The sequence below is a fragment of the Paenibacillus filicis genome, assembly GCF_038070315.1.
Classification (GTDB): Bacteria; Bacillota; Bacilli; order Paenibacillales; family NBRC-103111; genus Paenibacillus_G; species Paenibacillus_G filicis.
The window spans coordinates 56,125-111,710 of record NZ_JBBPCC010000026.1 but is presented as its reverse complement, the minus strand read 5'-3'; the positions used below and the strand labels follow the sequence as shown (position 1 = coordinate 111,710).

Below are 55,586 nucleotides of genomic sequence, written 5' to 3'. Positions count from 1 at the left end.
TTGCTGATATTGATGCACTGAATACTCATAGCCGCTGGACTCCTTTATTCGATGAGGATTTCTGGAAAAGTGCCAGCACTCCCATCCCTACGATGATCAAGAGAACGATTAAGCTGGATAAGGCCGTAGAATACAGCGTACTTCCCGCTTGTTCAAAACTGAAGATCGTGACGCCGATCGTTTGCGAGCCGGTCGACCACAAGAGAGCAGACACCGTAAGCTCAGTGAACGCCGTCAGGAAGACGAGGAATGCGCCGCTAAGCAGCCCCGGCAGCAGCAGCGGCAGAAGGATGGTTACCCATTTTCTCCACAAGCCAGCTCCGAAAATATGCGCCGCTTCTTCCATCGATGGATCAACTTGAGTAAAGGCCGTGATTGCCGCCCGTACTTGAAGGATAAGAAAACGGCATACATAAGCGATAAACAGGATGCGAATCGAGCCGTAGATGCCCGGGTTCCAGCCTGGAATCGGCTCCATCCACATGAATATCATCGATAGCGCGAACACAATACCCGGCAGTGTATAGGGAAGAGCTACGGCAAGCTCCGCTGATTTGGTCAGCAACGAGGGTTTCCGCACCCGAACATAGGCCAGCAGGGAACCAAGCACCAGGCAGATCGCCAGCGTTGTGACCGAAAGCAACAGACTGTTCTGAATCGATTGCCACACCTTCGAATTCTCAAGCAAAATATATGTATAGTTAGAAAACGTCAAATTCGCCCACTGGAAAGGAAGCCCGTACGCCTTTTTCAACGAAATGGCAACCATCGAAATCAGCGGAACAGCCGTGATAAGTGCGAGGAACGCCCAAATGGCCCCCGTCACCCATGTCCGATGCTTGCCAAGTGAATAGCGCGGACTGTTATCCACGATAACGGTATCTGAAGCTTTGATTTTTCGAACGATAATCCACTGCAGCAGGGTACCCAGGATGGCGATGATCCCAAGCATGACGGATAATGCAGCTCCACGTGAGAAGGCAGTAGGGCCAAATCCGATAATTTCCTCATAGATCAAGGTACTAAGCACGGAAATGTTCTTCGGAATACCCAGGAAAGCCGGAATTCCAAAGTTATCCAGAGAGGCCAGAAATACGAGCAAGGCTCCTGCTGTCAGGCCAGGTAATGCCAAGGGAAGAGTGATAAGTCGGAACGTTTTCCATTTGCCGGCGCCGCTGGCTCGGGTAGCCCATTCCAGATCGCGCGGAATTTTCTTCAATACATCGACCGTGAACATGTAGACGAGTGGGAAATGATGAATGCCCATGACGAAAATAATGCCGCCGTAACTGTACATGCTCCAGGGCTTTGCATGAGGGTTAAACAGGTGCAGCACCTGAGCTGCCAAGCCTTGCGTACCCATAAAGGAAGACCACGATAAGGTCAGCACGTAGGAGGGCAAAATAAAAGAAATCAGAATCGCCATATGGAGTATTTTCTTGTGCTTGATATCCGAATAGGCCATCAGCCAAGCGGCGAGCACACCAAGTGCAATGGAGACCAGGGAGGAGCCGACGACGATGATGAATGTGTCTGTTAGCGTCTTCCACAGGCGACTTTGCTTCAGCATGTCCGCATAATGTGCGAATGTGAGTCCGTGGCTACCTTCAACGCTTAAGTACATCAGTCTTACAATAGGCGTAAAGAAGAACACGATTAAGACGACAATGGCGGCTCCGAGCAACAACCGCTTCACAAACGGATTGGGAAAGGAATGGAGGGAGGGGTTGCCCCCTTGCCCCTCCTCTGCAAGCTTAAGATCTTTGGAATCGATCATCTGTCTGTACGCTCCGCTTCTTATTTTCCGAACAATTCGGTGAATTGCTTTTTATCTGCATCGCGAGCTTCTGCCAGTTTGGAAATATCCGAGGAAAGAACCTTGAATTCAGAGACGCTCTTCAGTCCTTTAGGCGCTTCAATACCTTCACGGATCGGTGTATAGCCGATGCTGGAAGCGAGCTTTTGTCCGTCTTCGGAGAGCAGGAAATCGACAAAAGCTTTCGCTGCTTTCTCATTGGCTGTATTTTTCAATATCCCGATCGGCTCGGTGATGACAGGTACGCCTTCGGATGGATAGATCAGTTCTACCGGGGAGCCCTTCGCTTTCTCACGCGCTACGAGGTAATCAACCACCATGCCGTACGATTTCTCCCCGCTGGCTACGGCGTTCAGTACAGCCCCGTTGCCTTTCACCACGGACATATTGTTCGCTTTCAGTCCGTTGAAATAGTCCCAGCCGAATCCGTCCGTACGGGTAAATACACCAACATTGTAAGCAGCAGCGCCGGAGTACAGCGGGCTTGGCATGATGCTGCTGTCTTTGCTTTCCGCTGCATTCAGGGCTTTCCACGAAGTCGGTATGGTTTTCACCTTTTGCGTGTTGACGGCCAATACCGTTGCCATGACTTTGGTACCCGTGTAAGTGCCGTCGGGGTCGACGAGGTCTTTCGGGATTTTCGCAAGCTCAGGCGATTTATAGGAGGCGAGCAGGCTTTGCTTCTTCAGTCCTTCGAAGGTCACAGAGTCCGCGAGCAGCAGCACGTCCGCTTGAATTTTGCCTGCTTGGTTCTCGGCTTGAATCTTGGCGGTTACCTCTTCCGTACCGGAACGGAAGCTCTCGACTTTCACATCCGGGTACTTCTTGTTGAAGGCAGCTACAAGCTTGGTGATATCCTCTTCCGGCTGGGAGGTATAGAAAGAAAGCTTGCCGGATATTGTTTCTTGCTTAGGCGCTTCTTGTTTGGCAGGTTGCTGAGCAGCAGGCTGCGCGCCTTGATTAGCTGCAGGTTGTCCGTTTGTGCCGCAACCGCTGAATAAGAATAATGCTGTCAAACTCATGAGTACTGGACCTTTTTTTAACAAGATGATTCTCTCCCTATGTTTGGTTTTGTGATATTCGAAAAGTATAGCTCGATTGCTGCTGCTACACCGTTTTCTTCATTGCTCGTTGTCACGGCCTTCGCTACTTGCTTGATCTCGTCGCTGCTGTTCCCCATCGCGATGCCGAGCCCGGCCCACTGGAGCATGTCCGCATCATTATCGTAATCACCCATGGCCACGACCTCGAAAGGCTGAATGCCATGAATTCGGCACAGCAGCTCCAGAGCGGTTCGTTTGCTGACGCCCTGAGCATTTATATCGAAGCGGCGTTGCCCGGTTTTCGTTAATGCGAACTGCTTCGATGCCTGAAGCTCTTCATACATTTCGCTTAACCGAACAGGATCATCGCTAATGACGGTAGACTTGTATAACGGCTCGGAAGCATGGTTCGTAAAGGCGGCCAGTGAACCGACAGGCTTAACCAGAATCCGATCTGCCTGCTCTTGATAATTCGCATAGGTTAGCGGCTTGTCGGGATCGACGACGACATTGGCCAGTGGCCAGCTTGCATTCATGGAATTGATTTCTTCTACAAATAAGGTTCGGTAGCCGTAGAAATGGACATACACCCCCTTGTCTGCCGCTAGAAGAGCGATCCGGTGAGCGGCCTCCGGCGGAATCGGAGTTCCGTGCAGCAGCTCTCCGCTGTTAGCATCAAGAATGGCTGCACCATTGAAGGCGACGAGTGGACCGTTCATGCCAACATGCTGACCGTGAAGCCAGACCGAAGCGGGGAAGCGTCCCGAAGCGATCGTTACGTTCACTCCCTCTCGGATCAAATGTCGAAGAGCTTGGTGCACCTCAGGGGTAATCATTTTCTTGCGATTCAGCAAAGTGCCGTCCATATCCAAAGCGAGTAATCGATACATGGTTTCCTCTCCATTTTCAACATGCCTACTCATAAGGCATACATATCTGAAGTATGAGGTAGGAAGACCTGACCGCCGAAGACGGAGCTTGCCGTTTGCTTCATCAATTCGAAGTTGCCGTCGCTGGGCAGATGCACAAGCACGAGCTTCTTGACGTTTGCCTTCTCGGCAATGGTCGCCGCCTGGGTCGCATCCATATGGCCAAGTCCAGTCGTATGGTTGCTGCCTTCACAGATCGTGGCTTCGCACAGGAAAATGTCAGCGTCTTTGGCCAATTCCACAAGCGATTCACAGTACGAGGTATCGCCGGAGTAAACGAGCACCTTGCCTTGATACATAATCTTCACGGCGAAGCAGGAAATCGTATGCTCTACGGGGACGAACTCGATGTCTGCTCCCGCCAAGCGGATTTTGAGTGCGGGGTGGATCGTCGTGATCTCCGAATGTGGGCCATACAGCTTCTCCAGCATGTCCGCCGGTTCTTCAGGCACGAACAGCTTCAGCTTCTCGTGCATCCGCTTGTTGCGAAGCGCTCCGACTGCCGCGTATTGCAGGGGCCCGATATCCGCCATGTGATCGTGATGCAAGTGCGACAAAATCACCCCTGATAGCTTCTCCACACTGGTGTGGGTGGAGAGCCTGCTCATGACGCCGCTTCCGCAGTCCAGCAAGATCTGCCCTTCATCGGTTGTTACTAAGTAGCCTGCAGTCGCTCCGCCCGCAGAAGGATACCCTCCCCAATAACCTAAAATCTTGACCTGCATGTACTCACCTCAATGTTGTCTTTGTTGTTCCTTTTACATTTGTTCCTCTAGTTAACATTTGTCATTAATATAGGTCAAAAGACGTTGAAGGGCAAGTTAAGATCGTGTAAATGAGAGAGCCGCTAAGCGAATATGGCTTCTGGAAGGTCCTTTTAATCTGCCATGCTAATCTATGTTGTAATTCAGCTTCGATGGATGATTACATGAAATATGAATAAGCAAAAAGGGAGCCGATGTTCTTTTATTAAAAGTGAGAAGAAGTTCAATTTAACCAATAATAATAAGTGATTTAATACAATGTTGGACATTTTATTGGAGAAAATAAAAATGGATAGAGTCTCAGAGAAGATCTGAACTCTACCCATTTTTGGAGCCGCCACACTAGCGTTCTTCGTTAGCTTAATCCACATTTGCGAAATGCCATTACTTCTTGCGAACGGGAAAGCAAATATCCGTAACGGACTCTACAGACTCGGGACCATGATTTCTTTCATCGTAGATTTCGATATTATATAGCCCAGCGAGTTCATATCCGCTTTCTTTTAACCACGTAGAGTATAAATAAGCATGTACGGCACCTGCATTTTCGAAAGAACCATTGAATGTAAATAAAACATAAGTATTGGCTGGGATCTCTCTAACGACCATTTCATCCGGAATGTCCTCGGTCGAAGAAACTTCAACTCCAATAAAAAATTCAAAAAGGTCCGTTTCGGGATTATAATCTTCAGGGTCCGTACTTAAACCAAATACTTCTCTTTCGTTCATGCAACGTTTGACTTCAGCTCTTCTTTCCATCAAATTTGCCGATAGATTAAGCGTTGTCCGATTCTGTTGCACATCATGGAGAGTTACATTAGCCGCTAAACCGATTAATGTCATGGACGGCTTTTCGATGATGGTTGCTTTCATTACTTTCTCCTTAATGAAATTATTCGCGAATTGATTGAACAATGCTGCCCGTTATTGAGGTGCTTTTTCTATGACAATGTAATCATCCTTCCCGTCAAACATATAAGCACGGTTGGGAATGCCAAATCGACCCTTACACAGTGTAGCTCCAGCAACAGTGCCATGATGCTCTTTCCCACTGCTGTCCTGGGCATCCCCTTGAAATAAATACTCAGCTATCAAACCTGAGTACAAGTTTGCCAAAACCATTCTCCTCCCAAAAGTTCATCAATTGATACACCAAAAACTTCCGGATCAATGGTACTAATGCAATATCCGGGCATGATTGTCCATTTTCCCACTTACTTACAGCCTGATACGAAACGCCCAACCGTTCTGCAAGCTGTTCTTGTGTTAGACCATAGTTCTTTCTTAATATCCGGATCTGTGAACACAAGCGTTTTGTAAAATTAGTGTTCATCTGTTTAAGTCATCCTTCCAGCGATGGGTAACTCAATTGTATAAAATACCAATACATAAGGTTATCTCTTCTTTTTTGAGTGCTGGGAGTCTGCCGTTTCATGTCGGTAGCCTCGAATTGGTGATTGTTAAGCTATAGTGCCCCGAGGGAATTTAAAGCTCCTCACGCTTCTCAAAGTATCGGCACAAAAATATCGGCGTTATTAAAGTGTTGTTCTTCTCCAAATCTGAATACTTCAAGTGCAAGCGATCTTGGATTATTATCCAAACCTTTTTCTTTTAAAAAAGATTTAATTAGCGCATAAGGATCTTGATCGATTGATCTTACCTTCGCATAACGTTGACTTGGTACACTGAATCCGATCATACCTTTCGGAACACCCTCAATTCCTGTTACTTCCATACAATAGATGTAAGTGAAAAGTACATCGTTCGCAAAATGAGGACATACATATACGTGCGGATTCATAATCTCTTTAATCTCGCTCTTTCTAGCAAGAAATACTTGATTTGCTTCTTTAATGCTTTCCGGCTCAACCCTTTGGAAAACATTAGTCACGGGGACTCCGACAAAATGCTTCTCTTCAAGAGTAACGATCTCGATTTGATTGTTCTGCATGAACCTCACTCCTCGCAATATGAGTGGGAAGATATAAGCCATTTCAAGATCCGAAACTGGAACTTCCGTGTATTCAATACCTTCAATAAACTTCTCTTCCAAACGGATTTTTCTTTCAAATGTAGTAATTTAGGGCTAATGTCTCTTCACCTATGTTATCAATTTCTCATTATTATGTAAATGTTTTCCTATTGACCCAATCTGCCTGTTAACGTAATAACGGCTGCTCCGCAGCAGCCGTTCAAGTATCGTGATCAGTACCATGACTCTACCCTGTCGACAGTTAAGTAAGGTCGCCAGTCCCTTCTCTGAGAGAATAACTGAGTTATTTACGAAAAGCGACGAATAACCCGACCTCCTTAGTAAAATGAATGGCGCCCACAGCACGTATCTGTTCATTTAGCAAGTTCTCTAGTTGAGACAGGCGGCTGTCCGTTAAATTCTCGCGGCCTCCAGGAGTTGTTCGTATGTAATCGATTAGTGGCTTAGAATTCGTTACCCTAAGTGCATCCTCATATCGTTCCAAACGAATATCCATGAAACCTGCAGCTTCTAGCTGATCTTCCCCATTCTCTAACCCAAACTCGCAGGCAAAATCCTGACGTCCAAAATCATAATTTGGATTCAATTCGCTTAGAAATCCTTTTACTTCAACCATATGGTGCTTCCCCATCGTGGATGAGAACAGCATGCCTCCAGGCTTCAGAACACGTCGAATTTCCTTCAAGGACTGGTGGCGTTCGGTTACATGATAGAGCATATGATTAGCCAAAATCACATCAAAACTTGCATCTGGAAAAGGAATCGAACGTGCGTCTGCCGACGCGAACCGAAATCGATTAGCAGGAACGTAGTGTTCTAGACCCTCCCTAGCATCGTTTAACATCCCCTCGGAAAGATCCGTTAGCGTAACGTCCCATCCTTCTGGTATCCTATCGGCATTCCGTTTCCACAAAGTTCCGTCCCCACAACCCAGCTCAAGGATCTTGCTAGACTCCGGTATAATCATTTGATCAAATAGCCACTGATGCCATCTGTAAGGATTTACACTGAAGTCGTCATGCAATCGGATCCTCGTCTGCAGGTTGAACGCGCTCTCATACTCCTGGTTAACAACTCGGATGATGGAAGCGAATAGCTCCCATGCCGGACTACTTTCACAGAATTCAACATGGGACCCCTGACTTTCCTGCTCCTTGTGTTCCAAGCTTTCCAGTAGCGAAAGGGTCTCCTTAACTGTTTTTTGGACGAGACGGAGATGCTCCATTTTCTGACCAATAATTGTACTCTGAACTCTTAAGGATTCCTTCAAGTCCTCTTCGTGCCCGTCGCGGTGTATAATTGTTCTGATCTCGTCTATGGTCAAACCGATGTACTTTAGGGTCAAAATTCTTTGAAGTCTCGCCAAATCCTGCTTCGTGTAATATCGATGCCCAGTACTCGTCCTATAACTTGGACTTAGAAGCCCTACCTTATCGTAAAACTGTACGGTCCGTTTAGTTACACCCGCCTTGTCCGCAAAATGTCCCGCGGTCATCCATTCACCTTGTAATTGCATTCCATTTCCTCCGGTATATCAGGCATTAAATTGTTCGGGAACCTCAGAAATAAACCCAAAATGATGAGCAATATATTGTACAATACGTCTCGAAGCTTCCCCATCACCAAAAGGATTTACGGCATTTTGCATGGTGTTATAAAAACTTTTATCCGTAAGAAGCCTCTTTGTTACCGCATAGATGTCCTCTTCTTTCGTCCCTGCGAGATAAACAGCCTTAGTAGAAACAGCCTCGGGGCGTTCAGTCGTATCACGCATTAGAACAAGTGGTTTATGAAATACAGGAGCTTCTTCCTGCACCCCTCCGGAATCACTTAATAGTAGATAGGAACGGGATATCAAATTAATCATGTCAGGATAATTTATCGGATCAAGTAAATGAATTCTTTCATGCCCCGATAGGGTTTTGAAGGCCGTCTCTCGAACGATTGGGCTCAAATGAACTGGGTAAATAATTGAAATATCTGGATGATCATCGGCAATACGTCGTATGGCACGAAACATTTGGAGCATGGGAGCACCATAATTTTCTTTCCGATGGACTGTCATTGTTATGACTTTGCCCTTTTGATTTATAATCTGAGTTAATTTACCTTCGGTAAACGTATAATCTGAACGATTCGTTTTTATTGCGGTATCAATAGCCGTTTGACCTGATACAAATACACTGCTCTCCCTGAAGCCTTCTTTAAGCAGGTTATCTCTACTAATCATTGTGGGGGCAAACAAAAAATCGGTAACCACGTCCACGAGTTTTCTGTTTATTTCTTCCGGCCAAGGAGAGTGCTTGTTGTGTGAACGTAATCCTGCCTCTATATGACCGACCTTTATTTTATGGAAGAAGGCGACCAAACCGCCACATAATGTGGTTTGAGTATCCCCGTGTATTAATATTAGATCTGGCCTTTCTTCGGAAATAATTGAATCTAAGCCTGAAATGGCTGCAGATGTAATATAGGCAAGCGTTTGTTGTTCTTTCATAAGGGTCAGGTCGACATCGGGTTGGATATCAAAATGAGAAAGTGCTTGATAGAGCTGCTCCTTTTGTTGTCCTGTCACAATCACCTTCGTTTCAAACCACTCGGGATGATTTCTAAGCTCTTGGACTACTGGTCCCATTTTGGTTGCTTCTGGACGGGTTCCGAAAATCACCATTATTTTTTTGCGTTGAGGCATTGTACGTTCCCCCTTTTAATTCGTGTACTGTAACCAAGAGTAAGGGATAACCTTACGTCACATGCAAGGGGGAAAATACGAAAGAAAAAAGGCATATTAAATTGATACTAAATTTGATCCATTACTCCAGAATCCTGCCCGTAACGTAATAACGGCTGCTCTGCAGCAGCCGTTCAAGTATCGTCTCCATTAGCTTAATGAATCAGGTGTCACTCATAATATTACCTAGACCAAAAGCTTCTTAGATCCACGTACTCATCTTCAGCGACTTTTACACAATACTCGACCCAAATGATTTGATCAATTTTTCTGTTATTATCGTCATATAGGGTAAATGGGTAATGAAATAACACATCGCATTCATCGCTCGTTTGCTCAATTATCGTTTCTTCCAGATACCCTTCACCGAGAAGCAACTGAACTGCACCTGAATAGGATAGTCCTCTAAGAATACTGATATTTATCATTCGTCATCTCCTAATCCATTTAAATAACGCATTCAGATTATTTCCCCTTCAATTTTATCACAATCGTGAATTTTAAAGCCTTTCGTTTAATTCAAGATGTGAAGTTGCCGTTCAAGCTTATCCTGCCCTTAAAGTAATAACGGCTGCTCCGCAGCAGCCGTTCAAGCGTCTAAAGCTTCTTGAGATACAATTACTGTTCAAGTCCTTCGAAATTGCATCGCCAATCAGACACCCATGCGGGAAAATACCCTAATCGGTGAGCTACTCTCTGTGAAGCAATGTTACTGGCGATTACGTCATAACTCGGTATCTCTCCATGTCCCCATATTTCAAAAGATAACCTGTTTACAAGATAACTAGCCAATCCCAAATTACGATATTTGGGTATTACTTCTATGCCAATTTGCCACAATTTTGCACAGTTTTGCTTGCTCCTGCCACACCAACAATTTCCCCATCTTGCTTTGCAAGCACAGCTAGGATAGTCTGCCAGGGATGATTCGTATCATATATAATAGCTTCATTGAATCTTGTAACATCAAATAAACTGGCCACTTCTTCTCGCATAATCAGTTCAAATGAAAAAAATTTCCTGCCATTTACTTTAAAGAAACCAGGAACAGAACACCGCTATCTGTTTTCCGCAGCTTGAAGGTCTAGCAGTATACCTGTGACTTAGGTTCCTCATATCCTCATCGTTCTAGTGGTTCAAATGCTTAAAATACGGACTTACCTGCCAGTTGGAGTGAAACTATCATATACGTCTTCACGTATATATCGCCATAAAAAAACACCCTAGAATCTCATCGGATTAAACCAGAGGTTTTCCAATGTCTATTCTACGGGGTGCCTCAAATCGGAAGAACCAGACTATCGACTGCAATTAACCTTGCGCAGCACGTGCGATGCTTTCCGCAAAAAGCGGCGTTTCGCGTCCATTGTGATCCTCTACGACTTTTTGTCGGTCCTTCGCGACCTGTTCGAACGTAAGTCCCTGGCTCTCGATGATTTTCAAAAACTCCTCAGTAGGATGAGATTTTACAGAATTAGTAAATTCCGTTTTATTGTCGTTGATGGACTTTACGCTAAGCTCCCATATGACTTGCATTTGAGTTCTTCCGTTTGCAAGGAAAATATCGGAGGTAGAGACCATCCGGCAAAAATGATGATTGACGACCTCTCCTACATAATGCTGTACCGCCAAACTGGTGCCAATTGTCTCTACGTTGATGGACATTGGACGACCGTCATCCGTTTTGGTGGTGCCTACTGCAATATGGTCAGGCGGACAGCATCGTTGATACTCAGCATCTGAAAGTGAAAATATCCACTTCCCAATGTCGACTTTCTCAATAGGAACGTCGATAACATGGCTACAAACAGATTGCGTTAGCGTAAGATCTTGGCGTATCCCGGACATCGAATAGCCTCCTCATTTCATTTTAGGTCTTCGTTATTATGAGGTTACTTACCCGGGTTTATTCAAGAAAAAAGAAGAAGAGGCGGCCATATTTTCGACGTTTGTGCAAGTATGAGAAAATTGAACTCGAGCACGGAACAAAGAGTCCCGTGCTCGAGTAATCATTTATAATTTGTTTGACATTTTTAAGTGCTTCTTGCCTCATTGTCACGCAAGGAAGCGGTTTGGCGATTCGACAGCAAATACCGGAACAGTAAGATTAGCGAGCAAATACTTACTGCTATCAAGACGGCATACACAGTTTCATAAGCATGGACAAGTGAACCTTTTTTTTGATAGTCGAGCAGCATGCCGCAAAATGCAACAGAAAACGAACCGCCGAAAAACTGAATGAGCTGCATGAACCCCATACCAGAACCAATCAAATTGGATGGCAAAATGCGAGAGGTTTCATTATTTAATGATGCTAACGATGCAGAAGCGGCAGGCGAGAAGAATAAGTACCCAATCAATATTACAGCCGGGGATATATCAAGATTCGCCCAAAATACAATCAAAACCAAGGCTAAAACGACATGTCCTATAATAAGAACACGGATATTCCCATATCGATCAATCCAACGACCGACAAAGCGCGTTAGAAAGGCAGAAAAAATAGCTCCAGGGGCAATGACTAGGCCAATGATCAGTGGTGAATCCTTGAATAGATTGGCAAGTACCAGTGGCATGATAAACAAATTCCCAAGATTCAGCATCAGAATACTGAATCCGACAAGTAGGAGTTTCCTATACTTCGGTTCTGCAAAGAGCTTCGGATTGATGAAAGATTCATTTTTTCGACTTAGATGCCAGATATGAGCAGCGACCGATAGGATTCCGACTGCCAGCCATAAGAATGATCGCTGTGTGACAGCAGTCAGGATTGTCACAGCGTTGACAACAGTCAGAACGGCACCCAGAATATCAAACCGGAATGGCTTTGGCTGCTCCTTGGGAAGCAGCCGCAGTAAAACCGGAAGAAGTACAAGCACAAGACTCGTGAATCCGAATAACCCGTTCCAGCCCATATATTCGGTGATCAGCCCTCCGACAATCGGACCCATACCGAATGCCATGGCAGCTCCAGCCGAAATCATGGAGATTGCTCGGCCTCGTCTTTCATAAGGAATATACCGGCTGGCGATAACAAGACCAAGTCCCGCCGTCACACCTGCCCCAGCAGATTGCGCAATTCTAGCGAACAATAGGGCTTGAAAATTCGTAACAAAGATGCCGAAGACAGATGCTAGACCTAATATGACTAGTCCAACCGTCAATAATCTTCGGATCGGCAGTACGTCAGAAAGCCGGCTATAAATCATGGTCGATAAGGCATAGCCAATGGAGTAACTTGAAATAATCCATGAACCAAGGGAGGCCGAAACGCCAATATCCCCAATAATGCTCGGAATAGAGACATTAAACATCGTCGTGTTCATTAACACAATGAACAATCCGAAAGTCCATACCGGCATTACAACTTTGTCATTCATGTTGATACACTTCCTTATCTATGCCTGCACTTTGGTTATAGCTTGGCAAGAAGTTCTTCTGTTGTTAGTATGGCATGGGCAAATGTAGGACCATTAATTTCATGTGCCGCATGCAGCGCTTCTTTGGTAAAAGCAGATGTCGCATCTTTGACAAGCGTCACATTGTAGCCGAGCTCCATGCCGAATCTTGCGGTCGCTTCGATACATGTATTGGCTAGCATACCGACAACGATTATTTTTTGTAGGCCGTGCATCTTCAACTGATGATCCAGATCCGTGTTCGCGAATCCACTGCTACCCCAATGCTCTTTGATAATCACATCGCCTTGTTGAGGCTGAAAATCAGGATGGAATTCCCCTCCCCACGAGTCTTTAGCAAACACCTGGCCTTGCTTTGCTTTAAGCTGATAAGGCGTCGGATGCAGCCAAGAATCAAAATCCGTTAGCTCAGATCTGTGATGAGGCACATAAAAAACACGAATGCCGGCTTTACGAGCAGCTTCAACGGTCTCTTTTAAATGTTTGATCATGTTAACGGATTCCGATACTTCTTTCGTACGAGGATAAAGCTTACCTTCCTCTGACAAAAAATCATTATACGGGTCAACCAATAGAAGTCCTGTCGTTGTTTGATCATATACTTTTGTCATGAGTATGCACTCCTTTTGTATTTATCAAAGTAGTTAATTCTAATTCGCTTTTTTCACATTTGTAATTAAAATTTTCTCCTGTCGGTAATGGTATTATCCATCCCAAGAAAGACCAAAATGATACAATTATGGATCATGATTTAGATCATGCTATTTTCCCATGCACCTCGAATTTCCACATCGGTCGACTTCGCGGCTCGTTCCAAATCTGTGATTTCATTATGGGTCAACTTGATTTCCATGGCAGAAAGAGCGCTGGTGACATGCGATGATTTCGTCACCCCAATAATCGGTACCGTTCCTTTGGCGATTGCCCATGCAATAGCAATTTCTGCAGGTTCGACTTGATGCCGTAAGCCGAGTTCTCTCATGAACTCTATAAGTTTATCAAGTTTGGCAAGTACTTCTTCATCAAAAGCGTCTCCTCTTCGGGTCCCCGCCTTAAAAGGATTTTTGGCATGGTACTTTCCAGTTAGTGCCCCTTGCTCCAAGACCATATAGGAGAAGAAGAGCAAATCATTGGCTTTACAATAATCAATGATCCCTGCTTCCTCTGATGAACGATAGAGCAGGCTGTAATGATTTTGAACGGCTGAGAGCTGCAGCCCTTCCTGAGCCAAAATGTCCACCGCGAGTTTAATTTCTTCCAAATTATGATTGGATACGCCTGCGTATTTGATTTTTCCACTTTTCATCAACGGGATCAGTTTGGAGGTCCAACGCTGAACGTCCTTCGGATTGTGGATCCAATAGATATCGACATGATCCTTATCCATGCGCTGCAGGCTCCCTGCGAAAGATTCCTCAACAGCATCGTCTGACTGATCGCTACGGGGTGTAAATTTCGTTGAGATCAGGACGTCATCTCTCCCGTTAATGAATGTTCCTAGAATCGCTTCCGAAGCTCCCATTCCGTAAACCGCGGCTGTGTCCCAAAGATTCAATCCAGCATTCATTGCCGCATTAAATATGGGCTGTAGATCCTCGGCCATCAGGGCATTCCCAAAAACGGCGTCCCCTCCGTTGGCGCCGGTTCCCCAAGACCAGGTACCTAGAGCAACAGCCGGAATAGGAGTCTTTTTTAGCTGCACGGTTTTCATGTATATCTCTCCTTTTAATCTAAGGTCGATTTTGGCGAAAGCGATCAGCCGCCAGGAATACAAGATACATTCATTTATAACACTGCAAGAAGTTCTTCTGTTGTTAGAATGGCATGTGCAAAAGTAGGGCCGTTGATTTCATGCGCCGCATGCATAGCTTCTTTACTAAAAGCAGCCGTTGCATCTTTGACAAGGGTAACATGGTAGCCAAGCTCCATTCCGAAGCGTGCAGTCGCTTCAATGCATGTATTGGCTAACATGCCTATAATAATTATCTTTTGTACACCATGCATTTTAAGCTGATGATCCAAGTCAGTGTTCGCGAATCCGCTGCTGGCCCAGTGCTCTTTAATCATCACATCTCCCTTCTGAGGTTGAAAATCGGGATGAAATTCCCCACCCCATGAACCTTTAGCAAACACCTGTCTTTGTTTAGTAAGAAGTTGATACGGAGTCGGGTGTATCCAATCTTCAAAATCATCCGGTTCAGATCTGTGATGAGGAACAAAAAAGACTTGAATATTCGCTTCTCGAACAGCGTTGAGGATTTCTTTTAAATGTTCGAGCAAATTTACGGAATCCGCTACTTCTTTAGCACGAGAGAAACTCTTGCCCTCCGGTGACAAGAAATCATTATAAGGGTCAACCAAAAGAAGCGCTGTTGTTGCTTGATCATATACGTTTGACATGGCTATTCATTCCCTTCCACTTGATCGATAACTTTCATTTTTACTTAACTTTTCATTTCGTCTGCACTCTTTTTCATTAAAAGATCATCACTCTAATACTGATAGATTTATTTGAATAATTTGATGTAATTTCTCCCTGTCTGTTGTGGTTTTAGCCATAACGCGAAGTCCTATCAATGCATTGTTGAAATATTGAGAAAGCCATTCTGCATTAAGCGCCTTGGAAATTTCCCCCGTTTGTTGACCTTCTATAAGAAGGTCACGTATTAAATGTTCCGTGAAATCCCAGAACTGATGAACACAATCTCTTGCTTCAGCATCATTTTGTGCCAACTCAACCGCTGTATTCACTATGAAGCAGCCCACAGGGGCCTCTTCTTCTGCCGGATGAATTGCCCTTTCAAACAACATTTCAATTGCTTCCCTGGCAGAAAGGCCGGCTATACGCAGCTTATACGATTGCTCTAACTTGTCACTATAGTGTTTCAATGCTCTTACATACAAGGACTTCTTGTCGCCAAAGGTAGCATACATGCTCCCCTTATGAACCCCCATATGGGATACTAGTTCTTGCATGGATGTTTTCTCATATCCTTGTTCCCAGAATAACCGCATGCCTTTAAGCAAAACGGCATCTTCATCAAACTCTCTTGTTCTGACCATCCATTTCCCTTCTTTCCAAGCAATCTAGCAATTCAAGAACAACCGCCCGCAAGCAATTTGGAACAATCGTTCTTAAATGTGTACACTTAATTTAACACATTAAGAACGGTCGGTCAAGAATAATTTTGAACGGTCGTTCTTGAATGAATATATTGATAAATTAACAAGTATGGTTATAATCCAAGTTCGCTTTTTTATGTATTTAATGTTGGCCTCAAAGATAGGCTTTACTTCTACAGCGCTGAGTTCTTCATGAGACAATCTCGTAAATAAATAAGCCGCCCAGGAATGAGCGACTTCGAGTGATTAATGATGGCCTTTGGAACAAGGCACGATAAAACCAAATCTAATGCACTCCTCCACGTGCAGCGCGTGCGATACTTTCTGCGAAAAGAGGCGCCTCTCGTCTATTGTGATCTTCCGATATTTTTTGACGGGACGCGGACGCCTGCTCAAACGTAAGTCCCTGATTCTCAAAAATACTTAATAAATCTTCCGACGGATGGGTCACCACGAAATTCGTAAATTCGGTTTGATCGGCGTTGACGGGTTTTACGCTAAGCTCCCAAATCACTTTCATTTGGGTTCGCTGCTCGTTCGAAATAAAGATATCGGTTGTGGAGACCATCCGGCATTTATGTTTTTCGACGACCTCTCCGACATAATGCTGGATCGAGAGACTGGTGCCGATTTTCTCCACGTTTATAGACATTGGACGTCCGTCTTCTGTCTTGGTTGTTCCTATCGCAATATGGTCCGGGGGACAGCAACGTTGATATTCGGCTTCGGAAAGCGAAAACATCCATTGTCCAATATCTACTTTTTCCACCGGAACGTCGATAATGTGACTAAAGCTCGACTTTGCGAGAGTTAGGTCTTCGCGAATCTTAGACATAAGTAAGCCTCCTCTTAATAGTAATGCTTTCGCCCAGATCGTTTACAGTAGAGCAAGAAGTTCTTCCGTTGTTACAATAGCGTGAGCAAACGTAGGCCCATTAACTTCATGCGCCGAGTGCATAGCCTCTTTGCTATAAGCCGCTGTAGCGTCTTTAACCAGAGTAACATGGTAACCCAGCTCAGAACCGAAGCGTGCGGTCGCTTCGATGCATGTATTGGCTAACAAACCGATAATGATAATCTTTTGTAAGCCATGCATTTTCAGTTGATGATCCAAGTCCGTGTTCGCAAATCCGCTGCTAGACCAATGCTCTTTGATCATCACGTCGCCCTTTTGAGGTTGAAAATCGGGATGAAATTCCCCACCCCATGAACCTTTTGCAAATATTTGAGATTTTTTGGCTCTGACCTGATTAGGATTTGGATATAACCAAGTATCGAAATCATCCGGTTCAGATCGGTGATGGGGAACATAAAAAACACGGATACCGACTTTTCGAGCCTTATCAACGGTAGCTTTTAGATGTCCGAGCAAGTTTACGGATTCCGATATTTCTTTGTGACGAGGATAAGCTTTACCTTCCGTAGATAAGAAGTCATTATAGGGGTCAACCAATAATAAGCCCGTAATTCCTTTATCGTAGGTTTTTGTCATTACTCAATATTCCTCACTTTCCTGTTGAAAGTAAATTTCGCTATAGGTTTCGTCAATGGACCATACATTATGCGGAATATCGAATCAGCGCGTAAATTATTCCACGAAAAAGAAAAACACCCCCGCCGGATACCCTGCGAAGGACGAACCATAAAGATCAAGAACGAAGTGAAGCTTGCCCAAGCACACCGATTTTTTCAACGCGAGCAGATTCAGATCTTTCGCGTAGGTGTATGTCCCTTCACGTAGTCGATGGTGCACAGAGATTAATCTACTACGGTCGTGATCACTTCGATATTACCGCGGGTTGCTCGGGAATAAGGGCAAACATCATGAGCTTCCTCGACGACTTGTTTCGCGACGCTCATCTCTACACCCTTAATAGAGACGTCCATGTATACGGACAAGACAAAGCCATCGTTTACATCCTTGCCAATCGTAACATGCGATGTTATTTTTGTACCTTCCGATTTCATTCTCTTTTTCCTCAGAACAACGCCTATCGCACCTTCAAAGCATGCGCCAAAACCAGCTGCGAACAATTGCTCCGGGTTGCTTCCGTGTCCGCCGGGTCCTCCTAATTCTCGGGGAACTTTTAGGTCCAGATCAAGAGCACCATCGCTGGATACCGCCTTGCCTTCCCTTCCGCCTTCTACATTTACGGTAGCTGTGTACAATTTCTTTTCCATTATATTCATTTTAGCAACTCTCCTTTACGATATAGAACCTTTAGTATGCTTATGACATGAGGTTCCTATGCGTTTGTTTTCATAATGTGCGGTGTAACTTTATTCGAGGAATGGCATTTTGATTGTTCATCGGCAACACTAGTATGACAAAATTAACTTTTCATCCGATTTCGAGCTTTTCCGATCATCCATAGCAATAGTGGAATTCCGAATAGAAAAATAGGGAAGGCGATATTTCTCCAGAATTGAGGGTAATTGATTTGAGACTCGTCCACATTTCTTGGAAATAGGGCGACAGCTATGATCAAGATGCCGACGATCCCAATCAAGTTCTGCCATTTCCTGATATGAAACAACTGAGCCGCTCCGTAACTAGTCATAAACATGTAGAGGCATAGTTTGATGAAAAAACTAAAGATCGTACCAACGACCAACAAAATATCGAGGTTTTGAATGAATCCCAAGATGGAAATGTATTGAGTGATGTAATAAATGGGATACAGGAGCTTGGCTGGAACGGCATTGTCCATGATAAGCAGCACGTCGATGACACCGGTAATAAGGATAACCGCGGCGATTCCCACCCCCCACAATCCGGAGGACAATGCCTTTTTTTTATCTGTAAGGAAGGCGACCAGCATCACAATCATAAATGATTCGCTCAAGTAAGAAGCAGCCAACGTGCTGCCTTGTAACACCGGCATAAAGCCCTCGAAAGGTAAGAGTGGAAGAATACGTTCTGGGCGATAATTAACGATGGTTAGGATCTTGAATACAGTTATGTTAAAGATGATGAGAGGTCCGATGACTTCACTGCAACGTCCGACGATATGGAGACCTCCATACACCGCGTATACCATAACAAAAGCCATGAATAGGACGATGAGCCAAAATGGAGTATCCATAAATAAGGCGGAATGAACAAAATCCGCATATTGTCGCAAGATCATGCCTGCTGTGAAAATCCAAAGAAGCAGATACGCGAAGATCATCGTTTTGCCCAACCATTTACCTATGATTTTGGGGACGTATTCCACAAACGTTTCCTCTGGATAGAGAAGGCTTAATTTAATCGCGATATAGGCAACAACCATGGATGCCGCACCAGCGAAAAACATGGCCATTGGTGCGCCTTGTTTAGCTTCTTCGAATGTAATGCTGGGTGCTAGCAGCAAAGTTGTGATTTCCATCGAAAGTAATAGCCAAAAATATTGATATTTCGTCAGCTTCATCTCTAGCTCCTTAACTGTTTATTCGATATATGGAGGTGGCCCTTGGAGTCCAATTCGCTTTATTTTCACACGTGAATGAACGGTAATTTGTGCATCTGTAAACTCTTGCTCCCATCGGGAGCTCAGATCTCTCCACTCTCTGGGATGCTGTCGGCTGATTGCTCTTCCGAAATGGAACACATCAATATGAAACTGCTTTTGCGCTTTCTGTATCATATTCAACATGGCCTTTTCGATATGGCTGTTCAACTCCTCTTCGTAATTTCGCAAATTTTCGACATTTCGAAGCTCCAACGTCGTGTTGCTCTCCTGTATAGTAGCGTTGCCATTTAATGTGACGTCGATTTTTACCCGGTCGCCCTCAATTTCAGTGTGTACCTTGCATCTTGTTCGTTGGATTTCGACGCTGAACGTTCCTTTTCTGTTTGACGACACGGGCACTGTTACCGGCATGCGTTTTGTTTCTTTAACGATCCATAACCGATAAGCAGATTCCAACGCATCGAAATAGCCGACTAATTGCTGTTTACGGTTAAGAATTGCACGGCCGTAAATACGAAATGTTTTTTTTTGGAGTTTCGGATCGTACTGAATATCGAGGGCAGGAAGTGTAGGACCGCTTCCTTCAGCGTTTGACTCGATTAAAAACTCAAGAAGCGAATTGCCGATTTGCTTGCCGATGTTCTCTCTAATTTTTGAAGTAGCGATGACAGGCATTTTTTCGAGCGGATAAGACATTTGCATAAACTCAAGGGCGTTCTTCCCCTTCACGACCCATATATCTGTTTTGAGCCGGCTATCGGGGTCCCTGGTGATCGAGTCCATGATATCCGAGATACCTGCCTTCGCCGTATCTTCTCCAAAATAGATGTTACGCCGGTGACCACGGGTTATATTTCGGGATAATTTTATCTGCAAATCAAAGATACATTCAGGTAAGGTTTTCCCGGTACCCGTCTCGATGAAATAAGATTTTTTCTCTCCTGCACCAGTTCCTTTGGATTCAAGCGGAATCATGAATTGTCCGATTAACAATATATTTCCGTCATTGAGAAAATCGATACCGGAACCCAAATCAAATAATCGGTCGTTCAATTCGCGTCGATCCCAACATCCAGTTAACGGAAGTAGAAGAAGGATGGCCGCGAATAGCAAGCCAGCTTTTTTGATTCGCATGTTACCTCCGCCTGGGTTTTCCAATAATTAAGGCTTTATGAGAAATCATTTTCCACCAGGGAGCGCGTATAAGAACATCTTTGATTTGGTTGGGTTGAAAAGGAGCAATCGGTGTTAAATAAGGGACACCGAACGACTCTAACCTGACCAGGTGGATCAAGATGATGATGCTCATCATGGTGATTCCGAATAAGCCAAGCGCCCCTGAAATAATAAGGATTGGAAAACGAAGAATTCGGAAGGCGATACCCATGTTGTAACGGGGAATCGCAAACGATGCTATCCCAGTTAGAGAGACAATGATAACCATTGGAGCGGAAACGATTCCCGCTTGGACTGAGGCTTCCCCGATAACTAAGGCGCCGACAATGCTGACAGCTGAGCCGGCGGCTCTTGGCAAGCGAACTCCAGCCTCGCGTAAGCCTTCGAACAGAAACTCCATCAACAGTGCCTCGATGACGGCCGGGAAAGGAACGCCTTCGCGAGCCGACGTGATGCTTAGCAAGAAGTTTGTCGGAAGCAACGACGGATGGAACGTCGTAATCGCCACGTACATCGAAGGAAGGTATAAGGAAATAGAGAACAGAATGAAACGGGTCCATCTAAGCAGAGTGGAATATAAAAATCGTTCGAAATAATCTTCGGCCGCTTGAAATGTCATCCAGAACGTCATCGGTACGATAAGGGCTTGAGGTGTTCCGTCTGTTAATATAGCGACTTTTCCTTCAACTAGGTTAGCAGCTACAATATCTGGACGCTCGGTATTCATGACTTGAGGGAAAGGGGTGAATGATTTGTCTTCGATGAATTCTTCAATGTAGCCGGAATCGAGCACCATGTCCACCCGAATGCCGGATACTCGATGTTTGATGAGTTCGACTAAGTCTCGAGGTGCTTGTCCCTCCACGTAGGCGATAACGACTCTCGTTTTGGAAATAGTGCCGAGGACGACGGATTCAAGCTTTAGTTTTGGCGTCTGAATTCTTCGGCGAATTAAGCTTGTATTCGTTTGAAGCATCTCGGTAAAGCTCTCTCTAGGCCCACGTATGGTTATCTCGGAGGCCGGCTCTTCCACTCCCCGGTGCTCCCAATCAGACGTTTCCAGGAGAATTGCTTTCGGTTGACCATCGACAAAGATAGCCAGATAAGCTCGCAAGATGGATTCGATGATTACCTGTAGACGATTTTCGTTTTGAATCGGGCGTACTGCTGCAAAATGATCTTTCAGAGTCGGATAATCGACTTTCCCCTCCTTAACTAACCCAATTTTTTCCACAATCCATGATTGGAATAACGTTGATTTGAATACATTCTTGTCGATCATTCCATCGATATATACCATAAGAATCGAACATTCATCAGACAAATCGACCCGTTGAAAGGCGACGTCGAAACAATCTTCAAAAACACGCCGGAGCAACGCTTCATTCCCCGCTATGTCCGCGCTAATCATTTCTTGAGGATAGGTACCCGAACTCAGCGAAGAAATCATGTTCACAAAACTCCTTAAAAATTTTCCATATTATTACTTGAACAGTGTGTTTTTATGCAAGTAATAAAGAAATTTTTGCTAGGATTTCATGATTATTAATTTCATTGATATTTCATCTGACGAAATTCAAGCTATCAAAGAAAAGAATGAAAGAGGTAGGCAAGCTGTCTCCGAATTCGTAGAGTAAACAAAAATGTAGCCGAACAACAGTGATTCGTCATGCAAAAAGCAGCCATCCCGATTGGGAACGGCTGCTTTTTATAATAGCTAGCATGTTGTTTTTCGAAATGTTCCAGAGAGATCTTTCTGGTGATCTCTGGGTAGCACTGTACGTAAAGAATGCAGTAGTACCAGAGGTTTGCACGAAAATTATAGGGCAATTTTTATGACAAAAAATCGGTACGGCTGACTGCCAAATGACGTTACAATTACTGCCAAAGTGAATGACAGCTTACAATGGACAGGAATTACGGTTTCGCTAAAATCCCCGCTGCCGCGCAGCCTCAAACAGCATCACCGTCGCCGCCATCGCGGCGTTCAGCGACTCTGCCCGGCCCTGCATCGGGATCAGCACATGACGGCCGACCCTTTCGCTGACGGCCTCGGACACGCCTTGTCCCTCATTGCCGATGACGATCCAGGTAGCTGGCCGCAGGTCGCAATCATACAGCGGAACGGCACCCTGCAGGCTGGTCCCGATTACCTGTGCCCCGGCCTCCGCAGCCTGCGGCAAGCATTCCGTCAGATCCGCCGACACGATCGGCAGATGGAACAGCGAGCCCATCGTCGAACGCACGGTCTTTGGGTTATACAGATCGACGGTGCCCTTGCCCAGCACGATTCCGGTCGCGCCGACGGCATCGGCGCTGCGGATGATCGTACCGAGATTGCCCGGATCCTGCATGCCGTCGATGGCGATAACCAGCGCGGAAGCAGTGCCGGCCGCGGCAGGCTTCATCAGATCGGATAACCGCCAAGGCAGCTTGGGCACGACCGCAAATACCGGCTGAGGCGTCAGCGTGTCCGTACACTTGGCAAGCACAGACTCGGCGACAGCCACACACTCGATCCCTGCAGCCCGCGCGCGGGCCAGCAAGGGGGCGCAGACGGCCTTGCGGTCCTCCGCATAAACCACTGTTTCAGGCGGTACAAGCTCCGAGTTCAGCGCTTCCTCCACCAGGTGCAGGCCTTCGATAATGAATCTTCCGGATTTGTCGCGGCCCTTGCGGCTTTGCAGCTCGGCCCATTGCTTAACCCGCGGATTTTGCGCCGAGCTAATCACTTCAGGCGGCTTGGAATGTTTGTCGTTCAATGGTTACTCCCTCTATTCTACAGCGGTTGGCTTTTATTCTATTCAGCGAATGTTTTTTCGAAATGCTCCAAATCCGAATTTTTGCCGACGATCACGAGCACATCCTGTTCGCGGATCAAGTCCTCGGCATTCGGCGCAATGTTTATCTGCTCTCCAGTCTTGATGCCCAGCACGTTGCAGCCGTACTTGGCGCGGATATCCAACTGTCTCAGGCTGCGGCCAATCATCTGCCGCGATGCCCCGATCTCTACAATACTGTAGTCCTCCGACAGCTCGATATGATCGATGATGTTCGAGGAGATCAGATGATGCGCCACACGCTGACCCATATCCCGCTCCGGGTAGATCACCTTGTCCGCCCCGACCTTGCGCAGCACCTTGCCGTGCAGCTCCGTCTGCGCCTTGACGACGACCTTCGGAACTCCGATCTCCTTGAGGATGATCGTCGACAGGATGCTGGCTTGAATGTCCTGGCCGATCGCAACGACCACAACATCGAAATTACGGAGTCCGAGTGCCCGGATGGCCTCCTCGTCGGTCGAATCCGCCTGCACGACATGGGTGACGACTTGAGATGCTTCCTGAATCCGGTCCTCGCTGGCGTCGATCGCCATCACCTCGTAACCGAGATTCGACAACGTCTTGGCTACACTGAAGCCGAACCGGCCCAAACCAATAACGGCAAATTGTTTTTTCATTGCGCTCTCCCTCTCCTTGCGAAGCATAGAAATAACGCGGGTACGATGCATCTATGTAGTATTATAAAGAATTCAACGAATAGAAGTCCAATGGGCTCCCGCCGAGTCCCATGAGCATGATTGGGCGGCAATTGGAGCATATTATAGGGGCAGTAACGAATGAAAAGTGAAAGGCGGAGCCATGCCATGAATTTGAATTTAAGACAAGCCATCCTCCAGCGTATGCATGATAAAAACGATGAAGAGCTGCTCGATATCGTCCAAGACTCCATCGACGGCGAGGAACGTGTGCTGCCCGGACTGGGGGTGCTGTTCGAGATCATCTGGAAGAACAGCGCCTCCGAGCAGCAATCGCTTATGATTACCACCTTGAAGGAGCATCTGGCTTAATCGGCAATCATCGCTTGCCTGGGACAGGGATGAAGCAGCGGCAGGATCCGCCGCTTCCCTGTCTCTTTAGTCTGTCCCGCTGCTTAGCTTAACGGACTGACGGATCACGAGACGGGTATCCAGCATACTGCGAGCAGAGGCATCAGGAATCACAGCCTCTTGCCCATTGGCGTTAAGCCTGTCCAGCACCCGCTTGGCTGCCAGAAAGCCCATCTCATAGAAAGGTACAGCTACGGTCGTCAGCGGCGGATCCGTGACCCGCGAGGCTTCCGAATCGTCATAGCCGATGATAGAATAATGCTGCCCAGGCTGATAGCCCAGCTCGCGCAGGCCCTGGATCAGCCCGATCGCCATTCTGTCATTGGAGGCAAATATCCCGTCGATTTCTCCTGAAGCGAGGTAGGCGGCCAGCTTATGTGCGGCAGCCACCCCGCTTTTACGGCTGTAGTTGCCCTCGTAATACCACCCGTCCGGCATGTCGCCGGGACGCTCCAGCTCCGGCTGCAGCAGTCCCGATTCCTTCATCGCCCGCTTATACCCCTGCCAGCGGTCCGCACTGTTCGAATACTCCGGAGAGCCGTTGAGGAAGGCAATCCTGCGATGCTGTTCACCGATTAAGTAACGCACCGCCTCATAGCTGCCCTGCACGTGATCGGCATCTACCAGATGGAAATCCTCGCCCGGGTACTGCTGGTTCACCAGACAGTACGGGTAACTGAATTCCTCCAGCTTCCTGAGCTCCTCCCTCTCCTGCGGCGTATCCGTAGCTCCGAGAATGATGCAGCCGTCCACCTTGTGCGAGCGGAAGAAGCCGCTGTAATCGCTGCCTTCCCCCGGAGCGCGGAACATCAGCAGCATATCATAGCCCGAATTCCGGGCCTGTTCTCCGATTCCGCTAAGCACCTCGGCAAAATAATAGGTCGAGAATATATGAACTTTAGGAACATAAGGAAGAACGACGCCTAGATTACCGCTCCGTCTCCGGGCAAAATTCTGCGCGATCGCATTCGGATGGTAATTCAGCGCGGCTGCCGCCTCCAGCACCTTCTGCTTGGTTGCCTCTTTCATCGGCCCGACACCATTGAACACCCGGGATACCGTTGCCTCGGAGACGCCGGCCATAGCGGCTACTTCTTTGCGGGTTATCATGAGTCTCACCCCTTGCACATCCACCATATAAAGTACACTAGCACGCGCTCATTATCTCCCGCACCGCCCTATGCTGTCAATACAGGGGCTTGCAGGCAAGCGTGATGCAGGTACGGTAATGGTGACGTCGCGGGCGCACATCATATAGACTTCGACCTTGTGAACAAATTGATGACCCGGGCTAGCTTAGAGCCGCCCATACGCCTTTGCATACCGGTACACACGACGGAAGACGGATTTATCCTTCAGCTTGCGGAAAATAAACGGGTCTGGAGATGTATTAACCTCCAGAATCCAGGGGAACAGCTTTTCGTCCATCGCTACGTCCAGACCGACCTCCTTGAGCCCCCGGTAGCGCCCGTGCAGCTGCTTCGCCACCGACAAGCCGAGCGAGCGTAAACCCTTAATGATCCGCTGCTTCTCGCGACTTCCTGCATAAGCCGACAGCAGCGACTCCACCGGCTTGAGCTTACCGCCGTTATGCACATTGGTCACAGCCTTGCCCTGTGCTGCGACGCGGCCAATCACACCCGTTGATTCCCAGCGCCCCACTGGAGACTGCTGCACCATCACCCGCAGATCGAAGCGTTTGCCTTTGTATTTTAATAAATGAATTCCCTTCTGTGCGAGGTACTTCCGCTTACGAACGAGCTTGGAGAGTGAGCGGTACAGCTCGTCATACGCAGGGAACGTCCGGATTTTCGTCCCGGCATGATAGGTATACGTCTCCTTTCCCTCCGATACGTACCGTTCGACACGGATCACTCCGATTCCATAGGTCCCGCTGTTGGGTTTTACATAGACCATGCCGTACGTGCGGAGCATATTCTGCAGCGTGCCCTGTGAAAGCCGCCGCGTATCGGGAACATGCCGGGCAGTCGCCGGATTCGACAGCAGTACCTTAGTCTTGGACCATTTACTGGTAACATGCCTCTGGTAGGTTCGCTTTCCCATGTCAACCACCTTTCCGAATGTATTGCTGCGCCATCGGCGGGAACAGACAAGCCGAGATATTGCGCTCAGCAGGCGACAGCACAGTCACCTTGGGCCATTAGCGGCGGAACGGTCATGGCTATAAGAGCGGTGTAGTCGACTTGTGCAAATAGAGGAAGCATGATGCGCTGCTCCACGTTCCGTCCCGCTCTGCTCTTCTCCCTCATCGCCCTTACTAGCGTATGCCGGATAACCCGGCCCGGTCATGGATAGCTGCCCACCGTCCATAGCATTTACCCGGTGTTTCTCCTCCGACAAGCTGCACGATGGCAGCTCTCGGCTGTACCCGGACATAAGCCGTTATCCCCCTAACAGCTACAACCAAGGGTCCACCCCATTCCGTCTGCTCATCTTCTCGTTCGCGTGGGCTCTCGTGGCCTCAGGATAGCCAAAAAAGCCTTCGCCTGCCGCCATAAGGCCGCATTGCGAAGGCTTTAATAACCGTAACCGGACGGGTATTAAGGTGCCGTCTCCAGGAACTTCAAATTCGGATTTTTCTCCATGGCTGTCCGCAGTGCATATTCATTCTCGAACAACGCCACATAATTATCATTCTTATCTTTCACAAGCTGGGAGTTAATACGGAATTTGCCGTTGTCGATATCGTCGCCGACCAGCCAGCGTGCGAACTGATAGGTCATCCGCGACAGCTGCACATCGACCCCGTACTCCCCTTTCATCCGGTGCTCGAACACTTCGAACTGGAGCTGGCCGACAACCCCCAGGATCAGATCCTCGAAGCCGATCGTCTTGAATACCTGGATCGTGCCTTCCTCGGTCAGCTGATCCACACCCTTCTGGAACTGCTTGTGCTTGAGCGCGTTCTTGACGGACACCTTGGAGAAAATCTCCGGCGAGAACGTAGGCAGCTCGTCGAACTGGAGACCGCCAATCTGGCTGAGCGTATCGCCGATCCGGAAAATTCCCGGGTCGAACAAACCGATGATGTCGCCGGGGAACGCATCCTCGACAATATCACGGTCCTGTGCGAGAAACTGCTGCGGCTGCGCCAGCTTGATATCCTTGCCGACACGCACATGCTTGACGCTCATCCCGCGCTCGAACTTTCCGGAGCAGATACGCAGGAAGGCGATCCGGTCGCGGTGTGCCGGGTTCATGTTCGCCTGGATTTTGAACACATAGCCGGAGAACTTCTCATTCAGCGGATCGATCTCTCCCTCATTGCTGCGGCGGGGCGCAGGGATCGGCGCCAGCTGCAGGAAGTTCTCGAGGAACGTTTGCACCCCGAAGTTATTGATCGCACTGCCGAAGAATACCGGTGTCAGCTCACCGGTGCGCACTTTCTCCATATCGAACTCGTCACCAGCTACATCGAGCAGTTCCAGATCCTGTACCAGTTGATCGTAGAAGAACTCTCCCGCGATCTTCTTCACGATCGGATCGTCATACCCGGTGACTGGCTGAACCTGAATCTCCTTATGATCGTCGCCCTGGAACAGCTCCACCTGGGTCAGCTTGCGATCATACACCCCGCTGAACTGCTTGCCCGAGCCGATCGGCCAGTTCATCGGATAGGAGCGGATGCCGAGCAGATTCTCCAGCTCCTCCAGCAGCTCGAACGGGTTGCGTCCCTCACGGTCCATTTTATTGATGAACGTGAAGATCGGAATCCCCCGCTTGCGGCATACCTGGAACAGCTTCTTGGTCTGTGCCTCGACCCCCTTGGCGGAGTCAATCAGCATCACGGCGCTGTCCGCTGCCGTCAGCGTGCGGTACGTATCCTCACTGAAGTCCTGGTGACCCGGAGTATCCAGAATATTGACCCGATGTCCTTCATAATCGAACTGCATGACGGACGACGTAACCGAAATCCCCCGCTGCTTCTCGATCTCCATCCAGTCGCTTGTTGCGTGACGGCTGGCCTTGCGGCCCTTGACCGTTCCAGCTAGGCGGATAGCGCCCCCGAACAGCAGCAGCTTCTCCGTCAACGTTGTTTTCCCCGCATCCGGGTGAGAGATGATGGCGAACGTGCGGCGCTTGCCAACCTCTCCTTCTAAAGTCTCGCGATTTGTCGTGCTCATGTAGATTCTTGTTCCTTCCTTGACATGTATTGGATTAACCCAGTGGAACCGTCCAATCCGCCTCGCTCAGCCACTTGCGGGAGATAAAGTCCCGGCCGCGCAGCGTCACACGGTCCGTATAGACCTGCACATACAATCCCTGCGCCTTGTCTTGGCTCACCGTCTCATACTTCCGGTTCATGACACGTCCCACCGAAGAGTTATGAAAGTAATGGAATCCGCCGTCCTTCACGTAATGCTCGATCGTGCCCTGAAAGTCCTGATGCGCATGCCCACAGAACACGAACACGTTCTTGTAGGGCTTCAGAATCTCGCGGAAACGGATCGCGGGGATCAACTGATGTGTCTGGCCATCCCGTCCCGCAGGGGGCAGCGGCTGATGCGTCATGATGAACACCGGCCGGTTGTCCTTGCGGTCTGCCAGCCGCTCCCGCAGCCATTCGAGCTGTTCCTCGGAATACCAGGCTCCCTCGCCGACATCGGGCTTCTCCTGCACATAGGTCTCCTGGGACAGCAGAATCAGGTGATGCTCCTTGACCCAGGCATCGTGATAAGGCTTAGGCAAGCCAAAAAACTTCTGAAACCGCTCGCGTGACTGCCAATCCGTCTTGCCGTTCGGCATCGTCTCCTGCTTGAATCGGCCGAGCTTGTCGATCCAGATGTCATAATAATCATGGTTGCCCATGTTCGCATAGACAGGCGGCAGCTCATAGCCGTTCATCAGATTCCGCAGTTCCTTGTAGTCCTTATCCCGCCCGTACTCTGTCAAGTCCCCGGTGAACAGCAGCGCCTCGATCGGTGTCTGGAATTCCGTGAGATCGGCGAAGGCCGCATTCACCCGCCGGATCGTATCGGGATCATCACGAGAAATATGCAAATCGCTAAGAATCAGAAACGATGCCAATGGAGCGTCCGAGCTCTTGTTTCCCTGCGGCTCAGTCCCGGTCTCCGGCTTTGGACTGGCAAGTCCCTCCGGACGGGAGCCCTTGGCCGCCTGTTGCGTCGATACCGACTTCTCAAGCAGCTTGACCAGACCGAACAAGGCGGCGCCGATCCATAGAAAAAACCAAATCAGCCATCCCAGAAACTTGCGTCTGGACATCTTTATTTCCCCCTTGCAATCTGAGCGCTTACTCTTCATCATATCATAATTCAGGAAGTGAAAAAAAGAGACGGTTTTGGGCGGCTTGCCCTCCACGTCTCTTTCTCTTACATCTTTGCTCAGCTGGGCTCAGGACCCGCAAGCTGCTTAGCGCTGAACGAACTCCCAGGCAACTTCGCCCTCGTCCTGGCCGTTAACCGGCCACCAGCGGAAGCCGTCTTCTTCGATCAGGCGCTGCGCCTTCTCTGGTCCCCATGTACCGGCCGGATAGTGCTGCAGATCGTCGGCTTTCTCTGGATTCTCCGCCCAAGCGGCAGCGATCTGGTCCACATACTTCCAGGCCAACGCCACCTCATCCCACCGGGTAAAGTAGGTCGAGTCGCCGCGCGCTGCATCATGCAGCAGCCGCTCATAAGCTTCCGGCGTATTCAGACCGACCTGGCAGCTTTGGCAGAAATCCATGGCTACCGGCACGACCGAGCCTTCCGAGCCCGGCTGCTTGGCATTCATTTTGAAATATATGCCCTCCATCGGGTTCACGCGGAAGACGAGCAGATTCGGCTCAAGCTTATGCTTCCGGGCCAGATATACATTGTTCGGCACATTCTTGAATTCGACGACAACCTCGGTTGTCTTGACCGGAAGCCGCTTGCCAGTACGGATGTAGAACGGTACGCCCGCCCAGCGGAAGTTATCGACAAACACACGCGCCCCGAAGTACGTCTCGGTGTTGGACACGGGGTTCACCTTGTCCTCCTGGCGGTAGCCCGGAACTTCGCGTCCGTTCATTAGTCCCGACGCATATTGACCGCGCACCGTGTTAGCCAGTACGTCAGCTGCCGATTCGAAGCCGCGCAGGCTGCCCAGCACCTTCACCTTCTCATCCCGGATGCTCTCCGGATGCATCCGGCTCGGCGCTTCCATGGCCATGATCGCCAGCATCTGCAGCATATGGTTCTGCGTCATATCGCGCAAAGCTCCGGAGCGGTCGTAGTAGCCTCCGCGCTCCTCTACGCCGACCGTTTCGCTCAGCGTAATCTGAATGTTGGCAATATATTTATTATTCCACAGCGGCTCGAAGAACGCATTCGCGAACCGCACGACATTGATATTCTGTACCATTTCCTTACCCAGGTAATGGTCGATCCGGTAAATATCCTTTTCTTCGAATACCTGGCGGATTTCGGCGTTCAGCTTCTCAGCTGACTTCAGATCATAGCCGAACGGCTTCTCGATCACAAGCCGATGCCAGCCGTCCGTCTCCAGCAGTCCGCCTGCCTTGATGTTATGCGATACGCTGCCGAACAGCTCTGGCGAAAGTGCCAGATAAGAGAGACGGTTGCCGCCGATGTCGAACTTCGCATCCAGCTTGTCCGTCAGGCTGCCCAGCTCGCGGAAGCCCTCTACATTATTGATATCCAGTGACATATATTCAAAATGCTCGGCGAACGATTCCCACTGTTCATCCTTGGTTACGTTGTAACGCGCAAACTCTTTAATGGACTCCAGTACATCCTCGCGAAATTGCTCATTCGAACGAGGACGGCGCGCCAGTCCGACTACGGCGAACTTGTCCCCTAGCTTGCGCTCCCGATACAGGCTGTAAAAAGCCGGGAACAGCTTGCGTCTGGCCAAGTCACCGGTCGCTCCGAAAATTAGAAATACAGCATTCGTCATGGTTTCCCTCATTCTTTCTTTAATGGTATGGGATATCGGGAGGCGAAAGTATCGCCTAACCTGTTCCCTTTAGCATACCCAAAATGAGAACCACTTTCAATACTCAGTCGTAATAACGGGTGTGCCGAGCGTCAATCTCCAGCTTCCATCCTCGGAATTGCTGTGCAGCGCAGCCTGGACATGCACCTTCCGGGACCCGCTGAGCACGAAGCCGGCCAGGCGGTCAGAGCCGTAGGAGCGGCTGATCGTACCCCGGTCCTCATAGCGCTCAAGCTCCTCAGCTTGCAGCAGTCGCAGGGACTTGTCAAGCGCCGATTGCGCCCCGCTTTCTGTCCGCTCGACAAGCCCGCCCTGTACGATAACGTTCCAGGCTCCCTCACGGAAGGAACCTGCAAGCGCAGTGTCTATGCGCTGCTGCATGTCTGCTGCGCGGTCTGCCGCTCCCACAGGGAAATCCTCGCACTCTGCGCGGACGATGACGTAGGACGAGTTCTCCGTCAACTCGGTCAGCAGCAGAGTCTGCTTGCAGCCATCAGCCGTCCGCTCCTGCCGGTAGACCGCATGTCCCTGCTGCTCGGCCAGCGCGGTGGCCGGCTCCATGCCAAGCCGCTCGCTCCAGACGCGGCCCATGACCAGCAAGCCGGTCTCGCCGGACACAGGGGCAGCCTCTCCGCCCTTCTTGAGCGTCAGCTTGACTGTTGCCTCCGCTCCCAGCGCCTCGGCGGAGGCCTGCAGCAGCAGCCGGGTATCGCGGTAAGAAGCCGAATCCTCCGGCCCGCCCTTCGGCTCCGCCTGCACCCTCCATACCGCTATCCATCCCAGCAGCAGGCATGCCAGCATGCCCAGCACCCATGTCTTCTTCATCGCCGATCCGCCCCTTCCGCCTCGTCCGCTTCCGAATCTATCAATCTATGATTCAGTATGTCCCAGACAGCTAGAGCGCATACCCGAAAAAAATAGGCGCGTTCCGCAGGGCCATCTGCCCAGTGCACCCGGGCGGTATCGGCATAAGTTGACAGTGTAGGCATAAAACCAGTCCAGCGAAGGGTGTGTTTCAGCATGAAGCGGATTTACCCGATTTCCGAAGCAGAATGCAAGTCTCATTACGGCAAGCCCGTACTGATCATTATGCATGACGGCAGCGAAGTCTACGGTATTCTGTCCCGGATCGAGGACGGAAGGCTGATACTCGGTGCCGAGGAAGAGGGCGGCGAAGCTATCGTCGAGGCGCAGGCTTCGGCGAAAGCCAGAGCTAGAGCCCTCAAGAAAACGAATGGCCGCGCTGGCAAGAACGGCAAGGCCCTGATCTCGAAAGCCGGCGAGGCTGTCAAAACGTCAGCCTACCCTTACGGGCCGTACCCGTATCCGCCTAACCCCTTCTTCCCCGGACGCGGCCGGTTCATTCTCGATCTGGCTCTGATCGCCTTGCTGTTTGTTCTGATTTGATCCGCCCGTCGTACATGCACAGAGCGAAGCCGCCTGTCACCGGTCAGACGGCAGCAGGCGGCTCCCGAAGCAAGGGCCCGTCTCGACAGTTTCCGGAATTGGAAAATAAGAGAGAAAAACCTGTCACGCTCCCGCGAACGTAAGCCTCTTGGTTAGCAAGTAGCAGCGCATAGCCGGGTCGAAATGAACCGGTATATAGCCGAGCCGCTCATAGAAGCCGCGGGCCCGTTCATTGCCTTCGTCAACCCACAGTACGATCTCCGGCAGATGCAGCAGCTGAGCCTTCCGCTCGGCAAACCGCATGAACCGCTTACCGAGTCCATGGCCCTGGTATCTAGGGTGAACAGCCAGCAGCTCCACCGTGAGGCGTTCCCGGTCGGTGCGGAGTGCGATAAACCCTACTGCTTGCCGGCCTGGAGCGAGCTCCACATAGGTTGTACAGCCGCGAAGGCGCTTGCGCAGCTCGGGGCGGGTCACCTGCAGCCCGGGTACCGTCTCGCGCGCGAAGGGCAGCAGTTCCTTCTCGACAAGCTCATAAATGACGCGGTCATCGCGTCTGGGAACACGTTTGCGGAGCATGGCCATCCCGCCTTTCAGCCGCCTGATGTCCTGTAAGCGGAACCCCAGGCTATGCTTCAGCGTATGTGCCGACCGTATGAAACGTTAATCCAGACGCCCTCATTCCCTGTACTTTTTACCGATGAACGACAGAAAAGGGACACAGCGGGTGAGTACGACCTAATCACGATTGCATGCGCAACAGGCTCATTCCAAACCTAACTCTCCTCCCGCGCCGGGCAAGCAATAAGCCATCTGGCTGTAAGCAATCTGAGGAGGTCAAGCACGGGGGCTCCGCGGCTCGATGGAAGGGGCATCCAGAAGCTTGCGCACCTCATCCTGCAGCGAGCTAAGCGGGTACCCGGCAAGCCGTTCCAGATCGGGGGATACCGACTTCAGATCCGATAGAGTCAATGAGCTGTAGAGCGGACTATTCAGCGCAGCATCCGTCTGGCGGACAACCTTACGGCCTGACAGCTCGGATAAGACCCGTGCCAGGTCCGCCAGATTCCAGGTTCGGGGAGCCGTTAACTCATAGCTCCGGTTCTCGTGGCCCTCCTCCCTCAGCACGGCGGCAGCCGCAGCAGCCAGATCCTCCCGTGCAGCGATATTAAAGCTCCATTCCCCCGGCGGGCTCAGCAGAAGACCTCCGGCCATTGCCTCTCTCAGGCCCAGGAACCGGAGAAGATCCATATACAAGCTGTTCCGCAGCATCGTATAGGGGATACCCGAGCGGCGGATCGCTTCCTCCGTGTCCAGGTGAAGCCGATGAAGCGGCAGCTTGCCCTTGTCCGCATAGGCCATGCTGGTGTAGGCGATATGGCGGACTCCCGCCTCCCGGGCCGCCTCCAGGGCTGCTTGATGCTGGCGGAGTCTGACCACGTCATCCCGGTGGGGAGAGGAGATCAGCAGCAGCTTGCCCGCTCCCTCGAACGAGGAGACCAGCGATGCCGGAACGTCATAATCGCCATATCGAACCTCCACGCCTTCCTTCTTCCAATGTTCCGCCGCTTCCGGCTTACGAACGCTGACGATCAGCTGCCCTCCAAGCTTGCGGTCGATGAGCTGCCGGACGACCAGCTTCCCGAGATTGCCCGTTGCTCCTGTTATGACGATCTTCATGCTAAACACCTCTTCTTCGTTATTTAGTTAAATATTTAACTATATGATCAAAAAAGAAAGGCGTCCGTTAGACTGCCCCTTTCTGTAAGGTATGGAGCGCTGCCAGCAATTGGCGCAGCTCCGACTCGCCGAGGCTCTTCATCTGATCGGCTATGATCTCTCGGTTACCCGGCAGTACCTCCCACAGCAGACGCTCCCCTTCGGGGGAAAGCTCAATTCTCCGCTTGCGCCCGTCCTCCGGATGGCTGGAGCTCCGGATGTAGCCAAGCTGCTCCAGCGGGCCCAACAGCACGCTGATATTCGCCTTGGTCACTCCGATCCGGCCGGCCAGCGTAGACGGCAGGACCGAGCCGCCTTCCTTGGCGATCTCCACAAGCAGACGGATGCGCGCTCCATTCAGCCCGAGCGAATGCCAATATTTCTCGGAGATGCCAATCAGTCGGGCCGTCGTATCGACCAACGCAAAAAAAGCCTGTACCTCGAGCGAATGATTGTTCACATATTCCTGAATCTTCTTCACCGCATGCTCACCTTCATATAGTTAAATATTTAACTATTATTAATCTACTGCAAGAGCTTACGGCTGTCAATCTTGCTTTTATGTGGATTTCCCGATTAGCCTTCGTTTACGCTTGCCCGCCTTGTGGGTTATAATGGAAGAAAGCTCAGCTTCGGATTAAAGCCATAGCAAAAGGAGGCATTCCTATGATAGCACCTGTCGGAAGCGTATTCCGTACCTACGAAACCCATGCGCAGTGGGTCGCGTTCGATCGGGCCCAGCAGTCGCGGACCAGTCCTGTCTCACGGATCACCAGAGCGGTGTTTCCGGATTCGACGATGGCCGGACACCGGTTCGACCGCTTCGCCAAGCAGACTGCTGCCGATCTGGCCGATATCGCGGCCAAGAACGAGCAGACAAAACAAACGGCCGAGACCGCACGCCATTCACTGAGCGCCGGACCGGAAGCATCCGTTAAGGCAGCCAAGCAGCTGGCCCAGGGCTACAACGATGTCGTCACCGCCTTGGGCGACGCAGGGGCCATGCTGCGCTCCACAGCCCGCAAGTTCTCCTCCAAGCTGCCGTTCGACCAGCTGGCGGAGCTCGGGTTCGAACGGCAGCCAGACGATACGATCGTCCTGAACCCGGAGACGTTCGCCAAGCGAACGGCCGAGCGGCCACAGGAAACCACAGAGGCGCTGGCAGGCTTCGCCGACCGGCTGGCGGAAGCATCTAGCACGATGCGGACGATGACCGCCGCCCAACTGCTCGAGACCCGTAATACCGCCCTGCGGGGGCTAGGCGGCTACACCGTTACTCCTGGCGGCAGACTTGGCAGCTATCTGCCGCTGCCGATGACAGGCACTCTGCTCGATACGTATATGTGAAGCGTTCCCTAGCTGAAATACCAATAAGCGACCGGTCATGCCCAAGTCATGACCGGTCGCTCTATATGTATGACTGAAGGCTCCCGAGGTTGTCAGCCGCTATCCTGCTGTCACCCGCGATCAGCCGACGCTCTCTGTCCCGCAAACTGCCTGCTTGCGTACCAGCAGCGCATGCTTCATCGTCACCTTACGAACCCGTTCCGTTTGGCCGGCTACCGGCAGGCCGAAGAAATCATCCGCTTGGAACAGCTCGCGCAGCGCGCCTGCGGCCGCAACCTGTGCCCCATCCTCATGCTGGAGAAGATAGTGGGCGATCTCGTAGCTGAGCGCCTCATAGCGCCTCAAGATCTCTGCTTTCTTTTCGTATGACAGCCTCTTGTTCTCTTGCAGCTGGTCCTTCTCCCTCTCAGGTATCACCGTGCCCCTCACTGAACTCCCTCTTCTCTTTCCCGGATCGGCAGCCGACGCTTTCCGAATCGGGTTTGTATCCTGACGCAGTTCCGGTAGAGACTGGCAAGCGCTTCACAGCAGCTCCCCGAGGAGCATGCAGACATGCCGTTCTCCCCTTAGCTGCACTAGACGTTCGGACCTGATACCTAATAGACGCCGCAGAGGGGGAAAATCACTCACTTGTAAAGAAAATTTTATGATTCTAAGCAATATTTATCTTTAATAACCACTTTTCCCGACGGTTGCCTGCTCAGATCACTCCTCCCGTGCGGGAGCAGGCTTCCTGAATATAGCTACGGCCTTGAAGTAATCGCCGTCAATATCGATTCGAAGCTGCCCTCCCTGCAGCTCCATGATGCTGCGGGCAATCGCCAGCCCGAGACCCGAGCCCTCCGTATGGCGGGATTGATCACCGCGCTTGAAGCGCTCGAACAGTTCCTGCGGATCGAAGTCAATCGGATAAGCCGAAACATTGCTCAGCCGGAGACACACGCAATCCGCTTCTTCTTCGAGCTTGATATGAACCCGCGTTCCCGACAGGCTGTAATTCAGCACGTTCTGCAAGAGATTCTCCAGCACTCTCCACGCTTTCTTCCCGTCCAGCATAGCGATAGCCGGTGAAGGACCCAGATCGAGAACAACTCTGAGGTCAGCCGCCTCCAGCCTGTCGCTGAACTCGGCTACCGCCTGCTGCAGCAGCGCCGCCAGATTAACGGGCTCCAGCACAGGCTCCACCGCTCCACTGGCCAGCTTGGACACCTCAAACAGATCGTCGATCAGCACCTTCAGACGCTGTGATTTGCGGTCTAGTACCTGTATATAACGTCCGCGCTCCTCCGGCTCCAGCTCATCGGATTGCAGCAGCGTAATATAGCTGATCATCGAGGTAAGCGGCGTCTTCAGATCATGCGATACATTCGTGATCAGCTCCGTCTTGAGCCGCTCGCTTGTCAGCCGCTCCTCCAGCGCCGAGCGAAAGCCTGCCTGCAAGCCGCTTAGCTGCCGGACCATCTGCTCCAGCTCTCCCTTACCTTGCCCCTCCGGGATCTCTACGCTCAGATTGCCTGCCGCCATCTCACGGACTCCGGCCATCATGCGGCTTAGCACCCCGATCTGAACCAGCACATAGGGGATGACTGTGACGGTGTACAAGATTACATAACTGAGCGGAATCCAGGCTCGAGACTCCATTCCGTACAGCACACCGTTTTCCCGTGCCATGCTGATCGCAGGTCCGACCAACGCCGTCAACCCGAGAATAAGCAGCGTCTTCCACAGTAGACTCCGGACCAGCCAGGGAGAGCGGATGGAGTGCAAGCTTCTGACTAACAAGCTGCCCTCTCCTTGTTCGCTGCTAGGTGCTCGCCCCTTCCACCACATCCTGATATCCCGGAACCCTATACTTAAATATCCGATCAAACAACTTAGCGGCAGCCAGTTGACCGGTTGAAAGAATAAGTAATCAGGAGCATCTATGAACTTAGTCCAAAATTGACTGAGCAGCCCCAAGCTTACGCAAAGCAATATTCCTATCCGAAGCTCAACAGGAATACGCTTTCTGTAGATCGTGCTCCATTGGATAGCTAGGTTTTGCCGGACCTTGCTGCGCTTTGTGTATACAAGCAGAACTACAGCAAGAATCAAGCATCCAGCTAAGGACCGCAGCCCCTCACGTATTCTCTCTATCGTCTGAAATCGCCCGATATAGTCCTCATAGAAGGACATATTGATCCCATTGGCTTCATTTTTGGGCTTCACGGCAGCGTTAAAAGAAAAGATTCCCTTCAAATGGTTCTGTTCAAAATAGGCACTAAGCTCGTTCAGCCCTACATCATCGGAAGACGCCGTCAGAGGAAAAACAAGCGTGCGCACCTCACGGGTATTCGTTAATGGCTGTTCCGCCTCCAGTCCGCTTTGGCGATTCGTATAGACCCTCGAGGTCTGCAGATCGGTAAGCGTATAGGTAACGATACCGTCGATCCAGCCGACGGCTTGCTTCACATGCCTGTACTCCGCTTCCAGCTCTTTGAGCCGAACGAGAGCAAGCTGTGGATACATCGCGTTCCATGCCGCCTCCCACTCCGGATCCCATTCGTTTTTCTTCCCAAGAATCTTTTGCTCGACCAACAGCCTAAGCAGCATCCTGTAAGATTCCCGTGACTGCTCTTGAAACTTGCTTACCAGTCCCACTGGGTACTCGAATTCTGCATTCCAGCTCGTTTGGGCAACTTCTTCTTTAAGCTCATTTTTGAGTCCTTCCAGCTGACCTCCCAGTTTTTCTTGATCGCTCAGGCTGTCAAAGTCCTTGAAGTCCACCCGGTACTTTACAATATCTCTGACATTGAAGATAGCTTGATTGTATAGATTAGGCTTCCAATAGGAGGACTTGGATAACGAAGCCTGTAGCCTCCCAATGTCCAGTGCTATCAGTATGCCTGCCGAGGTTACTGCCACCAGCAGAATCCAACCCCCGATCGCTACAGCCTTATTTCTCCATTTTGTACCCAATGCCCCATACCACCTTCAAATATTTCGGTTCCCGCGGATTGATTTCGATCTTCTCGCGGATGCGACGGACATGGACGGCCACGGTATTCTCGCTATTGAAGCAGGGCTCTCCCCACACGAGCTCATAAATTTCCTCGATCGAGAAGACACGACCCTTATGCTCCATCAGCAGCTCCAGAATCTTGTATTCCGTTGCGGTCAGACGAACCTCCTGTCCGTCCACCTCCATCGTCTTGGCGCTTTTATTCAACAGCAGACCCCGGATCTGAATGACATCATCGCTCCCCTTATAGGTGCCCAGATGCGTGTATCTTCGCAGCTGGGACTTGACACGTGCTGTCAGCTCCAGCGGATTGAACGGCTTGCTGATGTAATCGTCGGCACCGGCATTCAGTCCGAGAATTTTGTCCGTGTCCTCGCTTTTGGCCGATACAATCACGATCGGAATATTTCGTGTCTCCCGGATGCGGAAGGTCGCCTGCAGGCCATCCAGCCTGGGCATCATCACATCCAATACGATCAGATGAATCTCATGCTTCTCCAGCTGCTCCAATGCCTCCAGACCGTCACGGGCCAGAAAGACCGTAAGACCTTCTTGCTTCAGATGGAGAGCGATAGCTTCGCGGATTTCTTCATCGTCATCCACAATCAATACGTTGCCTAAGATCATATGAACCACCTTGCCGAGTAATGGGTTTGTCGTTTACGCGCGCTAACGGGTAACCACAATATTCAGTGTACCTGAACATTCTGACGAAAGACCGGATGATTTTCTTACAAATGTCTGACGTTTATAGTCGGGACCAGCAGCGACAGCCGGATGATTTCTCCCTATCAGGGTAATCCTAAAAGAAAAAAAGGGAGGATCCGTATGAAGCTGCAGCAAACGGTATATGCGCTTGTCCGCGATCTGGGCCGCCCTGCGGATTTGAAAATTGACTGGGTCCGCATCCCTGGACAGGAAGAACCGCAGGCGGCCGTCATAGCACTGGAAAGTATCACGGATCGGAACCTGCTGTATACGAAGCTGATCGACCCCATACAGAACGAATGGGTGAGCAAGGCCTCTCAGAACCAGGGCCATAGCCTTCCGGGAACGCTGTCCGTGAACGGACGGGCGGTTCCTCTGTCCTCTGACGCGATGGCTGCTGCCCTGTTCGAGGGCGAGGCTCTATTCCTTATGCATAACCGTAGTGAGGCTATCGCCGTCGCCATGCCCAATTGGAACAACCGATCGGTTTCAGAGCCGGAGCGCGAAAGCACCCTGATCGGGCCGAAGGATACGTTTATCGAGGACCTGTTCGTGAATATCTCCATGATTCGGCGCCGGATCCGCGATAAGGCGCTGTCCGTCGAAGAGTTCATCATCGGTCAATCCTCGAAATCCAAGGTCATGATCCTCAGCATGCGCGGTCTTGTCAACGAGAAGGCGCTGGAGGAATTTCGCCAGCGGCTGTCCGCCATCCGGATGGACGAAGTGCTCGACACGACGCAGATCGCCTATCTGGTCGTGGATCAGAAATATACGCCGTTTCCGATGTTTCAAGCGACCGAGCGGCCGGATAAAGCGGTCTCCGCGTTGATGGAGGGACGGTTTATCGTGATATCCGATACGACCCCCACGGTGCTGATCTTGCCCGTGACGATGACCTGCTTGTACGAGACGAGTGATGACTACTATTTTCCCAGCATATCCGGGACCTTTCTCCGCTGGGTCCGGCTGATCGGACTGGCGATCACCCTGTTTCTGCCGGCTTTATACATCGCCATAACCAGCATCAACCAAGATATGTTCCGCATCCAGTTCATGCTGGCCGTAGGAGCCAGCCGCGAAGGCGTCCCCTACCCCGTCTATGTAGAGGTCGTTATTATGCTGATCCTGATCGAGCTGATCAATGAGGCGACTGTCAGGCTGCCCAAAACCATCGGCGGAACGGCGACGATCGTTGGCGGGCTCATTATCGGTACGGCGGCTGCACAGTCCCATTTGATCAGCTATATCATGATCGTGATTACCGCCACTACCGCGATCGGCAGCTACACGGCGCCTAACTACATGGTCGGGCTGGCCTGGCGCTTATGCAGCTTCGCTCTGGTGCTGCTCGCCATCCCATGGGGACTGTACGGGATTGTCGTCGGTGCTGGCCTCATCGGCATGTATCTGTGCAGCCTGGAGTCGTTCGGCATTCCGTATACGGCCCCGTTCAGCACCTTCCGCTACCGGGATTTGTTCCGTGACGGACTAACCCGGGCCGCCTATCGCGCGTTCTCCGCCAAGCCCTCCACCTACAGCCCCCAGGCAGGAGGGAAACAGAGCGGGCTTGACGCAAGTAAGGAGGATCAATTCTAGATGAAGCTGTCACAGGAGGAATCCATCCATTACCCGGTGCTGCTGTTTATCACGATGCTCTCGATGTCCATCGCCAGGCTGCAGGGGGTTTTGCTGGGCAGCGTAGGCAGGAACGGCATTTGGGTCATTCTGAGTGTCTGGATCGTCGCCCAGGCCGGCTTGTGGTGCTGTCTGCAGGTCGGCAGGCGTTACGGGTCCCTGCTGCTTATCAGCGGTCCGGACCTCACAGCGCTGCAGCGACTGCTGTTTTTCTTCTACGCCCTGTTTTTCCTGAACGTCTGTTCCTTCATGAATCAGGTATTCGGGGACTTTATTTCCAAGATGCTGCTGAACGGCTCGTCAGCCTTTTACATATCGGTCGAAACCGTTCTGGCCACCGCCTCGGCGATGTTTTCACTGAAGACGCTCGCGCGATATGCGCATATTCTGCTGCTCTTTGCCGTTCCGTTCTTTCTGGCGTTGTCGTTCAGCCCGATTCTGAATTTCAGGGTGGACCGGCTGCTGCCTCTATGGAGCATGGAAGAGATCCTTCAGCCTTATCAGGCTATCGGTGCGGCCTTCCTGGCTTTCTCGCCGCTGGCGGCCATTCCTCTTATTCATGCGGGTCGGAAGCAGGTCAGCGGCAAGTCGGTTATGCTGCTGTCATTTCTGGTAGTCGCCCTGATCGTCTTTATTCTGATGGCGGGCATCGCGACCTATGGCATCCAGCGGGCCCGGGAATTTGTATACCTGCCCTACGGCACGATGAATGCGGTGCGTATCGAGAATTTTGTATTCGAGAGGATCGTGTTCCTATGGGTGCTGTACTGGAAATACATCGAGAGTCTGGGTACGGCGTTCATGCTCCGCTGCGGAGCACGCTGCATGGCCGGCTTGTTCGGCAGACGCATCGGACCCCTCTGGGTGATCGCGGCAGGCGCGCTCGTCCTGCTGGGCGGTAGGCTGACAGCCAGGCCCATCCTCTTCGACTTGTACGGAGTTGCCATCGGCTATTATTCCCTGGTGCTGGTGCTTATTCTGCCGATACTGCTCTACCTGAGGATGAAGTGGAAGGAGCGGACCCCGGCATGACTTATTCTATGCTTATCCGCACTTGTGCTCTGATCGTACTCACCCTGCTCGCAACGTCCGGCTGCTCCACGGTCAAGCAGATTAACCGGATCAGCTTCGTCACGGCGGTGGGCATCGACAAAACGGAGGCCGGCGTTCGCGTCTATGCACTTGCAGCGGTGCCCGGGAGATTCATGTCGCTGGCGCCGGGGGGAGCGGCCGGTCAGAGTGAATCGCCGAATTTCATGATCGAGCAGGAAGGTACGTCCGTATCTGACGCCCTATACCGGATGAAGCTCAAATCCGCCCGGGATCTCCAATTCGGGCATGTCAAAACCATCGTCTTCTCGGACGAAGCGGCCCGTGGCGGACTCGACGAGCATCTGGACCTGTTTATGCGACGCAGCGAATTTCAACCGACAGCCTGGGTAGCCATCTCCGAAGGAAGCGCCAAGAAGCTGCTGCTCCAGCAGCCGGAAGTGCCGGAATCCATCAGTGATCTATTTGTGGATATTTTCTCGCAGGTAGGCAGCGATTCCTTCGAAATTCTCCCCGTGTACCTGTACAATCTGTACGGCCTGACCGGGGAAAATGCTCAGAACGGCTACGCTCCGCTTCTCCAGACGATTCAAAAGGATAATCATGTCGGCGTCCAGGGAACGGCACTGTTCCGTCAGGACCGGATGATCGGGCAATTATCGCCGGAGGAAACCCTTACCCTGCAAATGCTGCAGGGCCAGAAGCTCAAGCCGGCCAGCTTCGTTCTGGACAAGAAAACCGTCTACCTCATGAACTACAAGGTAAAGCGCCAGGTGGGGGAAGGGAAGCTGCTGGTGCAGTTCTCTCTCGGCCTGGAGCTCGATCAGAGTCAAGGAAAACCGATCGGCACGCTGAAGGACCTCCGAGCCCTGGAGGAAGAGACCGGCAAGCTCGTCCAGAAGCAGACCGCTCAATTGATCAAGAAGCTTCAGAGCTTGAAATCAGATCCTGTCGGATTCGCTGCAGACTACCGGAAGTCTCACCATCTGCCAAGACTCGATATGGAGCCTTGGCTGGATGACCTATTCCCCACACTGCAGCCTGAGGTGACTGTCCAGGCGACACTGCTCCGTCGCGGAACGATCCAGTAAGCCAACCGGCCCAGCTCATCTATATACAAAACAAGCAGGCTCTCCTCCGTGAGGAAAGCCTGCCCCGGTTAACTTCTTTCTTGCCATGCCTGCCTTCTACGACCAACCCTACAGCTTGTCCTCGCCGGTGCTTTGGAATAGCTCGATCAGCTCTCCGTGCGGACCCTTGAAGAAGGACAGCCGTACCGGAATTCCGTTGATATCGACGTCTTTCGGTTCGACGGTCACTTCCGCTCCCGCCGCCCTTGCGCGCTCAGTCACGCCGTCCACATCTTCCGTTCTCAGAGCCAGATGGAGGAATGCTCCCTCAGGCTTCGGCCCCTCGGCTCCGCCTGCAAATACTTCCAGATAATTGCCGTCCCCGGTATCCAGCATAATGCCGCGCCCGTCGCCTTCTCCCCACTGATGACGAATCGTAAAGCCCAGTACCTCGGTGTAGAACTGCACCGTTCCTTCGAAATCGAATACCCGGATCGCCACATGGTGGAACCCGCCGGTTTTCAATACCGCATTGCTCATGAAGCAGACACCTGCCCTCATCAAGTTGAAATCAACCTCAGTATATCCTGTATCCGGCGTGCGCTCAACCTAATCTTTCCATACTTCGCACATTATGTCCACTCGTGAGCCCAGGTTTCAATGCCTCTCAATACGGGCTCAAGCGCCTGGCCTTTTTTCGTTAGGGAATATTCGATGCGGACAGGCATCTCCGGGAAGACGTCCCGATTGACAATCCCCTCCTGCTCCAAATCCTTCAATCGCTCCGAGAGCAGCCTTCCGCTGATGGGAAGCGCCGTCTCGATGGTACAGAACCGCTGAGGGCCTGCGAGCAATTGATGGATAATCAGCAAGGACCAACGCTTGCTGATCATTTGCGTCGCTTTCTCCATTTTCGGACAAGACGTCGATGGATTCATACGGCTTCACCTCGCTTATAGCTCTATTATACCCGAAATCAACTAATTATTATATAGTTGATAACATTTGATTAATTACTTGACTCAATTAAATTATTATAATATACTCACTTACATTAAGTAACTTAATTATCATACAACACAGGAGTGAACTTGAAATCATGAAATTAAACGTTAGCATCGGACTGCTGCTGCTCCGGGTCGTTCTTGGCCTTACCTTCGCTATTCACGGCTTTCTGAAATTCTCCGGAGGCATCGACCAGGTTTCGGGCTGGTTCCAAAGCATTCATCTGCCCGGCTTTACCGCTTATCTGGTCGCCGTTATTGAATTAGTCGGCGGAGTAGCCGTCATTCTTGGACTGGGAACCCGCTTCATATCCGCCCTCTTCTTCATCATCATGGCTGTCGCGCTCATCAAGGTGAAGCTGGCGCTGAGCTTTGCAGGCAGCGGGGAAGCCGCCGGCTACGAGCTGGAGCTCGTACTGCTGTTTCTGTCGGCCGGTCTCTCCTTCTCAGGAAGCCCGCTGTTGGCCGTCGAGCGGTTGTTTCTGGACTCCGCGAGCGATGAGCGCTGATCGGCTCCAGCTCCTCTGATACGTCCTTGAGCACGAACAAGCCCCGGACAGACCGGCTCTCCTGAGTCCGTTCTGTTCGGGGCTTGTTCGTTTATCTAAGCTAATCCATATGTAAGCCGCGGCAGCTCCACGGCTTCCGCTGAATGCGTCTATTCAACAAGTCCTTTTTTGTAGGCATAAATGGCGGCTTGCGTGCGATCCTCGACGCCCAGCTTGGCCAAAATATTCGTGACGTGGAATTTCACTGTCTTCACGCCAATGAACAAATCATCGGCCACGTCCTGGTTGGACTTGCCGGAGGCGATCAGCCTGAGCACCTCCATCTCCCGCTCCGTCAGCTCCTCATGCGGCAGAGCTGCCTGCTTGGGCTGCCGGAACCGGTTCATCAGCTTGGAGGCCACCTGCGACTCCAGCACCGACTGTCCCTTGACGGCCGAGCGGATCGCCTGGGCGATTTCCCCTGCGCGCGAGGTTTTCAGCAGGTAGCTGAACGCCCCGGCCTCGATGACCGGATAAATCTTCTCGTCGTCGATGAAGCTTGTCAGCACGATCACCTTGCAATTCGGGTGCTGCTCCAGCAGCCGCCTCGTCGTTTCAATGCCGTCCATGCCTTCCATCACGAGGTCCATCAGCACGACATCCGGACGGTATTCCAGCGCCAGCCGGATGCCTTCCTGTCCGCCGCTCGCCTCGCCGACCACCTCGATATCTTCCTCCGTGCCAAGTACTGCCGCTAGCCCGATCCGAACCATCTCGTGATCGTCGACCAGCAGCACTTTAATCGTCATCTCTTCCATGATGGGCTCCCCCTTCCGCCAATATCGGAATTCTGATCTCAATCCGCGTGCCCTTGCCCGGCGCTGTAATTAGGTTCATTGAACCGCCGATTTCGTTCACGCGTTCATGCATCGTGACCAAGCCATACGAGGCCTGCTTCTTGGTGTCGAGATTGAAGCCGACCCCGTTGTCGCGAATCAGCAGCTTGACGGCATCCAGCGTCGGCCGGGTCAGCCTCACCTCCAGCTTGGAGGCCTTGGAATGCCGCAGCGCATTCGACATCGCCTCCTGGGCGATACGGAACAGATGGTCCTCGATGCCCCGTGGCAGCTTGACGTCCTCGACAAATTCCCAGTCAATCTGCATCGGCACCTTGGCCGACAGCTCCTGCATAAGCTCGACAAGCCCTTCCGATAAGCGCTTGCCCTCCAGGTGCACGGGTCTAAGATGAAGCAGCAGCGCCCGCATCTCCGACTGCGCGACGGAAGCCATCTCCTCGATCAGGAAAATTTGCCGCTGCGCTTTGTCGAAGTCTTTCTCCAGCGTACGTCCGACAGCAGTCGCCGTCATCGAGATCGCGAACAGCTGCTGGCTCACCGCATCGTGCAGCTCGCGGGCCAGCCGCTGCCGCTCCTCCACGATCGCCGAGTATTTGGCTCGCTGGGCAAGCTGAGCGTTATTGCTGGACAGACGCTGCAGCGAGGAGACCTGCTCCTCCCATTTCTTCGTAATCTGGTTGAGCTGCTCGCCGAGCCGGCCGATCTCGTCTTCTCCCAGCGGCGGTACCGAGCGGCTCAGGTTCCCCTTCTCCAGCGACAGCATGACCTCACGCAGCAGCTCCAGCCTGCGTTTGATCCGATTGGCCGACCATAAGCCGTAAGAAGCGCCGATAATGACCGTGATGACGATCAGCGTCAGACTCAGGCTTACGCCTTCCTTCCATGATTCGAATGGCTTCAGGTACCCGTTAGCCTGGAGGAAGTACACGATAACGGCAAACAGAACAAGGCTGAGCCCCATGGACTCGGCCATATTCCGCCATATCATATTGGTTAGACGCTTTTCATGTCCGTCCATATCCGGGCCTCCAGCGCTACACGATTTTTATATCGATATCCGCGATTACGTAGGACATCTCGAGCTTCACCTGGCGGTCAGCCGTCCAGTAATTGGGCGACTGCCAGACCAACTTGTTCAGCATGCCTGCTTCCTTGTCATAGCCAATGCTTGTTTGGCCGAACACCACGGAAGTGGTGATGGAGAGCCCTACGTCCTCCGGAACAATCACATCTATATCTCCGATCACTCCCTGGAGAACGATCGTCGTTTCTTTGTGCTCGGGAATCGCATAGGTGAGATCCATATGGATCTCTCCAAGCACGTTCCAGATCGACATATTCCGCAAGATCCAGGGCTCGCGTCCCCAGCGGATACTATCGATGATGCTTTGCTTGCGGTAATGCTGATCATCCCTGTGCAGCTTGCGTGATTTATTGTAGAAGAATCCTAGCGAAATAAAAATGACGGCGATCACCAGGGGCAGATTCCCCCCGATCAGCAGCACCAGTCCGATGATCATGAGCACGTAGCCCTTGCGTCCTGAGCCTGAGCGGGTTTTGTACACCCCGAGCAAAAGCAGAAAGAGGGCGACAATCGTCATGAAGCTAAGATGATCGTCTGCCAGTAGAAATACGCCCGCACCAATCAACACCAACGCAATGTTGCGGTTCCGCTTGCTGTTCATGCTGCCGCCCCCTTTCGCAAGTTCTACCCTAGTTGAAGGCAAAAGCCACGGCGGCTCCAACAGGCCCCCATGGCTTTTTGCCTATCCTAGCATATCACAACTGCCCTGTTCACTCCAATGGCTGTTTACTGCTCCGACGAAATCTTCTCTTTCAGCAAATTGAGCTGCTCATCCAGCTTCTGCTGTTTGGCCGGGTCGGCCGGAGCACCGGTGTTGTAGAGAGAGCCGCCGTAAGAAGCAGAGCCTACATAAGGCTTGCGGGCAATCTCGGCTTCCACCTCAAGAGTCATGATCTTCTCTTCCATGCGGCGGAAGCCCTTCACGGCATTGCCGCCCTCGATCACATTGTTCGCCGTCACTTCGGCCATTTGCTTCTTGGCCTTAGCGAGTTGAGCCCGTGTGATCAGCTCGCTGCGCTTGTTGCGCATCTGGTAGAACGAATCCTTCATCTCATGCAGCTGGGCTACCAGCTCAGCCGCTTGCGACTTGGCCTGCTCATGCATATCCGTGTATTCGACAATTTTGCCGTCGTAGTACAGCTTTTGCTCCAGCGCCTGACGGGCTGTCGCCTCCTGGTCGTTTTTCAGCGCATCCTTGGCCTGAGCCTCGAACTGGGCAGCCAGACGGAACGACTCGTCCAGGCGCTCCTTCAGCTTGCGCTCGCTGGCGATTTGACGGGCGACCGTCACTTCCGCTTGGGCGATTTCTTCTTCCATATCGCGGATATATTGATTCAGCATGATGATCGGATCTTCGACTTTATCCAGTACCTCGTGCAGCGATGCCTTCGTCATATCTTTAATTCTAGAAAATACTCCCATGATTAGATCTCTCCTTTAGGTGGTTGATTTTGTTGGGCTTGCCCGTTTTGCTGCTTTTCGTATTTGGAGACTTTGGCGCGAAGCTCTTCGATTTCTTTCCACATGGCTTTCTTCTCGATGTCCTTCATCATATCGTCGAGATCGCTGCCCGTCGTATCAGAAGCGTTCTGCGTATGGTGCGAGTAGCTCCCCGCTTGGGGGTTAGCCTGGCTATGGCCTGCGGCGTATTCGGCCTCATATTCACGGTATCGGTTAGGATCTGAACCTCCGGCTTCCCAGCCGTACTTTCTGGCTTTGCGGTAATGCCGTTCCGCACGTCTCCAGTCCTTCCAGCTGCCGAATTGGTGTTCGCTGTGCCCATAGGGACCGGCAGGACCGCGGCCGTAGGGACCGCCTGAGTACGGTTCGCTAGGAATCACCAGTGCGGCCAGCACGTAGATGCCGAGTGCAACTCCGGAAGTGAATATAGTAGCGAGTACAGTGATCAGTCTTAACAGCGTCGAGTCGATGCCCATCATTTCTGCCAGACCGCCGCACAAGCCGGTTAACTTACGATCGGTTCGGGAACGGTACAGTTTCGTCATGGCCGATTCCATCCCTCCTGCTTCAACTTGCTGCGGAGCTTATCGAGCTCTTCCTCCACAGCCGAAGCCGCTCCGCTTACCGAAGTCCAGGCTTCTCTGACGTGGCCCCGTACCTCTCTGAGCGTCCTCGCGGTCAGCTCCATGTCCGACACCCGTTCATCGAGACGGTCGAACAGCCGTGGCGAGGGTCCGCTGCCCATGCTGCGCATTCTCTCATTCATCCGCTGCTGCAGCCGGACCGATTCGAGCCGGGCGATGTAGTAGCTGCGCTTCGAAGCAATCTCATCGAAGTCCGCTTTCAGCTGCTGCACCTGCTCCTCCAGCTCCACGATGCCGAGCTTGCTCTGCTCGTACAGCGCCTTGTACTGCGCAGCTTTCTCCTCCTGGGCGATCTTCTCTTGCAGCGCGATCCGGGCTACCCCGTCCTCGCCTGCTCGGAGCGCCATCGCCGCCTGATGCTCGCGGCGCTCCTTGAGCTGCTCGGCCGACGTGTACTGATGCCGAAGCGATGCCGCATGGCTCAAACATTGCTGCAGCAGCCGTTCCGATTCCCGGATCTGCTCCGACTGCGAAGCTAAGTATTTGTCAATCAGCCGAACCGGATCTTCCGAGTTCTCTAACATTTCATTAAAGTGTGCAACCGTGATATCACGGAATCTTTTGCCTAGACTCATATCGGACTCAACCACCTTTTCCTTCAAATATCGATGATGCGCTTAGTAGACCGAATTTTTGCGGATGAGCGAAACGCCGTACCAGATCAACGCTCCTGCAAACAGTAGACCGATCAGACCGGAGAGCTTACCTAATAGCGCCAGACCACCGATGCCGATGAGCAGCAATCCGATGATCGTCTTCCCGTTCTTCAGTCCCAGGAATCCGAAGCCGACCATAGCGATCGGGAACAGATAACCCATGATGTGACTGCCGAGATGATGAATGCCCATCTTATTCAAGAGGATCAAGGCACCGAAGAAAATCATCACCAGGGCGATACCCGTGTGTTTATTCATTCTCATGTAATTCGTTTCACCGCCTCTCTTGTTTGCCTGTTGCTTATGTCTTTATTCTAGATAAAATCGGGTTCGCCCAAAACGAACCTGCGACGGGTTTTCCAACTCGACTAAAGTCCAGTAACCGGCTCGTCCAGGGACAAGAAGCGGGGAGCGGCGCTGCTCAAGGGCGCAGATGAACGGCAAATACCCCGGTGCACGTAGCACCGGGTTCTTGATTCTTCTATATCACTCAGGTCGCAGCCATTCTCACAGCCTAGAAGAAATCCCCAATAAATACAGCCTGGGGCGGCACAAGCCTCTCCAGCAGCTCCACCGCCTGCTCTTCCCCCTGCAGCCGGCCAATCTCGTGAAGGAACGAAGCTGTGCGATAGCCCATCAGAAGCGCCGACAGCGTCTGGACCGAACAAGCCAGTTGAGGCAGATTCAGATTCCCCAGCTCCTCAGCAGCCTCACGGACCACAGCTTTCCCTGATTCATCCACGGTCACATGCCAGACGGCCTGGTTCCAGGGAGCGTGCTCGTCCTGGATCTTCAGACAGAAGCTGCCTTCCATGCCTGAGGCAAACGGAAATTTATCCAGGAACGCGGGAACATCCACAATCCGCGCCATAATGGTAGGGACGATCTCCTGCTTCACCCGCGGGTTGTCCAGAAGGAACGGCAGCGCTTCGTCAGTCGGCGCATTCCAAGTCAGCTTCTCCAGCATGGAATCATGATCCGAGAGAAAGCGCCACAGTCCCAGCTTGGCCTCGTGGTTCAGGGCGATCAGCTCGTGGACCTTGAGCACCCGCTCCTTCACCTGGTACATCACATAGCCGGCCGGTTCGCCCGCTTCATTATAATAGACCGCGGTCATTCCACGCTTGGTAAAAAGCACCCGGTGCGTCCACCAGGCTTCACTGCGGTTCAGCATCCCGTTATAGCCCGCCGCATACGCCGAGTATATGGTATGGAGCACTTCCCAGCCGCCATCGCTCCTGACGACCTTCCCCTTGCCTCCGGGCCACTTGGGCAACTGGGACACGACGAGCTCCAGTTGCTTCTGCTCCGCACACATTTCCCAGCCGAATTTGCGGTAGAAACCGAATTCGAACGGATAGAGGAAGGAGATCGTCTGCCCCTTCTCCTTCATCGCAAGCAGAGCCTGCAGGATCAGCTTCTTCACCAGCCCACCCCGCCGGTATTCCGGCCAAGTCGCGACACCTGCTACACCGCCCATAGGCAGCGCGTGTCCCTGGATGTAGCATTGGAAATCATTAATCGCCAGCTTCGCAGCGAGCCGGCCATCCACATAAGCCCCCCACTGCTCCTGCTCAGGAAGCATGGCCTCACGGTGCCTGCGGTCCTCCTCCGACAGCTCGTATTGAAAGGCGAAGGCTGATAGCTCCATCGCTTCTGCTATTTGCTCAGCCGGAATCCGGCGTATGTCTACCCATTCCTGATCTTGCATCCTGTCACACCCCGTCCTTCTTCATCCTAATGATTGGCAGCAGTTATCCAATTATTGTACCCTACCTGAACAGGTATTTCTATCATTTGGATTTTACGACCGTGACTATCAGACTATTTTATTATCGGACCCAGAACTTCGATTCGTTTATTTCCAATATTTACACCAGGAGATTGAATTACAAATAAAGCTTAGTACCCTTTACATGCTTAGACGTGAAAGGCTTTCAGATATACAAGCTCCTTTTCGACCAGTTCGGCCAACCCCAGAGACCAGGACCTGTAAAGTATTACCGCTAATCTTCGGAAAACAGCTATGCTATCATGAACCTGTAGCAAGGTATATTTTGGATGCATGAACACTCATTCAGGAGGCTCGGTATTCATGAAAAAAAAGCTGCTGGCCATCATGCTCAGCGCAGTCGTCTCAGCAACCGCCATACCCTTTCAAGCTTTGGCCTTTTATACGGAAGCAGCCAAGATCAAGGTCGTGCAGGGCGTAAACTTCCGCAATCAGCCTTCGACAGATAGTCAAAAAATACGTCTGTTGAAAGCCGGAGAACTACTGGATCTTATAAGCATTCCGAACAGCAGCTGGCTGTACGCGCGCGATGCTTCCGGACAAGCCGGCTATGTATCCTCCTCGTCAACCTACGTTCAGAACGTACAGGTCCAAGTCCCGGCCGCACCTAACGCGAAGATCATAAGCTCGGTTTCATTTCGTACCGGACCTTCTACAGGCAGCTCACGGATCCGTTACCTCAAGGAAGGTGAGAAGGTCCTGATCCTGGAGAAGGTGAACAGCTTCTGGTACCGTGTTATGGATGCCCATGACGCCATAGGCTACGTCAGTACCGATTCTCAATACATAGAACCGTCAGATGTACAGAGTCCTCCTACACAGGAAGAACCGGAAGAAGAGCATTTCCAGTCTCCGCCCAACGCAACAGTAGTCAAATCCGTTTCATTCCGGACGGCTCCCGGCACAGATGCTTCCCGAATCCGTTATCTGTCTGCGGGAGAGAAGGTAGCCGTGCTGAATAAGTACAACGAGTACTGGTACAGCGTCGAGGACCGTAACGGCGTCGTCGGCTATGTCAGCACAAGCTCCGCTTACATAAGCACGACCTTCGTAGAGCCTTATAAGCAGCTCGATCCCACTATTGCTGCCGAGAAAGTCATCCAGGCGGGTATGCGTTACCTGGGCACACCATACGAATTCGGCTCCAGCCGTTATGATACCAGCACCTTCGATTGCTCGGATTTCGTCCGTCAGGCATTCATCGACGGTATCCAGCAGCAGCTTCCCGGCGATTCCCGCACCCAGGCCTCTTATGTGAAATCCGTCGGCAAGACGTCTACGGACTGGCGCAAGTTGAAGCGCGGCGACCTGCTATTCTTCATGTCCTACAAGGGCTCCAAAGCAGCTGATTATACCGGCATCGATAAGTCTAAGGCTGCCGTTACCCATGTGGGTATTTATCTGGGCAATGGCCAGGTGCTGCATACGTATTCCGTAGAATCGGGCGGTGTACGGATCGATTCCATCGAGGGCAATGCGTGGGAATACCGCTTGCTCTTCGGGGGAAGCACCCATTAATTTGGTTATTCAACCTTCATATATCTCCTCTTATTCGTCCGTCCTCCTGGTGGAGGGCGGATATTTTTTGTCTGATAACGGGTGAACGTCCGGACCGTTTATAACTAAGGCTCATATGGTAGTATGAAGTCTTCTGAAAGGGGGATTCACATGAGCGCAGTTGGCGGATTTCACACCTCGGCTGGGGTTATCCTGGTACTGTTTATCCTGCTGGTTATCATTTCCCGGACGTTCCTTATCTAACAGCCCCAAGTCATAAAAAAACGGGATCTGCTCCTCGGAGCAGATCCCGTTTTTTAGTTAGAGTTATCCGCCGATCTGCGACATCCTTCGCTCCGTCGGCGTGTGGCTCTGCCGTTCGTTCTCCAGCGCTTTGGCCATTTCATGGCTTTCCGGCTTCACATCGAGCGCGCGGAAGAACAGCTCGGCCAGCTTGCGGTCATCCCCGATCACGCTGCGCACGTTGAACTCATCCGACCAATACAAGCATGGCTTGATATTGCCGTCCGCCGTCAGGCGCAGCCGGTTGCAGGTCTGGCAGAAGTGATCGCTGACCGGATGGATCAGGCCAAAGGAGCCTGCCGCACCGGCGATTCGGTAATTCTTAGACGGCCCGTTCCCCCGAACCTCCTGATCCAGCTCCTGAGCTGCCCAGCCCTTCGCCTCGCACCGCCTCAGTACCTCGCCCAGCGGGAGATACCTCGACTTCCAGCCATGATCGTCATGTCCGATCGGCATGTATTCGATGAACCGGACATGCAGCTCCTCTTCCATACTCAGCCGAAGGAAATCCTCGATCTCATCGTCATTCATGCCTCGCATCAGGACGACGTTCAGCTTGATCGGATCGAGCCCCACGCGTCTGGCTGCCTCCAAGGACTGCAGAACGCGGTTCACATCTCCGCCTCGCGTAATCAACCGGAAGCGGTCTTCACGAAGCGAGTCCAGACTGAAGTTGATCCGCGTCAGTCCCGCCTCCCGGAACGCTTCCGCCCGTGACGCGAAATGAATACCGTTGGTCGTCAACGCAATATCATCGATTCCCCGGATGCTGTGCAGCCTACCGACCAGAGTCTCCAAGTGACGGCGCACTAGCGGCTCCCCGCCCGTCAGGCGAATTTTCCTTACCCCATAACCGGCGAGCACGCGCACGACCTCATAAATTTCATCGAAAGACAGCATCTTGTCCTCCGGCTCAAACACCATGCCTTCCTCCGGCATGCAGTACACACAGCGCAGATTGCAGCGGTCCGTGACGGAAATGCGGAGATAGTCGTGAATACGTCCGAATCGATCTGTCAGTACCTGCGTCACTTCCGTTCACCTCCACTGGATGGTCTTAAGCTGTCGTTAGCGGAGATCGCCCATGATGATGCCCGCAGTTTCCTCGATCGCTTTATCGGTCACATTGATGATCAGAGCCCCGACCTGCTTCATCAGCGATTGCGCATAGTTCAGCTCTTCCTCGATCCGCTCCATCGTCGCGTACTTGGCTCCGAACGGCAGTCCAACGGCCTTGAGCCGCTCCGTACGGATTTTGAAGAGCTTCTCCGCATCCATCGTCAAGCCAACGATCCGGTTGCTCGGAACGAGGAACAGCTCGCGGGGAGGCTTCACTTCCGGCACAAGCGGCAGATTGGACACCTTGATCCCCTTGTGCGCCAGAAAGATGCTCAGCGGCGTCTTGGATGTCCTCGATACGCCGATTAGCACCAGGCTCGCCTTCAGCAGCGAGCTCGTGTCGCGCCCGTCGTCGCATTTCACCGCGAACTCCACCGCCTCGACGCGGCGGAAATAATCTTCATCCAGCCGGTGCAGCAGCCCCGGCTCGCGCTTAGGTGCATCATTGAACGTATCGACGAAAGCCTCCATCATCGGGCCCATAATATCGACAGCCCGTACGCCCAGCCTCACCGCCTCTTCCTTCATCGTCTCCCGCAGCTCCGGCTGGACTAGCGTATACGCGATAAATCCGCCCCGCTGCGCGGCAGACTCCACGATGGAGCGGATTTCATCCTCTGATTTAATATGGCCGATCCGCTTGGTCGTGACCTGATGGGCATCGAATTGACGGATCGTAGCCTTGACGACCGCCTCAGCGGTTTCTCCGACGGAATCGGAGCATATGGTAATCTGGTAGTGCCTATCTTCTTTCATTCGGTTCTTCTCCTTACTATCCGAATCGATGTCGTTTACCGATCTATAGCCAGATCGAGCAGAAGCTGCGTCATAATCGTCTTCGTAATCCGTCCGACGACTTCCCAGCGTGTCCGTCCTCCGACATGCTCGGCTTTGGCGGGAACGACGACGGGAAGACTGTCCACCTGGTGATTGATCATCTTATGAGCCGCATCGATGACCGACTCATCGGGCGATACATGAATCACATTCGGCTCCCGGGTCATGACCATACTGACCGGCATGGAGGCGGCATTCGTATTGCCCAAAGTGAACTTCAACAGATCCTTGCGGGAGATAACCCCGGACAGACAGCCGTCTTCCCCGATCACGATCAGGCTGCCGACATTCTCCATGAACAGGGAAACGACCGCGTCATGAACGGATGCCTGTTCCCCCACCACGACCGGGATGGATTGTACATCGCGGATTTTCAGTGCCAGCAGCTTGCGCGATACATGGGTTCCGGTATTGACCGACGACCCAGCCGTATATCCTACCTTGGGCTTGGCATCGATCAGTCCCAGCATGACGAGCAGCGCCAGATCGGATCGCAAGGTCGGCCTGCTGAGGCCGAGCTGCTCTGCTATTTGTTCGCCGGTAATCGGCGCATGGGCTTTCACTAGCTCTACAATCTGTAATTGGCGCGCAGTCAGTTCGATG

The 55,586-nt window shown here is 51.4% G+C and carries 63 protein-coding genes (2 of these 63 only partly in view); 9 read left to right on the top strand and 54 right to left on the bottom strand.

Annotated features, from left to right (window positions below; genetic code table 11):
- The 28 genes from WMW72_RS30070 to WMW72_RS29940 form a co-directional block, all read right to left on the bottom strand.
- Window positions 1–29: the start of an ABC transporter ATP-binding protein gene (locus WMW72_RS30070; protein WP_341419274.1), read on the bottom strand. The gene continues 1,018 nt to the left of window position 1, outside the view; 29 of the gene's 1,047 nt are visible here — the first part of the coding sequence; its start codon is at window positions 27–29; its stop codon lies off the left edge, out of view.
- On the bottom strand, window positions 26–1,777 hold the full coding sequence (locus WMW72_RS30065; RefSeq protein WP_341419273.1) for an ABC transporter permease: 1,752 nt from the start codon (window positions 1,775–1,777) through the stop codon (window positions 26–28). Before WMW72_RS30065 ends, WMW72_RS30070 begins: the two co-directional genes overlap by 4 nt.
- Window positions 1,778–1,797: 20 nt before the next feature.
- The gene (locus WMW72_RS30060) at window positions 1,798–2,838 is read right to left on the bottom strand and encodes an ABC transporter substrate-binding protein (protein ID WP_341419272.1); all 1,041 of its coding nucleotides are present in this window, start codon (window positions 2,836–2,838) and stop codon (window positions 1,798–1,800) included.
- Window positions 2,839–2,855: 17 nt separating this feature from the next.
- Window positions 2,856–3,749: a Cof-type HAD-IIB family hydrolase gene (locus tag WMW72_RS30055; protein ID WP_341419271.1), complete on the bottom strand. Its 894-nt coding sequence runs from the start codon at window positions 3,747–3,749 to the stop codon at window positions 2,856–2,858.
- A 29-nt stretch (window positions 3,750–3,778) separates the two neighbouring features.
- Complete coding sequence (locus tag WMW72_RS30050; protein WP_341419270.1) at window positions 3,779–4,513, bottom strand: MBL fold metallo-hydrolase; 735 nt, start codon at window positions 4,511–4,513, stop codon at window positions 3,779–3,781.
- A gap of 423 nt (window positions 4,514–4,936) precedes the next feature.
- Complete coding sequence (locus WMW72_RS30045) at window positions 4,937–5,425, bottom strand: GyrI-like domain-containing protein (RefSeq protein WP_341419269.1); 489 nt, start codon at window positions 5,423–5,425, stop codon at window positions 4,937–4,939.
- A 51-nt stretch (window positions 5,426–5,476) separates the two neighbouring features.
- Window positions 5,477–5,668 carry a hypothetical protein gene (locus WMW72_RS30040; RefSeq protein WP_341419288.1) on the bottom strand — a complete coding sequence of 64 codons (192 nt, stop codon included), beginning with the start codon at window positions 5,666–5,668 and terminating at the stop codon, window positions 5,477–5,479.
- A complete protein-coding gene (locus tag WMW72_RS30035; RefSeq protein ID WP_341419268.1) occupies window positions 5,637–5,885 on the bottom strand; it encodes a helix-turn-helix domain-containing protein in 249 nt (82 codons plus the stop codon). Before WMW72_RS30035 ends, WMW72_RS30040 begins: the two co-directional genes overlap by 32 nt.
- A gap of 171 nt (window positions 5,886–6,056) precedes the next feature.
- Window positions 6,057–6,503: a GyrI-like domain-containing protein gene (locus tag WMW72_RS30030; protein WP_341419267.1), complete on the bottom strand. Its 447-nt coding sequence runs from the start codon at window positions 6,501–6,503 to the stop codon at window positions 6,057–6,059.
- A gap of 325 nt (window positions 6,504–6,828) precedes the next feature.
- Window positions 6,829–8,061, bottom strand: coding sequence for a MerR family transcriptional regulator (locus tag WMW72_RS30025; protein ID WP_341419266.1), 1,233 nt, complete (start codon window positions 8,059–8,061; stop codon window positions 6,829–6,831).
- An 18-nt stretch (window positions 8,062–8,079) separates the two neighbouring features.
- The gene (wecB, locus tag WMW72_RS30020; protein WP_341419265.1) at window positions 8,080–9,237 is read right to left on the bottom strand and encodes a non-hydrolyzing UDP-N-acetylglucosamine 2-epimerase; all 1,158 of its coding nucleotides are present in this window, start codon (window positions 9,235–9,237) and stop codon (window positions 8,080–8,082) included.
- Window positions 9,238–9,458: 221 nt separating this feature from the next.
- Window positions 9,459–9,704, bottom strand: coding sequence for a hypothetical protein (locus tag WMW72_RS30015; RefSeq protein WP_341419264.1), 246 nt, complete (start codon window positions 9,702–9,704; stop codon window positions 9,459–9,461).
- Window positions 9,705–9,894: 190 nt separating this feature from the next.
- Window positions 9,895–10,068, bottom strand: coding sequence for a hypothetical protein (locus WMW72_RS35715; RefSeq protein ID WP_423227620.1), 174 nt, complete (start codon window positions 10,066–10,068; stop codon window positions 9,895–9,897).
- A 29-nt stretch (window positions 10,069–10,097) separates the two neighbouring features.
- On the bottom strand, window positions 10,098–10,271 hold the full coding sequence (locus WMW72_RS30010) for a hypothetical protein (RefSeq protein WP_341419263.1): 174 nt from the start codon (window positions 10,269–10,271) through the stop codon (window positions 10,098–10,100).
- A gap of 316 nt (window positions 10,272–10,587) precedes the next feature.
- Complete coding sequence (locus tag WMW72_RS30005; protein ID WP_341419262.1) at window positions 10,588–11,124, bottom strand: hypothetical protein; 537 nt, start codon at window positions 11,122–11,124, stop codon at window positions 10,588–10,590.
- 185 nt (window positions 11,125–11,309) lie between these two features.
- Complete coding sequence (locus tag WMW72_RS30000) at window positions 11,310–12,656, bottom strand: MFS transporter (RefSeq protein ID WP_341419261.1); 1,347 nt, start codon at window positions 12,654–12,656, stop codon at window positions 11,310–11,312.
- A gap of 35 nt (window positions 12,657–12,691) precedes the next feature.
- Window positions 12,692–13,306, bottom strand: coding sequence for a cysteine hydrolase family protein (locus WMW72_RS29995; RefSeq protein WP_341419260.1), 615 nt, complete (start codon window positions 13,304–13,306; stop codon window positions 12,692–12,694).
- Between the two features lie 140 nt (window positions 13,307–13,446).
- Window positions 13,447–14,406, bottom strand: coding sequence for an aldo/keto reductase (locus WMW72_RS29990; protein ID WP_341419259.1), 960 nt, complete (start codon window positions 14,404–14,406; stop codon window positions 13,447–13,449).
- A gap of 74 nt (window positions 14,407–14,480) precedes the next feature.
- Window positions 14,481–15,095: a cysteine hydrolase family protein gene (locus tag WMW72_RS29985; RefSeq protein ID WP_341419258.1), complete on the bottom strand. Its 615-nt coding sequence runs from the start codon at window positions 15,093–15,095 to the stop codon at window positions 14,481–14,483.
- Window positions 15,096–15,182: 87 nt separating this feature from the next.
- Complete coding sequence (locus tag WMW72_RS29980) at window positions 15,183–15,758, bottom strand: TetR/AcrR family transcriptional regulator (RefSeq protein ID WP_341419257.1); 576 nt, start codon at window positions 15,756–15,758, stop codon at window positions 15,183–15,185.
- Window positions 15,759–16,104: 346 nt separating this feature from the next.
- Window positions 16,105–16,653, bottom strand: coding sequence for a hypothetical protein (locus tag WMW72_RS29975; RefSeq protein WP_341419256.1), 549 nt, complete (start codon window positions 16,651–16,653; stop codon window positions 16,105–16,107).
- A gap of 42 nt (window positions 16,654–16,695) precedes the next feature.
- Window positions 16,696–17,310, bottom strand: coding sequence for a cysteine hydrolase family protein (locus WMW72_RS29970; RefSeq protein WP_341419255.1), 615 nt, complete (start codon window positions 17,308–17,310; stop codon window positions 16,696–16,698).
- A gap of 266 nt (window positions 17,311–17,576) precedes the next feature.
- Entirely contained in the window at window positions 17,577–17,999 is a 423-nt protein-coding gene (locus tag WMW72_RS29965; protein ID WP_423227619.1) for an organic hydroperoxide resistance protein, read from the bottom strand.
- Window positions 18,000–18,151: 152 nt separating this feature from the next.
- A complete protein-coding gene (locus WMW72_RS29960) occupies window positions 18,152–19,231 on the bottom strand; it encodes a GerAB/ArcD/ProY family transporter (RefSeq protein ID WP_341419253.1) in 1,080 nt (359 codons plus the stop codon).
- Window positions 19,232–19,249: 18 nt separating this feature from the next.
- A complete protein-coding gene (locus tag WMW72_RS29955) occupies window positions 19,250–20,407 on the bottom strand; it encodes a Ger(x)C family spore germination protein (RefSeq protein WP_341419252.1) in 1,158 nt (385 codons plus the stop codon).
- A gap of 1 nt (window position 20,408) precedes the next feature.
- A complete protein-coding gene (locus tag WMW72_RS29950; protein ID WP_341419251.1) occupies window positions 20,409–21,899 on the bottom strand; it encodes a spore germination protein in 1,491 nt (496 codons plus the stop codon).
- Between the two features lie 478 nt (window positions 21,900–22,377).
- Window positions 22,378–23,211 carry a TrmH family RNA methyltransferase gene (locus tag WMW72_RS29945; RefSeq protein ID WP_341419250.1) on the bottom strand — a complete coding sequence of 278 codons (834 nt, stop codon included), beginning with the start codon at window positions 23,209–23,211 and terminating at the stop codon, window positions 22,378–22,380.
- A 38-nt stretch (window positions 23,212–23,249) separates the two neighbouring features.
- Window positions 23,250–23,909, bottom strand: coding sequence for a potassium channel family protein (locus WMW72_RS29940; protein ID WP_341419249.1), 660 nt, complete (start codon window positions 23,907–23,909; stop codon window positions 23,250–23,252).
- Window positions 23,910–24,095: 186 nt separating this feature from the next.
- Between WMW72_RS29940 and sspI the strand changes: the two genes are divergently transcribed.
- Window positions 24,096–24,299: a small acid-soluble spore protein SspI gene (sspI, locus tag WMW72_RS29935; RefSeq protein ID WP_341419248.1), complete on the top strand. Its 204-nt coding sequence runs from the start codon at window positions 24,096–24,098 to the stop codon at window positions 24,297–24,299.
- Between the two features lie 66 nt (window positions 24,300–24,365).
- Here sspI and WMW72_RS29930 read toward each other — a convergent pair whose 3' ends face one another.
- The 7 genes from WMW72_RS29930 to WMW72_RS29900 form a co-directional block, all read right to left on the bottom strand.
- Window positions 24,366–25,448, bottom strand: coding sequence for a LacI family DNA-binding transcriptional regulator (locus WMW72_RS29930; protein WP_341419247.1), 1,083 nt, complete (start codon window positions 25,446–25,448; stop codon window positions 24,366–24,368).
- A 186-nt stretch (window positions 25,449–25,634) separates the two neighbouring features.
- Window positions 25,635–26,402, bottom strand: coding sequence for a YheC/YheD family protein (locus WMW72_RS29925; protein ID WP_341419246.1), 768 nt, complete (start codon window positions 26,400–26,402; stop codon window positions 25,635–25,637).
- Window positions 26,403–26,616: 214 nt separating this feature from the next.
- Complete coding sequence (locus WMW72_RS29920; protein WP_341419245.1) at window positions 26,617–26,766, bottom strand: hypothetical protein; 150 nt, start codon at window positions 26,764–26,766, stop codon at window positions 26,617–26,619.
- A 133-nt stretch (window positions 26,767–26,899) separates the two neighbouring features.
- Window positions 26,900–28,483, bottom strand: a complete 1,584-nt coding sequence (locus WMW72_RS29915; RefSeq protein ID WP_341419244.1) for a peptide chain release factor 3 — start codon at window positions 28,481–28,483, stop codon at window positions 26,900–26,902.
- 34 nt (window positions 28,484–28,517) lie between these two features.
- Window positions 28,518–29,585: a metallophosphoesterase family protein gene (locus WMW72_RS29910; protein ID WP_341419243.1), complete on the bottom strand. Its 1,068-nt coding sequence runs from the start codon at window positions 29,583–29,585 to the stop codon at window positions 28,518–28,520.
- A gap of 147 nt (window positions 29,586–29,732) precedes the next feature.
- Window positions 29,733–31,262, bottom strand: a complete 1,530-nt coding sequence (zwf, locus tag WMW72_RS29905) for a glucose-6-phosphate dehydrogenase (protein WP_341419242.1) — start codon at window positions 31,260–31,262, stop codon at window positions 29,733–29,735.
- Between the two features lie 96 nt (window positions 31,263–31,358).
- The gene (locus WMW72_RS29900) at window positions 31,359–32,126 is read right to left on the bottom strand and encodes a YwmB family TATA-box binding protein (protein ID WP_341419241.1); all 768 of its coding nucleotides are present in this window, start codon (window positions 32,124–32,126) and stop codon (window positions 31,359–31,361) included.
- 195 nt (window positions 32,127–32,321) lie between these two features.
- Here WMW72_RS29900 and WMW72_RS29895 point away from each other — a divergent pair, with 195 nt between their 5' ends.
- Window positions 32,322–32,708, top strand: a complete 387-nt coding sequence (locus tag WMW72_RS29895) for a hypothetical protein (RefSeq protein WP_341419240.1) — start codon at window positions 32,322–32,324, stop codon at window positions 32,706–32,708.
- Window positions 32,709–32,831: 123 nt separating this feature from the next.
- Here the strand turns inward: WMW72_RS29895 and WMW72_RS29890 are convergent, their stop codons facing one another.
- The 3 genes from WMW72_RS29890 to WMW72_RS29880 all read right to left on the bottom strand — a co-directional run bounded on the left by WMW72_RS29890 (window position 32,832) and on the right by WMW72_RS29880 (window position 34,908).
- On the bottom strand, window positions 32,832–33,287 hold the full coding sequence (locus WMW72_RS29890) for a GNAT family N-acetyltransferase (protein WP_341419239.1): 456 nt from the start codon (window positions 33,285–33,287) through the stop codon (window positions 32,832–32,834).
- A gap of 258 nt (window positions 33,288–33,545) precedes the next feature.
- Window positions 33,546–34,388 (bottom strand): NmrA family NAD(P)-binding protein, encoded by an 843-nt coding sequence (locus WMW72_RS29885; protein ID WP_341419238.1) that lies wholly within the window; start codon window positions 34,386–34,388, stop codon window positions 33,546–33,548.
- A 67-nt stretch (window positions 34,389–34,455) separates the two neighbouring features.
- Entirely contained in the window at window positions 34,456–34,908 is a 453-nt protein-coding gene (locus WMW72_RS29880; RefSeq protein WP_341419237.1) for a MarR family winged helix-turn-helix transcriptional regulator, read from the bottom strand.
- Between the two features lie 185 nt (window positions 34,909–35,093).
- On the opposite strand from WMW72_RS29880, the gene WMW72_RS29875 reads away from it, so the two are divergent.
- Window positions 35,094–35,774, top strand: coding sequence for a hypothetical protein (locus tag WMW72_RS29875; RefSeq protein WP_341419236.1), 681 nt, complete (start codon window positions 35,094–35,096; stop codon window positions 35,772–35,774).
- Window positions 35,775–35,894: 120 nt separating this feature from the next.
- On the opposite strand, the gene WMW72_RS29870 is transcribed toward WMW72_RS29875, so the two are convergent.
- The 3 genes from WMW72_RS29870 to WMW72_RS29860 form a co-directional block, all read right to left on the bottom strand.
- The gene (locus WMW72_RS29870) at window positions 35,895–36,119 is read right to left on the bottom strand and encodes a hypothetical protein (RefSeq protein ID WP_341419235.1); all 225 of its coding nucleotides are present in this window, start codon (window positions 36,117–36,119) and stop codon (window positions 35,895–35,897) included.
- A gap of 360 nt (window positions 36,120–36,479) precedes the next feature.
- Complete coding sequence (locus WMW72_RS29865; RefSeq protein ID WP_341419234.1) at window positions 36,480–38,732, bottom strand: sensor histidine kinase; 2,253 nt, start codon at window positions 38,730–38,732, stop codon at window positions 36,480–36,482.
- Window positions 38,710–39,402 carry a response regulator transcription factor gene (locus WMW72_RS29860; RefSeq protein WP_341419233.1) on the bottom strand — a complete coding sequence of 231 codons (693 nt, stop codon included), beginning with the start codon at window positions 39,400–39,402 and terminating at the stop codon, window positions 38,710–38,712. The genes WMW72_RS29865 and WMW72_RS29860 overlap by 23 nt, the downstream gene beginning before the upstream one ends.
- A gap of 201 nt (window positions 39,403–39,603) precedes the next feature.
- Here WMW72_RS29860 and WMW72_RS29855 point away from each other — a divergent pair, with 201 nt between their 5' ends.
- The 3 genes from WMW72_RS29855 to WMW72_RS29845 are packed head-to-tail and all read left to right on the top strand — an operon-like array spanning window position 39,604 to window position 43,262.
- The gene (locus WMW72_RS29855) at window positions 39,604–41,082 is read left to right on the top strand and encodes a spore germination protein (protein ID WP_341419232.1); all 1,479 of its coding nucleotides are present in this window, start codon (window positions 39,604–39,606) and stop codon (window positions 41,080–41,082) included.
- The gene (locus WMW72_RS29850; RefSeq protein ID WP_341419231.1) at window positions 41,083–42,153 is read left to right on the top strand and encodes a hypothetical protein; all 1,071 of its coding nucleotides are present in this window, start codon (window positions 41,083–41,085) and stop codon (window positions 42,151–42,153) included. It abuts the gene before it with no gap.
- Complete coding sequence (locus WMW72_RS29845) at window positions 42,150–43,262, top strand: Ger(x)C family spore germination protein (RefSeq protein ID WP_341419230.1); 1,113 nt, start codon at window positions 42,150–42,152, stop codon at window positions 43,260–43,262. The genes WMW72_RS29850 and WMW72_RS29845 overlap by 4 nt, the downstream gene beginning before the upstream one ends.
- Before the next feature lie 108 nt (window positions 43,263–43,370).
- On the opposite strand, the gene WMW72_RS29840 is transcribed toward WMW72_RS29845, so the two are convergent.
- Both WMW72_RS29840 and WMW72_RS29835 read right to left on the bottom strand, forming a co-directional pair.
- Window positions 43,371–43,781: a VOC family protein gene (locus WMW72_RS29840; protein WP_341419229.1), complete on the bottom strand. Its 411-nt coding sequence runs from the start codon at window positions 43,779–43,781 to the stop codon at window positions 43,371–43,373.
- A 92-nt stretch (window positions 43,782–43,873) separates the two neighbouring features.
- Window positions 43,874–44,179, bottom strand: a complete 306-nt coding sequence (locus tag WMW72_RS29835; protein WP_341419228.1) for a winged helix-turn-helix transcriptional regulator — start codon at window positions 44,177–44,179, stop codon at window positions 43,874–43,876.
- A gap of 161 nt (window positions 44,180–44,340) precedes the next feature.
- On the opposite strand from WMW72_RS29835, the gene WMW72_RS29830 reads away from it, so the two are divergent.
- On the top strand, window positions 44,341–44,754 hold the full coding sequence (locus WMW72_RS29830) for a DoxX family protein (RefSeq protein WP_341419227.1): 414 nt from the start codon (window positions 44,341–44,343) through the stop codon (window positions 44,752–44,754).
- 149 nt (window positions 44,755–44,903) lie between these two features.
- Here the strand turns inward: WMW72_RS29830 and WMW72_RS29825 are convergent, their stop codons facing one another.
- The 8 genes from WMW72_RS29825 to WMW72_RS29790 form a co-directional block, all read right to left on the bottom strand.
- On the bottom strand, window positions 44,904–45,551 hold the full coding sequence (locus WMW72_RS29825; protein ID WP_341419226.1) for a response regulator: 648 nt from the start codon (window positions 45,549–45,551) through the stop codon (window positions 44,904–44,906).
- Window positions 45,532–46,608: a sensor histidine kinase gene (locus WMW72_RS29820; RefSeq protein ID WP_341419225.1), complete on the bottom strand. Its 1,077-nt coding sequence runs from the start codon at window positions 46,606–46,608 to the stop codon at window positions 45,532–45,534. Before WMW72_RS29820 ends, WMW72_RS29825 begins: the two co-directional genes overlap by 20 nt.
- A gap of 16 nt (window positions 46,609–46,624) precedes the next feature.
- Entirely contained in the window at window positions 46,625–47,275 is a 651-nt protein-coding gene (gene liaF / locus WMW72_RS29815) for a cell wall-active antibiotics response protein LiaF (protein ID WP_341419224.1), read from the bottom strand.
- A gap of 125 nt (window positions 47,276–47,400) precedes the next feature.
- On the bottom strand, window positions 47,401–48,096 hold the full coding sequence (locus tag WMW72_RS29810; RefSeq protein WP_341419223.1) for a PspA/IM30 family protein: 696 nt from the start codon (window positions 48,094–48,096) through the stop codon (window positions 47,401–47,403).
- A 2-nt stretch (window positions 48,097–48,098) separates the two neighbouring features.
- Entirely contained in the window at window positions 48,099–48,680 is a 582-nt protein-coding gene (locus WMW72_RS29805) for a PspC domain-containing protein (protein ID WP_341419222.1), read from the bottom strand.
- Window positions 48,677–49,354, bottom strand: a complete 678-nt coding sequence (locus tag WMW72_RS29800; protein ID WP_341419221.1) for a PspA/IM30 family protein — start codon at window positions 49,352–49,354, stop codon at window positions 48,677–48,679. Before WMW72_RS29800 ends, WMW72_RS29805 begins: the two co-directional genes overlap by 4 nt.
- Before the next feature lie 42 nt (window positions 49,355–49,396).
- Window positions 49,397–49,699: a LiaF transmembrane domain-containing protein gene (locus WMW72_RS29795; protein ID WP_341419220.1), complete on the bottom strand. Its 303-nt coding sequence runs from the start codon at window positions 49,697–49,699 to the stop codon at window positions 49,397–49,399.
- 250 nt (window positions 49,700–49,949) lie between these two features.
- Window positions 49,950–51,146: a GNAT family N-acetyltransferase gene (locus tag WMW72_RS29790; protein WP_341419219.1), complete on the bottom strand. Its 1,197-nt coding sequence runs from the start codon at window positions 51,144–51,146 to the stop codon at window positions 49,950–49,952.
- Between the two features lie 384 nt (window positions 51,147–51,530).
- Here WMW72_RS29790 and WMW72_RS29785 point away from each other — a divergent pair, with 384 nt between their 5' ends.
- Together WMW72_RS29785 and yjcZ are read left to right on the top strand one after the other, a co-directional pair.
- Complete coding sequence (locus WMW72_RS29785; protein ID WP_341419218.1) at window positions 51,531–52,745, top strand: C40 family peptidase; 1,215 nt, start codon at window positions 51,531–51,533, stop codon at window positions 52,743–52,745.
- A gap of 150 nt (window positions 52,746–52,895) precedes the next feature.
- The gene (yjcZ, locus tag WMW72_RS29780; RefSeq protein WP_341419217.1) at window positions 52,896–52,988 is read left to right on the top strand and encodes a sporulation protein YjcZ; all 93 of its coding nucleotides are present in this window, start codon (window positions 52,896–52,898) and stop codon (window positions 52,986–52,988) included.
- Window positions 52,989–53,051: 63 nt separating this feature from the next.
- Here the strand turns inward: yjcZ and moaA are convergent, their stop codons facing one another.
- The 3 genes in view from moaA to WMW72_RS29765 are tightly spaced (at most 36 nt apart) and all read right to left on the bottom strand, a layout consistent with a single transcriptional unit that may run on beyond the window.
- Complete coding sequence (moaA, locus tag WMW72_RS29775; protein WP_341419216.1) at window positions 53,052–54,059, bottom strand: GTP 3',8-cyclase MoaA; 1,008 nt, start codon at window positions 54,057–54,059, stop codon at window positions 53,052–53,054.
- A gap of 36 nt (window positions 54,060–54,095) precedes the next feature.
- A complete protein-coding gene (locus WMW72_RS29770; RefSeq protein ID WP_341419215.1) occupies window positions 54,096–54,902 on the bottom strand; it encodes a pyruvate, water dikinase regulatory protein in 807 nt (268 codons plus the stop codon).
- Between the two features lie 35 nt (window positions 54,903–54,937).
- A protein-coding gene (locus tag WMW72_RS29765; RefSeq protein ID WP_341419214.1) for a helix-turn-helix transcriptional regulator crosses the window boundary here: on the bottom strand, window positions 54,938–55,586 show its 3' portion. The gene runs 17 nt beyond the window's last position; 649 of the gene's 666 nt are visible here — the last part of the coding sequence; its start codon lies beyond the right edge, outside the window; it ends in the stop codon at window positions 54,938–54,940.

What these genes read in the sequence shown, in the direction of transcription:
- WMW72_RS30065 (WP_341419273.1), bottom strand. Translation starts at nt 1,777, where the DNA reads ATGATCGATTCCAAAGATCTTAAGCTTGCAGAGGAGGGGCAAGGGGGC.
- WMW72_RS30060 (WP_341419272.1), bottom strand. Translation starts at nt 2,838, where the DNA reads ATGAGTTTGACAGCATTATTCTTATTCAGCGGTTGCGGCACAAACGGA.
- WMW72_RS30055 (WP_341419271.1), bottom strand. Translation starts at nt 3,749, where the DNA reads ATGTATCGATTACTCGCTTTGGATATGGACGGCACTTTGCTGAATCGC.
- WMW72_RS30050 (WP_341419270.1), bottom strand. Translation starts at nt 4,513, where the DNA reads ATGCAGGTCAAGATTTTAGGTTATTGGGGAGGGTATCCTTCTGCGGGC.
- WMW72_RS30045 (WP_341419269.1), bottom strand. Translation starts at nt 5,425, where the DNA reads ATGAAAGCAACCATCATCGAAAAGCCGTCCATGACATTAATCGGTTTA.
- WMW72_RS30035 (WP_341419268.1), bottom strand. Translation starts at nt 5,885, where the DNA reads ATGAACACTAATTTTACAAAACGCTTGTGTTCACAGATCCGGATATTA.
- WMW72_RS30030 (WP_341419267.1), bottom strand. Translation starts at nt 6,503, where the DNA reads ATGCAGAACAATCAAATCGAGATCGTTACTCTTGAAGAGAAGCATTTT.
- WMW72_RS30025 (WP_341419266.1), bottom strand. Translation starts at nt 8,061, where the DNA reads ATGCAATTACAAGGTGAATGGATGACCGCGGGACATTTTGCGGACAAG.
- wecB (WP_341419265.1), bottom strand. Translation starts at nt 9,237, where the DNA reads ATGCCTCAACGCAAAAAAATAATGGTGATTTTCGGAACCCGTCCAGAA.
- WMW72_RS30015 (WP_341419264.1), bottom strand. Translation starts at nt 9,704, where the DNA reads ATGATAAATATCAGTATTCTTAGAGGACTATCCTATTCAGGTGCAGTT.
- WMW72_RS30010 (WP_341419263.1), bottom strand. Translation starts at nt 10,271, where the DNA reads ATGCGAGAAGAAGTGGCCAGTTTATTTGATGTTACAAGATTCAATGAA.
- WMW72_RS30005 (WP_341419262.1), bottom strand. Translation starts at nt 11,124, where the DNA reads ATGTCCGGGATACGCCAAGATCTTACGCTAACGCAATCTGTTTGTAGC.
- WMW72_RS30000 (WP_341419261.1), bottom strand. Translation starts at nt 12,656, where the DNA reads ATGAATGACAAAGTTGTAATGCCGGTATGGACTTTCGGATTGTTCATT.
- WMW72_RS29995 (WP_341419260.1), bottom strand. Translation starts at nt 13,306, where the DNA reads ATGACAAAAGTATATGATCAAACAACGACAGGACTTCTATTGGTTGAC.
- WMW72_RS29990 (WP_341419259.1), bottom strand. Translation starts at nt 14,406, where the DNA reads ATGAAAACCGTGCAGCTAAAAAAGACTCCTATTCCGGCTGTTGCTCTA.
- WMW72_RS29985 (WP_341419258.1), bottom strand. Translation starts at nt 15,095, where the DNA reads ATGTCAAACGTATATGATCAAGCAACAACAGCGCTTCTTTTGGTTGAC.
- WMW72_RS29980 (WP_341419257.1), bottom strand. Translation starts at nt 15,758, where the DNA reads ATGGTCAGAACAAGAGAGTTTGATGAAGATGCCGTTTTGCTTAAAGGC.
- WMW72_RS29975 (WP_341419256.1), bottom strand. Translation starts at nt 16,653, where the DNA reads ATGTCTAAGATTCGCGAAGACCTAACTCTCGCAAAGTCGAGCTTTAGT.
- WMW72_RS29970 (WP_341419255.1), bottom strand. Translation starts at nt 17,310, where the DNA reads ATGACAAAAACCTACGATAAAGGAATTACGGGCTTATTATTGGTTGAC.
- WMW72_RS29965 (WP_423227619.1), bottom strand. Translation starts at nt 17,999, where the DNA reads ATGGAAAAGAAATTGTACACAGCTACCGTAAATGTAGAAGGCGGAAGG.
- WMW72_RS29960 (WP_341419253.1), bottom strand. Translation starts at nt 19,231, where the DNA reads ATGAAGCTGACGAAATATCAATATTTTTGGCTATTACTTTCGATGGAA.
- WMW72_RS29955 (WP_341419252.1), bottom strand. Translation starts at nt 20,407, where the DNA reads ATGCGAATCAAAAAAGCTGGCTTGCTATTCGCGGCCATCCTTCTTCTA.
- WMW72_RS29950 (WP_341419251.1), bottom strand. Translation starts at nt 21,899, where the DNA reads ATGATTTCTTCGCTGAGTTCGGGTACCTATCCTCAAGAAATGATTAGC.
- WMW72_RS29940 (WP_341419249.1), bottom strand. Translation starts at nt 23,909, where the DNA reads ATGAAAAAACAATTTGCCGTTATTGGTTTGGGCCGGTTCGGCTTCAGT.
- sspI (WP_341419248.1), top strand. Translation starts at nt 24,096, where the DNA reads ATGAATTTGAATTTAAGACAAGCCATCCTCCAGCGTATGCATGATAAA.
- WMW72_RS29930 (WP_341419247.1), bottom strand. Translation starts at nt 25,448, where the DNA reads ATGATAACCCGCAAAGAAGTAGCCGCTATGGCCGGCGTCTCCGAGGCA.
- WMW72_RS29925 (WP_341419246.1), bottom strand. Translation starts at nt 26,402, where the DNA reads ATGGGAAAGCGAACCTACCAGAGGCATGTTACCAGTAAATGGTCCAAG.
- WMW72_RS29915 (WP_341419244.1), bottom strand. Translation starts at nt 28,483, where the DNA reads ATGAGCACGACAAATCGCGAGACTTTAGAAGGAGAGGTTGGCAAGCGC.
- WMW72_RS29910 (WP_341419243.1), bottom strand. Translation starts at nt 29,585, where the DNA reads ATGTCCAGACGCAAGTTTCTGGGATGGCTGATTTGGTTTTTTCTATGG.
- zwf (WP_341419242.1), bottom strand. Translation starts at nt 31,262, where the DNA reads ATGACGAATGCTGTATTTCTAATTTTCGGAGCGACCGGTGACTTGGCC.
- WMW72_RS29900 (WP_341419241.1), bottom strand. Translation starts at nt 32,126, where the DNA reads ATGAAGAAGACATGGGTGCTGGGCATGCTGGCATGCCTGCTGCTGGGA.
- WMW72_RS29895 (WP_341419240.1), top strand. Translation starts at nt 32,322, where the DNA reads ATGAAGCGGATTTACCCGATTTCCGAAGCAGAATGCAAGTCTCATTAC.
- WMW72_RS29890 (WP_341419239.1), bottom strand. Translation starts at nt 33,287, where the DNA reads ATGCTCCGCAAACGTGTTCCCAGACGCGATGACCGCGTCATTTATGAG.
- WMW72_RS29885 (WP_341419238.1), bottom strand. Translation starts at nt 34,388, where the DNA reads ATGAAGATCGTCATAACAGGAGCAACGGGCAATCTCGGGAAGCTGGTC.
- WMW72_RS29875 (WP_341419236.1), top strand. Translation starts at nt 35,094, where the DNA reads ATGATAGCACCTGTCGGAAGCGTATTCCGTACCTACGAAACCCATGCG.
- WMW72_RS29860 (WP_341419233.1), bottom strand. Translation starts at nt 39,402, where the DNA reads ATGATCTTAGGCAACGTATTGATTGTGGATGACGATGAAGAAATCCGC.
- WMW72_RS29855 (WP_341419232.1), top strand. Translation starts at nt 39,604, where the DNA reads ATGAAGCTGCAGCAAACGGTATATGCGCTTGTCCGCGATCTGGGCCGC.
- WMW72_RS29850 (WP_341419231.1), top strand. Translation starts at nt 41,083, where the DNA reads ATGAAGCTGTCACAGGAGGAATCCATCCATTACCCGGTGCTGCTGTTT.
- WMW72_RS29845 (WP_341419230.1), top strand. Translation starts at nt 42,150, where the DNA reads ATGACTTATTCTATGCTTATCCGCACTTGTGCTCTGATCGTACTCACC.
- WMW72_RS29840 (WP_341419229.1), bottom strand. Translation starts at nt 43,781, where the DNA reads ATGAGCAATGCGGTATTGAAAACCGGCGGGTTCCACCATGTGGCGATC.
- WMW72_RS29835 (WP_341419228.1), bottom strand. Translation starts at nt 44,179, where the DNA reads ATGAATCCATCGACGTCTTGTCCGAAAATGGAGAAAGCGACGCAAATG.
- WMW72_RS29830 (WP_341419227.1), top strand. Translation starts at nt 44,341, where the DNA reads ATGAAATTAAACGTTAGCATCGGACTGCTGCTGCTCCGGGTCGTTCTT.
- WMW72_RS29825 (WP_341419226.1), bottom strand. Translation starts at nt 45,551, where the DNA reads ATGGAAGAGATGACGATTAAAGTGCTGCTGGTCGACGATCACGAGATG.
- WMW72_RS29820 (WP_341419225.1), bottom strand. Translation starts at nt 46,608, where the DNA reads ATGGACGGACATGAAAAGCGTCTAACCAATATGATATGGCGGAATATG.
- liaF (WP_341419224.1), bottom strand. Translation starts at nt 47,275, where the DNA reads ATGAACAGCAAGCGGAACCGCAACATTGCGTTGGTGTTGATTGGTGCG.
- WMW72_RS29810 (WP_341419223.1), bottom strand. Translation starts at nt 48,096, where the DNA reads ATGGGAGTATTTTCTAGAATTAAAGATATGACGAAGGCATCGCTGCAC.
- WMW72_RS29805 (WP_341419222.1), bottom strand. Translation starts at nt 48,680, where the DNA reads ATGACGAAACTGTACCGTTCCCGAACCGATCGTAAGTTAACCGGCTTG.
- WMW72_RS29800 (WP_341419221.1), bottom strand. Translation starts at nt 49,354, where the DNA reads ATGAGTCTAGGCAAAAGATTCCGTGATATCACGGTTGCACACTTTAAT.
- WMW72_RS29795 (WP_341419220.1), bottom strand. Translation starts at nt 49,699, where the DNA reads ATGAGAATGAATAAACACACGGGTATCGCCCTGGTGATGATTTTCTTC.
- WMW72_RS29790 (WP_341419219.1), bottom strand. Translation starts at nt 51,146, where the DNA reads ATGCAAGATCAGGAATGGGTAGACATACGCCGGATTCCGGCTGAGCAA.
- WMW72_RS29785 (WP_341419218.1), top strand. Translation starts at nt 51,531, where the DNA reads ATGAAAAAAAAGCTGCTGGCCATCATGCTCAGCGCAGTCGTCTCAGCA.
- yjcZ (WP_341419217.1), top strand. Translation starts at nt 52,896, where the DNA reads ATGAGCGCAGTTGGCGGATTTCACACCTCGGCTGGGGTTATCCTGGTA.
- WMW72_RS29770 (WP_341419215.1), bottom strand. Translation starts at nt 54,902, where the DNA reads ATGAAAGAAGATAGGCACTACCAGATTACCATATGCTCCGATTCCGTC.